Origin of the sequence: Rhizobium sp. L51/94 (assembly GCF_019355555.1) — a bacterium.
GTDB classification, from domain to species: Bacteria; Pseudomonadota; Alphaproteobacteria; order Rhizobiales; family Rhizobiaceae; genus Rhizobium; species Rhizobium rhododendri.
Genome location: NZ_CP072141.1, coordinates 1,312,659 through 1,363,791 on the forward strand (window position 1 = coordinate 1,312,659; position 51,133 = coordinate 1,363,791).

The 51,133-nt window shown below is 60.5% G+C and carries 72 protein-coding genes, 3 tRNA genes and 1 riboswitch (2 of these 76 only partly in view); of the genes, 43 read left to right on the top strand and 32 right to left on the bottom strand.

Translation table 11 applies throughout. The annotated features are described in order from the left end of the window. On the top strand, window positions 1-168 hold the 3' portion of the coding sequence (locus tag J5274_RS28735) for a hypothetical protein (protein WP_224128600.1). Its footprint begins 192 nt before the window's first position; 168 of the gene's 360 nt are visible here — the last part of the coding sequence; its start codon lies beyond the left edge, outside the window; it ends in the stop codon at window positions 166-168. A gap of 71 nt (window positions 169-239) precedes the next feature. Here J5274_RS28735 and ppk2 (J5274_RS06295) read toward each other — a convergent pair whose 3' ends face one another. Then, on the bottom strand, window positions 240-1,151 hold the full coding sequence (ppk2, locus tag J5274_RS06295; RefSeq protein ID WP_142823929.1) for a polyphosphate kinase 2: 912 nt from the start codon (window positions 1,149-1,151) through the stop codon (window positions 240-242). A gap of 187 nt (window positions 1,152-1,338) precedes the next feature. Between ppk2 (J5274_RS06295) and J5274_RS06300 the strand changes: the two genes are divergently transcribed. Continuing rightward, window positions 1,339-2,931, top strand: a complete 1,593-nt coding sequence (locus tag J5274_RS06300; protein ID WP_374113741.1) for an inorganic phosphate transporter — start codon at window positions 1,339-1,341, stop codon at window positions 2,929-2,931. 286 nt (window positions 2,932-3,217) lie between these two features. Further along, window positions 3,218-4,429 (top strand): hypothetical protein, encoded by a 1,212-nt coding sequence (locus J5274_RS06305; protein ID WP_142829119.1) that lies wholly within the window; start codon window positions 3,218-3,220, stop codon window positions 4,427-4,429. 44 nt (window positions 4,430-4,473) lie between these two features. Here the strand turns inward: J5274_RS06305 and J5274_RS06310 are convergent, their stop codons facing one another. The 3 genes from J5274_RS06310 to J5274_RS06320 form a co-directional block, all read right to left on the bottom strand. Next, window positions 4,474-5,058, bottom strand: a complete 585-nt coding sequence (locus J5274_RS06310) for a hypothetical protein (protein ID WP_142823932.1) — start codon at window positions 5,056-5,058, stop codon at window positions 4,474-4,476. A 123-nt stretch (window positions 5,059-5,181) separates the two neighbouring features. After that, window positions 5,182-5,257, bottom strand: a tRNA-Thr gene (locus tag J5274_RS06315). Window positions 5,258-5,366: 109 nt separating this feature from the next. Next, window positions 5,367-6,323: a nitronate monooxygenase family protein gene (locus J5274_RS06320; RefSeq protein WP_142823933.1), complete on the bottom strand. Its 957-nt coding sequence runs from the start codon at window positions 6,321-6,323 to the stop codon at window positions 5,367-5,369. 291 nt (window positions 6,324-6,614) lie between these two features. Here J5274_RS06320 and J5274_RS06325 point away from each other — a divergent pair, with 291 nt between their 5' ends. After that, window positions 6,615-7,949, top strand: coding sequence for a hypothetical protein (locus tag J5274_RS06325; RefSeq protein WP_142823934.1), 1,335 nt, complete (start codon window positions 6,615-6,617; stop codon window positions 7,947-7,949). A 16-nt stretch (window positions 7,950-7,965) separates the two neighbouring features. On the opposite strand, the gene ppk2 (J5274_RS06330) is transcribed toward J5274_RS06325, so the two are convergent. Further along, the gene (gene ppk2 / locus J5274_RS06330; protein WP_219274810.1) at window positions 7,966-8,847 is read right to left on the bottom strand and encodes a polyphosphate kinase 2; all 882 of its coding nucleotides are present in this window, start codon (window positions 8,845-8,847) and stop codon (window positions 7,966-7,968) included. Window positions 8,848-9,080: 233 nt separating this feature from the next. Between ppk2 (J5274_RS06330) and phoR the strand changes: the two genes are divergently transcribed. The 3 genes from phoR to phoB all read left to right on the top strand — a co-directional run bounded on the left by phoR (window position 9,081) and on the right by phoB (window position 11,969). Beyond that, window positions 9,081-10,337, top strand: coding sequence for a phosphate regulon sensor histidine kinase PhoR (gene phoR, locus J5274_RS06335; protein WP_224128105.1), 1,257 nt, complete (start codon window positions 9,081-9,083; stop codon window positions 10,335-10,337). A gap of 202 nt (window positions 10,338-10,539) precedes the next feature. Next, window positions 10,540-11,253, top strand: coding sequence for a phosphate signaling complex protein PhoU (phoU, locus tag J5274_RS06340; RefSeq protein WP_111216598.1), 714 nt, complete (start codon window positions 10,540-10,542; stop codon window positions 11,251-11,253). A gap of 32 nt (window positions 11,254-11,285) precedes the next feature. Continuing rightward, window positions 11,286-11,969, top strand: coding sequence for a phosphate regulon transcriptional regulator PhoB (gene phoB, locus J5274_RS06345; protein ID WP_111216600.1), 684 nt, complete (start codon window positions 11,286-11,288; stop codon window positions 11,967-11,969). 68 nt (window positions 11,970-12,037) lie between these two features. On the opposite strand, the gene J5274_RS06350 is transcribed toward phoB, so the two are convergent. Continuing rightward, window positions 12,038-12,931, bottom strand: coding sequence for an AraC family transcriptional regulator (locus J5274_RS06350; RefSeq protein ID WP_224128107.1), 894 nt, complete (start codon window positions 12,929-12,931; stop codon window positions 12,038-12,040). Here J5274_RS06350 and J5274_RS06355 point away from each other — a divergent pair. After that, on the top strand, window positions 12,930-13,337 hold the full coding sequence (locus J5274_RS06355) for a DUF2000 family protein (protein ID WP_142823937.1): 408 nt from the start codon (window positions 12,930-12,932) through the stop codon (window positions 13,335-13,337). The genes J5274_RS06350 and J5274_RS06355 overlap by 2 nt on opposite strands. A 76-nt stretch (window positions 13,338-13,413) precedes the next feature. Here J5274_RS06355 and J5274_RS06360 read toward each other — a convergent pair whose 3' ends face one another. After that, window positions 13,414-13,941 (bottom strand): GcrA family cell cycle regulator, encoded by a 528-nt coding sequence (locus tag J5274_RS06360; protein WP_142823938.1) that lies wholly within the window; start codon window positions 13,939-13,941, stop codon window positions 13,414-13,416. 436 nt (window positions 13,942-14,377) lie between these two features. On the opposite strand from J5274_RS06360, the gene J5274_RS06365 reads away from it, so the two are divergent. The 3 genes from J5274_RS06365 (at window position 14,378) to J5274_RS06375 (ending at window position 17,627) form a co-directional block, all read left to right on the top strand. Further along, on the top strand, window positions 14,378-15,577 hold the full coding sequence (locus J5274_RS06365; RefSeq protein WP_142823939.1) for an aspartate aminotransferase family protein: 1,200 nt from the start codon (window positions 14,378-14,380) through the stop codon (window positions 15,575-15,577). A gap of 69 nt (window positions 15,578-15,646) precedes the next feature. Further along, the gene (gene argF / locus J5274_RS06370; protein ID WP_111216608.1) at window positions 15,647-16,564 is read left to right on the top strand and encodes an ornithine carbamoyltransferase; all 918 of its coding nucleotides are present in this window, start codon (window positions 15,647-15,649) and stop codon (window positions 16,562-16,564) included. Window positions 16,565-16,634: 70 nt separating this feature from the next. Beyond that, entirely contained in the window at window positions 16,635-17,627 is a 993-nt protein-coding gene (locus J5274_RS06375) for an Hsp33 family molecular chaperone (RefSeq protein ID WP_142823940.1), read from the top strand. A gap of 27 nt (window positions 17,628-17,654) precedes the next feature. On the opposite strand, the gene apaG is transcribed toward J5274_RS06375, so the two are convergent. Further along, window positions 17,655-18,047 (bottom strand): Co2+/Mg2+ efflux protein ApaG, encoded by a 393-nt coding sequence (apaG, locus tag J5274_RS06380; RefSeq protein WP_142823941.1) that lies wholly within the window; start codon window positions 18,045-18,047, stop codon window positions 17,655-17,657. 189 nt (window positions 18,048-18,236) lie between these two features. Then, a complete protein-coding gene (locus tag J5274_RS06385) occupies window positions 18,237-19,421 on the bottom strand; it encodes an O-succinylhomoserine sulfhydrylase (protein WP_142829123.1) in 1,185 nt (394 codons plus the stop codon). 46 nt (window positions 19,422-19,467) lie between these two features. Continuing rightward, window positions 19,468-19,546, bottom strand: a riboswitch (SAM riboswitch). 108 nt (window positions 19,547-19,654) lie between these two features. On the opposite strand from J5274_RS06385, the gene J5274_RS06390 reads away from it, so the two are divergent. After that, complete coding sequence (locus J5274_RS06390) at window positions 19,655-20,746, top strand: 2'-deoxycytidine 5'-triphosphate deaminase (protein WP_142823943.1); 1,092 nt, start codon at window positions 19,655-19,657, stop codon at window positions 20,744-20,746. Window positions 20,747-20,812: 66 nt separating this feature from the next. Then, window positions 20,813-20,886 (top strand) — tRNA-Gly (locus J5274_RS06395). Window positions 20,887-20,916: 30 nt separating this feature from the next. On the opposite strand, the gene J5274_RS06400 is transcribed toward J5274_RS06395, so the two are convergent. The 21 genes from J5274_RS06400 to J5274_RS06495 are packed head-to-tail and all read right to left on the bottom strand — an operon-like array spanning window position 20,917 to window position 29,975. Continuing rightward, window positions 20,917-21,981, bottom strand: coding sequence for a tyrosine-type recombinase/integrase (locus tag J5274_RS06400; protein ID WP_219274811.1), 1,065 nt, complete (start codon window positions 21,979-21,981; stop codon window positions 20,917-20,919). Then, window positions 21,968-22,168 carry a hypothetical protein gene (locus J5274_RS06405; RefSeq protein ID WP_219274812.1) on the bottom strand — a complete coding sequence of 67 codons (201 nt, stop codon included), beginning with the start codon at window positions 22,166-22,168 and terminating at the stop codon, window positions 21,968-21,970. Before J5274_RS06405 ends, J5274_RS06400 begins: the two co-directional genes overlap by 14 nt. Then, a complete protein-coding gene (locus tag J5274_RS06410) occupies window positions 22,165-22,533 on the bottom strand; it encodes an HNH endonuclease signature motif containing protein (RefSeq protein WP_219274813.1) in 369 nt (122 codons plus the stop codon). Before J5274_RS06410 ends, J5274_RS06405 begins: the two co-directional genes overlap by 4 nt. Continuing rightward, entirely contained in the window at window positions 22,530-22,868 is a 339-nt protein-coding gene (locus J5274_RS06415) for a hypothetical protein (protein ID WP_219274814.1), read from the bottom strand. Before J5274_RS06415 ends, J5274_RS06410 begins: the two co-directional genes overlap by 4 nt. After that, a complete protein-coding gene (locus J5274_RS06420) occupies window positions 22,865-23,290 on the bottom strand; it encodes a hypothetical protein (RefSeq protein WP_219274815.1) in 426 nt (141 codons plus the stop codon). The genes J5274_RS06415 and J5274_RS06420 overlap by 4 nt, the downstream gene beginning before the upstream one ends. Further along, entirely contained in the window at window positions 23,283-23,450 is a 168-nt protein-coding gene (locus J5274_RS06425) for a hypothetical protein (protein WP_219274816.1), read from the bottom strand. The genes J5274_RS06420 and J5274_RS06425 overlap by 8 nt, the downstream gene beginning before the upstream one ends. Next, a complete protein-coding gene (locus J5274_RS06430) occupies window positions 23,450-23,629 on the bottom strand; it encodes a hypothetical protein (RefSeq protein ID WP_219274817.1) in 180 nt (59 codons plus the stop codon). Before J5274_RS06430 ends, J5274_RS06425 begins: the two co-directional genes overlap by 1 nt. Then, window positions 23,626-24,321 (bottom strand): hypothetical protein, encoded by a 696-nt coding sequence (locus J5274_RS06435; protein ID WP_219274818.1) that lies wholly within the window; start codon window positions 24,319-24,321, stop codon window positions 23,626-23,628. The genes J5274_RS06430 and J5274_RS06435 overlap by 4 nt, the downstream gene beginning before the upstream one ends. Further along, the gene (locus J5274_RS06440) at window positions 24,314-24,691 is read right to left on the bottom strand and encodes a hypothetical protein (protein WP_219274959.1); all 378 of its coding nucleotides are present in this window, start codon (window positions 24,689-24,691) and stop codon (window positions 24,314-24,316) included. Before J5274_RS06440 ends, J5274_RS06435 begins: the two co-directional genes overlap by 8 nt. Next, a complete protein-coding gene (locus J5274_RS06445; RefSeq protein WP_219274819.1) occupies window positions 24,688-25,263 on the bottom strand; it encodes a hypothetical protein in 576 nt (191 codons plus the stop codon). Before J5274_RS06445 ends, J5274_RS06440 begins: the two co-directional genes overlap by 4 nt. Beyond that, window positions 25,260-25,796 carry a hypothetical protein gene (locus tag J5274_RS06450; protein ID WP_219274820.1) on the bottom strand — a complete coding sequence of 179 codons (537 nt, stop codon included), beginning with the start codon at window positions 25,794-25,796 and terminating at the stop codon, window positions 25,260-25,262. The genes J5274_RS06445 and J5274_RS06450 overlap by 4 nt, the downstream gene beginning before the upstream one ends. Further along, window positions 25,797-26,375, bottom strand: coding sequence for a DUF1643 domain-containing protein (locus J5274_RS06455; RefSeq protein WP_219274821.1), 579 nt, complete (start codon window positions 26,373-26,375; stop codon window positions 25,797-25,799). Then, entirely contained in the window at window positions 26,376-26,636 is a 261-nt protein-coding gene (locus tag J5274_RS06460; protein ID WP_219274822.1) for a hypothetical protein, read from the bottom strand. Then, window positions 26,633-26,851: a hypothetical protein gene (locus J5274_RS06465; protein ID WP_219274823.1), complete on the bottom strand. Its 219-nt coding sequence runs from the start codon at window positions 26,849-26,851 to the stop codon at window positions 26,633-26,635. Before J5274_RS06465 ends, J5274_RS06460 begins: the two co-directional genes overlap by 4 nt. After that, on the bottom strand, window positions 26,845-27,186 hold the full coding sequence (locus tag J5274_RS06470; RefSeq protein ID WP_219274824.1) for a hypothetical protein: 342 nt from the start codon (window positions 27,184-27,186) through the stop codon (window positions 26,845-26,847). The genes J5274_RS06465 and J5274_RS06470 overlap by 7 nt, the downstream gene beginning before the upstream one ends. Then, window positions 27,183-28,526 (bottom strand): DUF5131 family protein, encoded by a 1,344-nt coding sequence (locus J5274_RS06475; protein ID WP_219274825.1) that lies wholly within the window; start codon window positions 28,524-28,526, stop codon window positions 27,183-27,185. The genes J5274_RS06470 and J5274_RS06475 overlap by 4 nt, the downstream gene beginning before the upstream one ends. Then, window positions 28,519-28,806, bottom strand: a complete 288-nt coding sequence (locus tag J5274_RS06480; protein ID WP_219274826.1) for a hypothetical protein — start codon at window positions 28,804-28,806, stop codon at window positions 28,519-28,521. The genes J5274_RS06475 and J5274_RS06480 overlap by 8 nt, the downstream gene beginning before the upstream one ends. Before the next feature lie 3 nt (window positions 28,807-28,809). Further along, on the bottom strand, window positions 28,810-29,076 hold the full coding sequence (locus J5274_RS06485; RefSeq protein ID WP_219274827.1) for a hypothetical protein: 267 nt from the start codon (window positions 29,074-29,076) through the stop codon (window positions 28,810-28,812). Then, entirely contained in the window at window positions 29,076-29,312 is a 237-nt protein-coding gene (locus J5274_RS06490) for a hypothetical protein (protein WP_219274828.1), read from the bottom strand. The genes J5274_RS06485 and J5274_RS06490 overlap by 1 nt, the downstream gene beginning before the upstream one ends. Window positions 29,313-29,316: 4 nt before the next feature. Continuing rightward, a complete protein-coding gene (locus tag J5274_RS28740) occupies window positions 29,317-29,445 on the bottom strand; it encodes a hypothetical protein (protein ID WP_257625657.1) in 129 nt (42 codons plus the stop codon). Between the two features lie 38 nt (window positions 29,446-29,483). Then, entirely contained in the window at window positions 29,484-29,975 is a 492-nt protein-coding gene (locus J5274_RS06495) for a helix-turn-helix domain-containing protein (RefSeq protein ID WP_219274829.1), read from the bottom strand. On the opposite strand from J5274_RS06495, the gene J5274_RS06500 reads away from it, so the two are divergent. Next, the gene (locus J5274_RS06500; RefSeq protein ID WP_219274830.1) at window positions 29,974-30,426 is read left to right on the top strand and encodes a hypothetical protein; all 453 of its coding nucleotides are present in this window, start codon (window positions 29,974-29,976) and stop codon (window positions 30,424-30,426) included. The two genes, J5274_RS06495 and J5274_RS06500, sit on opposite strands and share 2 nt — an antisense overlap. 79 nt (window positions 30,427-30,505) lie before the next feature. Here the strand turns inward: J5274_RS06500 and J5274_RS06505 are convergent, their stop codons facing one another. Both J5274_RS06505 and J5274_RS06510 read right to left on the bottom strand, forming a co-directional pair. Further along, window positions 30,506-30,694, bottom strand: a complete 189-nt coding sequence (locus J5274_RS06505; protein WP_219274831.1) for a hypothetical protein — start codon at window positions 30,692-30,694, stop codon at window positions 30,506-30,508. Window positions 30,695-31,277: 583 nt separating this feature from the next. Beyond that, a complete protein-coding gene (locus tag J5274_RS06510; RefSeq protein ID WP_257625658.1) occupies window positions 31,278-32,060 on the bottom strand; it encodes a S24 family peptidase in 783 nt (260 codons plus the stop codon). 27 nt (window positions 32,061-32,087) lie between these two features. Between J5274_RS06510 and J5274_RS06515 the strand changes: the two genes are divergently transcribed. From J5274_RS06515 to J5274_RS06655, 29 genes are all read left to right on the top strand, one after another. Then, on the top strand, window positions 32,088-32,330 hold the full coding sequence (locus J5274_RS06515) for a hypothetical protein (RefSeq protein WP_257625659.1): 243 nt from the start codon (window positions 32,088-32,090) through the stop codon (window positions 32,328-32,330). Window positions 32,331-32,427: 97 nt separating this feature from the next. Further along, a tRNA-Met gene (locus J5274_RS06520) sits at window positions 32,428-32,501 on the top strand. A gap of 131 nt (window positions 32,502-32,632) precedes the next feature. Further along, window positions 32,633-33,079, top strand: a complete 447-nt coding sequence (locus J5274_RS06525; RefSeq protein WP_219274833.1) for a hypothetical protein — start codon at window positions 32,633-32,635, stop codon at window positions 33,077-33,079. After that, on the top strand, window positions 33,079-33,285 hold the full coding sequence (locus J5274_RS06530; RefSeq protein WP_219274834.1) for a hypothetical protein: 207 nt from the start codon (window positions 33,079-33,081) through the stop codon (window positions 33,283-33,285). Before J5274_RS06525 ends, J5274_RS06530 begins: the two co-directional genes overlap by 1 nt. Beyond that, window positions 33,285-33,536, top strand: a complete 252-nt coding sequence (locus tag J5274_RS06535) for a hypothetical protein (RefSeq protein WP_219274835.1) — start codon at window positions 33,285-33,287, stop codon at window positions 33,534-33,536. Before J5274_RS06530 ends, J5274_RS06535 begins: the two co-directional genes overlap by 1 nt. Then, window positions 33,536-34,552, top strand: coding sequence for a DUF6551 family protein (locus J5274_RS06540; RefSeq protein WP_219274836.1), 1,017 nt, complete (start codon window positions 33,536-33,538; stop codon window positions 34,550-34,552). Before J5274_RS06535 ends, J5274_RS06540 begins: the two co-directional genes overlap by 1 nt. Before the next feature lie 33 nt (window positions 34,553-34,585). Beyond that, window positions 34,586-35,113, top strand: coding sequence for a phosphohydrolase (locus J5274_RS06545; protein ID WP_257625660.1), 528 nt, complete (start codon window positions 34,586-34,588; stop codon window positions 35,111-35,113). Continuing rightward, the gene (locus tag J5274_RS06550; protein ID WP_219274838.1) at window positions 35,110-35,313 is read left to right on the top strand and encodes a hypothetical protein; all 204 of its coding nucleotides are present in this window, start codon (window positions 35,110-35,112) and stop codon (window positions 35,311-35,313) included. Before J5274_RS06545 ends, J5274_RS06550 begins: the two co-directional genes overlap by 4 nt. Beyond that, complete coding sequence (locus tag J5274_RS06555) at window positions 35,303-36,508, top strand: MT-A70 family methyltransferase (RefSeq protein WP_219274839.1); 1,206 nt, start codon at window positions 35,303-35,305, stop codon at window positions 36,506-36,508. Before J5274_RS06550 ends, J5274_RS06555 begins: the two co-directional genes overlap by 11 nt. Continuing rightward, the gene (locus tag J5274_RS06560) at window positions 36,505-37,068 is read left to right on the top strand and encodes a Rieske 2Fe-2S domain-containing protein (RefSeq protein ID WP_219274840.1); all 564 of its coding nucleotides are present in this window, start codon (window positions 36,505-36,507) and stop codon (window positions 37,066-37,068) included. The genes J5274_RS06555 and J5274_RS06560 overlap by 4 nt, the downstream gene beginning before the upstream one ends. Next, window positions 37,065-37,355, top strand: coding sequence for a hypothetical protein (locus J5274_RS06565; protein ID WP_219274841.1), 291 nt, complete (start codon window positions 37,065-37,067; stop codon window positions 37,353-37,355). The genes J5274_RS06560 and J5274_RS06565 overlap by 4 nt, the downstream gene beginning before the upstream one ends. Next, a complete protein-coding gene (locus J5274_RS06570; protein WP_219274842.1) occupies window positions 37,345-37,629 on the top strand; it encodes a hypothetical protein in 285 nt (94 codons plus the stop codon). Before J5274_RS06565 ends, J5274_RS06570 begins: the two co-directional genes overlap by 11 nt. After that, on the top strand, window positions 37,629-37,811 hold the full coding sequence (locus tag J5274_RS06575) for a hypothetical protein (protein WP_219274843.1): 183 nt from the start codon (window positions 37,629-37,631) through the stop codon (window positions 37,809-37,811). Before J5274_RS06570 ends, J5274_RS06575 begins: the two co-directional genes overlap by 1 nt. Then, window positions 37,808-38,107 (top strand): hypothetical protein, encoded by a 300-nt coding sequence (locus tag J5274_RS06580; protein ID WP_219274844.1) that lies wholly within the window; start codon window positions 37,808-37,810, stop codon window positions 38,105-38,107. The genes J5274_RS06575 and J5274_RS06580 overlap by 4 nt, the downstream gene beginning before the upstream one ends. A gap of 5 nt (window positions 38,108-38,112) precedes the next feature. Beyond that, window positions 38,113-40,086 (top strand): DNA cytosine methyltransferase, encoded by a 1,974-nt coding sequence (locus tag J5274_RS06585; protein WP_219274938.1) that lies wholly within the window; start codon window positions 38,113-38,115, stop codon window positions 40,084-40,086. 11 nt (window positions 40,087-40,097) lie between these two features. Next, on the top strand, window positions 40,098-40,601 hold the full coding sequence (locus J5274_RS06590; RefSeq protein ID WP_219274845.1) for a hypothetical protein: 504 nt from the start codon (window positions 40,098-40,100) through the stop codon (window positions 40,599-40,601). Beyond that, complete coding sequence (locus J5274_RS06595; protein WP_219274846.1) at window positions 40,601-41,848, top strand: phosphoadenosine phosphosulfate reductase family protein; 1,248 nt, start codon at window positions 40,601-40,603, stop codon at window positions 41,846-41,848. The genes J5274_RS06590 and J5274_RS06595 overlap by 1 nt, the downstream gene beginning before the upstream one ends. Continuing rightward, on the top strand, window positions 41,845-43,224 hold the full coding sequence (locus J5274_RS06600) for a helix-turn-helix domain-containing protein (RefSeq protein WP_219274847.1): 1,380 nt from the start codon (window positions 41,845-41,847) through the stop codon (window positions 43,222-43,224). Before J5274_RS06595 ends, J5274_RS06600 begins: the two co-directional genes overlap by 4 nt. Beyond that, on the top strand, window positions 43,208-43,942 hold the full coding sequence (locus J5274_RS06605) for a transcription termination/antitermination protein NusG (protein WP_219274848.1): 735 nt from the start codon (window positions 43,208-43,210) through the stop codon (window positions 43,940-43,942). Before J5274_RS06600 ends, J5274_RS06605 begins: the two co-directional genes overlap by 17 nt. Before the next feature lie 255 nt (window positions 43,943-44,197). Then, on the top strand, window positions 44,198-44,422 hold the full coding sequence (locus J5274_RS06610; protein WP_219274849.1) for a hypothetical protein: 225 nt from the start codon (window positions 44,198-44,200) through the stop codon (window positions 44,420-44,422). 99 nt (window positions 44,423-44,521) lie between these two features. Next, the gene (locus J5274_RS06615) at window positions 44,522-44,932 is read left to right on the top strand and encodes a hypothetical protein (RefSeq protein ID WP_219274850.1); all 411 of its coding nucleotides are present in this window, start codon (window positions 44,522-44,524) and stop codon (window positions 44,930-44,932) included. 136 nt (window positions 44,933-45,068) lie between these two features. Next, on the top strand, window positions 45,069-45,308 hold the full coding sequence (locus tag J5274_RS06620) for a hypothetical protein (protein ID WP_219274851.1): 240 nt from the start codon (window positions 45,069-45,071) through the stop codon (window positions 45,306-45,308). A 62-nt stretch (window positions 45,309-45,370) separates the two neighbouring features. After that, window positions 45,371-45,691: an HNH endonuclease gene (locus tag J5274_RS06625; protein ID WP_219274852.1), complete on the top strand. Its 321-nt coding sequence runs from the start codon at window positions 45,371-45,373 to the stop codon at window positions 45,689-45,691. A gap of 288 nt (window positions 45,692-45,979) precedes the next feature. Further along, on the top strand, window positions 45,980-46,468 hold the full coding sequence (locus J5274_RS06630; protein ID WP_219274853.1) for a hypothetical protein: 489 nt from the start codon (window positions 45,980-45,982) through the stop codon (window positions 46,466-46,468). Beyond that, window positions 46,468-48,162, top strand: coding sequence for a terminase large subunit (locus J5274_RS06635; RefSeq protein WP_219274854.1), 1,695 nt, complete (start codon window positions 46,468-46,470; stop codon window positions 48,160-48,162). Before J5274_RS06630 ends, J5274_RS06635 begins: the two co-directional genes overlap by 1 nt. Further along, entirely contained in the window at window positions 48,162-48,365 is a 204-nt protein-coding gene (locus J5274_RS06640) for a hypothetical protein (protein ID WP_219274855.1), read from the top strand. Before J5274_RS06635 ends, J5274_RS06640 begins: the two co-directional genes overlap by 1 nt. Further along, on the top strand, window positions 48,365-49,690 hold the full coding sequence (locus J5274_RS06645; protein ID WP_219274856.1) for a phage portal protein: 1,326 nt from the start codon (window positions 48,365-48,367) through the stop codon (window positions 49,688-49,690). The genes J5274_RS06640 and J5274_RS06645 overlap by 1 nt, the downstream gene beginning before the upstream one ends. Then, the gene (locus tag J5274_RS06650; RefSeq protein WP_219274857.1) at window positions 49,687-50,799 is read left to right on the top strand and encodes a S49 family peptidase; all 1,113 of its coding nucleotides are present in this window, start codon (window positions 49,687-49,689) and stop codon (window positions 50,797-50,799) included. The genes J5274_RS06645 and J5274_RS06650 overlap by 4 nt, the downstream gene beginning before the upstream one ends. Before the next feature lie 104 nt (window positions 50,800-50,903). After that, on the top strand, window positions 50,904-51,133 hold the 5' portion of the coding sequence (locus J5274_RS06655; RefSeq protein ID WP_219274858.1) for a phage major capsid protein. 1,111 nt of this gene lie beyond the right edge of the window; 230 of the gene's 1,341 nt are visible here — the first part of the coding sequence; the start codon lies at window positions 50,904-50,906; its stop codon lies beyond the right edge, outside the window.

A 51,133-nucleotide genomic window follows, 5' to 3' on the forward strand; every position in this document is an offset into this window, starting at 1 on the left:
CTGGCTATCAAGCATCGCCTGGACCAGGTAACGCCTGAGGATTCCGAAGAAACCCATGAAGTAAGCGTCGCTCCGTCGATCGCGACCAAGGACAAGGCCGAGCCTGCGCCAAAGCGCGTCCGGGCGAAGCGCAAGCCTGCGGCGGCTGAAGCCAGCCCTGAAGCCTGAGCTACTCGCGCATCTGCTGTTCCAGATGGCGCCCGGTGAAGGGCACTATCTGGAACTTGCTGCGTAAGTCCTCAGTAGATTTCCGGCACGTACATTTCCGGGGGCACCGGCGAACGACTGTAGTCTTCGTGGCGGATACGGCCGGGCAGTTCCACTTCTGCCTTTGGCACATCCTCGTAAGGAATCTGCTTCAGGAGATGGGCGATGCAGTTTAGGCGCGCCCTTTTCTTGTCCACGGCCTGTACGACCCACCAAGGCGCCGCATCGCTGTGGGTGCGCGCCAGCATGTCTTCCTTGGCCTTTGTATATTCTTCCCAGTGGATGCGGCTTTCCATGTCCATCGGCGAAAGCTTCCATTGCTTCAGCGGATCGTGGATGCGCATCTTGAACCGGAATTCCTGCTCCTCGTCGGTGATCGAGAACCAGTATTTGATGAGGATGATGCCCGAGCGGACCAGCATGCGCTCGAATTCGGGCACGGACCGGAAAAATTCCTCCAGTTCGTCTTCCGTACAAAAGCCCATGACGCGCTCTACGCCGGCCCGGTTATACCAGCTGCGGTCGAACAACACCATTTCGCCGGCCGTCGGCAGATGCGCGACATAGCGCTGGAAGTACCATTGATTGCGCTCGCGCTCGGTCGGAGCAGGAAGGGCGACCGTGCGGCAGACGCGCGGGTTTAACCGCTGCGTCACGCGCTTGATGGCGCCGCCCTTGCCGGCAGAATCGCGCCCTTCGAAGATGACCGCAACCTTCAGCTTCTTGTACTGCACCCAGTCCTGCAGCCGCACCAGTTCGTGCTGCAGCCGGAACAGCTCCCGGAAATAGACCTTGCGCTCGAGCGTTGCTTCCGCCGGCTCGACCATGCCTTCGGCGACGAGCTCGTCGAGCCGGTCTTCCTCCATCTGCATCTCCAGCTCTTCGTCGAAGCTGTCGGCAATTTCATCCTTGATGCGGCGAAGCTGGTCTTCCTGATCGGACATTGGCGCGTTCCTTCGTTTGCACACAGACAGGAGCAGGAGTTGGCGACAGGAATGTGACAAACCGGCATCCCGCAGCCATCGTTTCCCGTCCCGGCGCCTGCAAATGGCCGGGATGTCACCAGACCTTCACAGAGCCATTTTATTAACAATTGATAAGTTTAGATGAGGGAGCGATTAAATGGTCGATATGAGCGCTGAGCGGAGCAACGCCGGGATCGGCCACCCGCTGGATAAAACCGGGGGCTCCGGCAAGTGGTTCGTACCCCTTCTCGTTCTCGTGCTTCTCGGCGGACTCGGCTATATCGCCTATGCGCTGGACCGTGATCTCACCTCCGCCTCCGCTGTTCCGTGGATACTCCTCGGCCTTGCGCTTCTGATTGCTCTCGGATTTGAATTCGTCAACGGCTTCCACGACACGGCAAATGCAGTGGCGACTGTCATCTATACGCGCTCGATGCCTGCCGAATTCGCCGTCATCTGGTCCGGTTTCTTCAATTTCCTCGGGGTTCTCACCTCGTCGGGTGCCGTGGCTTTCGGCATCTTGGCCCTGCTTCCGGTAGAACTGATCCTGCAGGTCGGCTCCGGTTCGGGTCTCGCCATGGTCTTCGCGCTGTTGATCGCCGCCATCGTCTGGAACCTCGGGACCTGGTATCTCGGCCTCCCGTCGTCGAGTTCGCATACGCTGGTCGGCTCGATCATTGGCGTTGGCCTGGCCAACCAGTTCCTAGCCCCCGCCGGCAGCGCCACCAGCGGCGTCGACTGGTCGCAGGCGACCAATATCGGCCTTTCGCTGCTGATCTCGCCGTTGATCGGCTTCGGTTTCTCCGCAATCCTGCTTCTGGTCATGAAGGTCTTCATCAAGAACAAGGCGCTCTACGAGGAGCCGAAGACCAACGGTCCTCCGCCGCTGTGGATCCGCGGCCTGCTGATCTTCACGTGCACCGGTGTCAGCTTTGCGCACGGCTCCAACGATGGCCAGAAAGGCATGGGCCTGATCATGCTCATCCTGATCGGTCTCGTGCCGACCGCCTTTGCGCTCAACCGGACCCCGGACGTCAATTATCTCGAAGCCTACAAGTCCGCCTCTGCACAGGTCGAGACCGCGCTCGGCAAGTATGTCAAACCGGGCATCGTCGTCGCCGATGCGAAGGCCGCTGTATCGGATGCGGTCAAGACAAAGACATGGACCGACGCGACCACACCGGCGCTGCAGCAATATATCCACATCACCAGCCAGGAAGTCGCTGCCTTTCCAACCCTCGAAGCCGTGCCTCCGAACATGGTCGGCAACGTCCGCAACGACATCTATCTGATCGGCGAAGCGCTGAAGCTCATCGACAAGCAGAAGCTTCTGGCGATGGATGCGAAAGACCTTGCCGCTGTCACCGGCTATCACAAGGCCGTCGACAACGCGACGAAGTTCATCCCGACCTGGGTCAAGGTGGCCGTTGCGCTGGCACTCGGGCTCGGCACCATGATCGGCTGGAAACGCATCGTCGTCACCGTCGGCGAAAAGATCGGCAAGACACACCTGACCTACGGCCAGGGTGGCGCTGCCGAAGTCGTGGCGATGATCACCATCGGCGCCGCCGACCATTTCGGCCTGCCGGTTTCCACCACCCACGTGCTCTCGTCCGGCGTCGCCGGAACTATGGCAGCCAACGGCTCTGGCCTGCAATGGTCGACCATCCGCAACATGCTGACCGCCTGGGTTCTCACCCTGCCAGCCTCGATCGCCATCGCTTTCGTTCTCTACGTGATCCTGCGCCAGGTCTTCTGATCCGAGAGCGGATGCGGGCGCCGCAGACGGCGCCCGCATCCGCTCGACGTCTTCGTATTGCGACCGTCGCTGCAATCTCGTCGTCTCGCACCCAGCCGCGCGACAGGCACCACCACCCCGAACCATCAGGCCCGGACAAGGTCGCATCTCTATTCCTGCGGGTATTGCGGGGAGGCGGAGAGGTATTGGACGTTGCGCGTCCATCGCCAAAAGTTTTCGCTGCAGACGGCTTCCGCCAGATGGGTGTCCTACCCATCTTTTCGTCGGTGCCGGAGATTTCCGTTAAATGCAGGAACAGACCATGGCGCATCAGTTCGACGATTTTTCCCTCGAAATTCTGATGAAGAACAAAGCTTGGAGTTTCGGCAACGTTGATACGAAAGCGGTGGTCTCGCCAAGGCTCAGCCTGCAATCCGGCGGCCATCTGCAGGACTACTCGCACCCAAACGAGAACGCCTGGAGAGTGAAGGCGGGCGCTATCGAGTTTCTCAATCAGGACGGTGCTGTTTCCACCCGGTTCGATCGCATAATCGAGAACGACGGCAAGTATACGATGGAAGGACGATTTCGCCTCGGCGGTACAGGAGAAATCCACTATCTGCAGGAGTGCGGAGAAATCGCACGGCCTTTGAACCGGACAGCACTCGTCGTTCCCATCCACGACGCCTATTTCATCTATGGCATCAACCTTCTCTACCAGAGCGTCGATTCCGACTACGACATCGTCTTTGTGTTCTCGACCGATGCTGACCGTCGGGCTTTTGCAACGATGCACCAGCCATCGGCGTCCCTTTATTACCATGCGATCGTCCTCGATGATCATTTAACCGGCAGCGCGATCTCTGTCGTGGCCGATCGCAAGACTTGGCCGACGGTCAAGAAGTTTCTCGCGCTCTCGCTGGTCCACAAGTCCTACGACTATATTCTCTGCGTCGATGCCGAGACCTTCATTCTCCGGCCGACCGGATGGACGGCGGCGGCGGAGCAGGTCGTTTCGCAGGCCCGTTGGTATGCCGGATTGCTGACGCAAAAACACGCGGCTGAACGCAACATCATGCACGCCTCGTCGATGGCGCTATCGCCGCATGCAGAGCACGCCGATATCCAGGCGATATCGCGCAACTGGGGATTCTATAGCTGGTGGTGGGATATTCCGGTCTACGCAGCCGGAAGCGTTCCCGGATTTCTGAACTGGATAGAGTGGGACACCAGCCTGCAATTCGTCGAAAGGTTTGCCCATAACCTCTACGATCACATCACCTACCAGTTCTACATGGGGCTGCACGGCGGCTTCTCGTTCGTCCCGGTGGAAGGGATCGCCCATTCGCTCGAGTTCAAGCCGGCTGCCATGGTTGGCAGGGTTCACCGCGAAATCAATCCCGTGCGGTGGGCAAATGCCTTTGCCTACGCGCAGGACGCGGATTTCTTCAGGGAAAACGACTATCTCGCGATCTACCACATTGATCGCAAATCCTTCCCGCAGTTCGAGCTGGCCTGAACGGCGGCTGGCTATCATGCCTGATCGGAGCCGGTTTGGTATGTTCACCCCATCCCGGGAGCGGTTCTGAGTGCCATCAGTCGCGACCGGAGGCTGCCGTATTGGTAGACTGCGCGCAAAAGCTGCCTTGCCAGGTAGATGGCGAGTTCGCTTTCTTCCCGGTTGGCGCTAAAGGGCTCCCGCGCTTGTATCTCCGCATCATCGTTGATCACGATGCGAGCGCCGCCCGCGATGCCGGGGTGCTCTCCGGTCATGGGCGTGAATGTGTTGAGGGCAGCGATGCGGCTCTGCAGGCCTTCTCCGTCGGCGTCGATATCGTTGCAGAGATGCTCGAGCATGTGGCGGACCAGCACTGCCGAGGCCACGTAGAGCCCCACCGCATGACACTGGACCGCCTCCTCGATTGTCCCCATGAGGCTGGGCGGAAGGGTGTTCCCGGAGAACACGAGGACTTCCGGCCGGTGAACGGAACGGCCTCCCTCGCTGTCCGAAAACGCCGAGATGACAGCATGGCACTCGGGGTTGGGGCACTGTCGAAGTCCGGCATAATAGATGACGGCCCCAGGCTGCGAACCGCTGCTCTCGCCGTAGGACCACTGAAGATCCGGCACCCGGGAAAATCCGAGCATCACATTTCGATGGCCGCACGCAGGGCAGCATATGTCCGCAAGCCAGCTCCCGACCGGGGCTTGGACGCCTTCAACGAAATGCATGGGTGAACGATCTTTGTGTAGTTTTAAAGACTGAGAAAATGGTGCCGCTTAGAGGACTCGAACCTCTGACCCCATCATTACGAATGATGTGCTCTACCACCTGAGCTAAAGCGGCAATCGCGGCGTCTGGGACAGCCTTCGATGTGCATGGGGCTGATACAGTCTCTCGGACAAGATTTCAAGCGCTCTGTTGGCAGATCGCCAAAAAACCGTCGCAGGCCGTTTCACCGCAGCAGTCGGGCGCGCGCCTGCCGGTATTCCCGCTCCAGACGGTCGACGAGATCCCGCACGGGGACGACGGCATCGATGGCGCCGATGCCCTGTCCCGATCCCCAGATGTCCTTCCATGCCTTGGCGCCCGAGCTTGCCTGTTCGAAGTCCATTGTCGCAGAATCCTCGGGCAGGCTGTCGGGATCAAGCCCGGCGGCGAGGATCGAGGCTTTTAGATAGTTGCCGCTGACCCCCGTAAAGTAGCTGGACGTGACGATGTCGGCGGCCTTGCCGTCGACGATTGCCTGCTTGTAGGCGCTGCTCGCCCGGGCCTCCTCGGTCGCGATGAAAGGCGAGCCGATATAGGCCATGTCGGCGCCCATCGCCTCGGCCGCCAGAATGCCGCCGCCTGTGGAAATGGCGCCGCCGAGAAGCAGCGGGCCGTTAAACCATTGCCGGATTTCCTGGACGAGCGCAAAGGGCGACAGCGACCCCGCGTGGCCGCCGGCACCCGCTGCCACCGCGATCAGGCCATCCGCACCCTTGGCGATAGCCGAGCGGGCGTGGCGCAGGGTCGTGACATCGTGCAACACGATGCCGCCATAGGAGTGGACGGCCGCATTGACCTCCGGCACCGCCCCCAGCGATGAGATGACGATGGGTGTCTTGTATTTCACGCAGAGCGAGAGGTCGTGCTCCAGCCGCCGGTTGGACTTGTGGACGATCTGGTTGACGGCGTAGGGCGCGGCTGGCTGATCGGGATGGGCAGCGTCGTGTGCAGCCAGCGTCTCGGTGATTTCAGCCAGCCATTCGTCCAGAAGACTTTCCGGGCGAGCATTGAGGGCCGGAAAGCTGCCGACGACGCCTGCCTTGCACTGCGCAAGTGTCATCGTCGGGTGGGAAATGATAAAAAGCGGCGATGCTACGACCGGCAGGCGCAGGCCGCGCGTCAGGATCGGTGGAAGCGCCATTGGCAAGCTCCTGTGCTCACTGGCGCCGATAAATGCGCCACGTTTTTGCTATCAGGTTCGGATCGGCGGGAAAAGTCGCTTTCCGATCAGGGCGGCGATGCTGCCGCTGCCCTTGATGGTGGCTGAAGCGCCGCTATCTTTGAGCAAATACCGTGGTAACCTGTCTTATCCCCGGTCTAATGGCATCTGCATGGTACCGACCCTTGCGTATCGCCGGACAGGGCATTACCGATTCCTGCCAGTCATTTGTCAGGATTGCATGGCGTCGCCAGTCAGAGTGAAGGACCGGATGTGAGCGGATTAGAAACGGCCATCAGAAGCGCCCTGGAGCGATCCGAGCGCGACAACCCCGAGGTTCGGGCTCGCGTTTACCAGTCCGCCCGCCAGGCACTGGAAGCTGGCTTGCGCAAGCAGGACATCACCGACGTCGAAACGGTTGCCGCCCAGCGCCAGCGTCTGGAACTGACGATCCGAGCGATCGAGGGCGAGGAGCGGGCGAGGCTTCGCGATGCTGCCGTTGTCCAGCCAGCTGCCGAGCCCGTCCCGTCTCCCACGCGACCCTCCGAGCCTGTGCCGGAGCCTGCAAGGCCGGTGGTGCAGCCGGCTTCACGGCCGGTCGCTGCCCAGTCCATGGCAGCTCCCCGGCCTGCGCCTATTTCGCCCGCCGCAGCGCCACCGCTCGGCGCCGCAGTGCGGCCAGAGGCGACACAGCAGCCGGGACGCATGGAGCCCGGAATGGAGTTGCGCGGCGAGACGCGCGGTGCCGATACGTCTTCTTCCGGCCACACGGATGAAGGTGACCTCGGCGGCATCCATGCAGGTCCCGGCGATCACCTGGCAGCCGAACCCGGCGCCTACGAGGAGCCGGCGATGGCGGCGCCGTCGCGCAGCATGGATTTCAAGCCGGAGCGGGCGGTCAGCCGTCGCAAGCCGCGCAAGTTCTTTTCCCGCCTGCTGGTGTTTTGCATCGTCGTCGCCTTTCTCGGCATCGGTGCCTGGTGGGTTAAGACCTCGGGCGTGCTTCTGACAGCAGCGCAGCGCGACACCAGTGTCCGGAACCAGCCGGCGCAGATCACTCCCGAAGGCGAAGACGCCAACGACAACAACGCCGATCTCGACTCCGGCAGCAACGCCGGTCTGGCGACGATCGACCCGCAGGACCGGTTCTCGGCCGACTGGATCCAGATCTTCGGGCCGACCGATGCCGCAAAGGCTGTCAGCGGCACCCAGGCGAAGATCGAAAACGCCTCGGAAAATGAAGGTCCGACAGTCCGTCTGACCTCGCAGTCGCCCGACACCACCGGCAATGTCGCGATCCCTGTTCCATCGGCTACCCTGCAGAAGCTCTCGGGCAAGCCGGCAACGGTTGCCATGACGCTGCAGGCGATCTCGGATGCACCGACACAGATTACCGTCGAATGCAGTTTCGGTACCTATGGCGGTTGCGGCCGTCACCGGTTCGATGTGACGCGCCAGAAGTCCGATGCGCTGTTCCAGCTGCGTTTCAACAAGCCGCTGCCGGCTGATGCTTCCGGCAACCTCGTGTTCAATACGGATGTCGACGGCAAGTCGACCGGCGTCAATATCTACGCCATCCGCGTGCTTCCCGGAAACGAGGCGCCCTGAGGCGCACTCTTAGTCATCATTTGAGAAACCCCGGTCCCGAGCCGAGGATCTTTCCATCGATCTCGCCGATAGCGTCGTTATCCTTGCCGGGATAGTCCAGCGTCGAAAGTATGTGCCGGATCAGGTTGAGGCGGGCGCGCCGCTTGTCGTTGGCGTGGAGAACGGTCCACGGCGAATAGTCCGTGTGGGTTTCCTTCAGCATCCGGTCGCGCTTTTCGCTGTAGTCGTCCCACTTGTCGAGGGCGGCGATATCCATGGATGACAGCTTCCAGACCTTGCGCGGATCGTGGCGCCGGTCGTGAAAGCGTTTCAGCTGCATTTCCCGGCCGATGTCGAGGTAGAACTTGAAGAACATGATGCCCTCATGCTCGACGATTTTCTCCATCTGCGGCGCCTGGTGAAGGAACTGCTCGTACTGCTCCGGCGTGCAAAACCCCATCACCGGCTCGACCCCGGCGCGGTTGTACCAGGAGCGGTCGAACAGGACGAATTCGCCCGATGTCGGGAATTGGTCCACGTAACGCTGGAAATACCATTGCCCGGCTTCGCGGTCGTTCGGCTTGCTGAGTGCCACGACCCGCGCGAGGCGTGGGTTCATGTGGGCGGAGGTCGCAAAGATCGCACCGCCCTTGCCGGCAGCATCCCGGCCCTCGAAAATGGCCATGATCCGCTTGCCCGTCGCCTGCAGCCAGAACTGGACCTTCACGAGTTCGATCTGAAGCGCTTTCAGATCGTCCATGTATTCGCTGCTTTTCAGCTTTTTCTTATAAGGAAAGTGGCCGGACGACAGCGCCTTGTCTGCGACCCAGTCGGGCAGAACGGGGTCGTCGACGTCGAAGATACGCCGTTTGCCGTGCAGCTCCAGCTCGACCACGCGGCTTTCGACTTCGTCTCCCATAGATCCTCCTCGGGCCATTGGCCTGTATTTGCCATCAGGGGCTCAGTTCGTAAAAATTATAAACCGGCTCAGAAGACACATATTTACTGTGTCATTTCAAGCCTTCCGCCGACTATGACTGGCGAGGGAGCCCAAGGGTTCCACGACTGTGGATAGTGCTGAAAACTTCTGTCATGAATTTGCTATATCAGTCCGAGTCTTAGACGTGTGGACGTAGAATCGGACCGGCGGCGTTGGAAGAGAATACATCAATTTTAAATCGGCTCGGGCAGCGCTTGAAGCAGGAAAGAGCGATCCTGATTCTGGCCGTGCTGGTTGCCATTCTGGCCATGGCGGAGGGTACCGACGTGGTGGCCATCCTCGCCGTGCTGCTGGTCGTGGTTGCCGTTGCCCTGCTGCGCGCACCCCTGGTGGCGCGCAGGGCGCAGCCGGCGAAAGTCGAGCCGGCCCCGGTAGATCTGGCGGCAGTCCTGAGGCCGATGACCGCAGGCCTGGCTGGTCTCGACATGCCAGTTCTGGTGCTGGATCGCGAGGCGTCGGTGTTCTATCAGAACCCTGCAGCAGAGAGGGCGCTCGACCTCTTCCCGATTGGCGCCCACCTGTCGGCAAAGCTGCGCTCGCCCGGCATTCTCGACATGGTGCGGGAAACGATTGCCACCGGCGTGCCCAACCAGATCGAGCATTCCGAGCGTCTGCCGTCGGAGCGTGTCTTCATAGTGCGGATTGCGCCTGTCGAGCTGGCGCTCTCCGATCTCGGCAACCAGACATTCTTCCTGCTGTCGTTTCGCGACGTCTCGGAGTTGCGTCATATCGACCGCATGCGGTCGGATTTCGTCGCCAACGCCAGCCATGAGTTGCGCACGCCACTGGCCTCGCTGCGCGGCTTCATCGAGACCATCCAGGGGCCAGCGCGCAACGATCCCAAGGCGCAGGAGCGCTTTCTGGCGATCATGTTCGATCAGGCGACCCGCATGAGCCGGCTGGTCGACGATCTCCTGTCGCTGTCGCGGCTCGAGTTGAAGTCCCATCTGGCGCCGGACCAGAAGGTCGATCTCGTGCCGCTGCTTGGCCATGTGCGCGATGCGCTGGTGCCGCTGGCGATGGATCTCGATGTCACTATCAATTTGCATATGCCGTCAGGCAAGGCGGAGGTGACCGGTGATCGCGACGAACTGGTGCAGGTGTTCGAAAACCTGATCGAGAATGCCTGCAAGTACGGTCAGGAGGGCAAGCGCGTCGACGTGACGTTGCGCAACAAGCCCGGCGAGCCTGTGGAGGTCACCGTGTCCGACAGCGGCGGCGGAATTCCGGCCGAACACGTGCCGCGCCTGACCGAGCGGTTTTATCGCGTCAGCGTCGAAAACAGCCGGTCCAAGAAGGGCACAGGCCTCGGGCTCGCCATCGTCAAGCACATCCTGACCCGTCACCGGGCCAGGCTGATCGTCAAATCCGAAGTCGGCCGCGGCACGGATTTCACGGTGCGCTTCTGAATAACCCGGTGACACCTTATTCGAGGCTGCGAAAATTGAATTAATTCAATGATTTCGATTGTCATAATTGTTTCATTGGGCTGACATAAAAGGGCGAGCATTAGGCCGATATCAAAAAGGGCCTCGAAAAGGCGAAACCCGTTGCCGTCGCCGCGCCGAGCAGACCTACGTTCCGTGACGCCTTTCAATTTGAGGATAGAAAATGGTTTCGACACACATTCATTCCGCCTACGACGAAGATTTGAAATTCCTGACGCGGCGCATCTCCGAGATGGGCGGCCTTGCCGAGCAGATGGTCGGTGAATCCGTCCGCGCGCTGGTCAATGGCGATGTCGGGCTGGCTCAGAAGGTCATCTCTGACGATACGATCCTCGATCATGCCGAGCGCGAAGTCGGCGACAAGGCGATCCTGACGATTGCCCGCCGCCAGCCGATGGCTGCCGACCTGCGCGAAATCATGGGCTCGATCCGGATCGCCGCCGATCTGGAACGCGTCGGCGACCTCGGCAAGAACACGGCCAAGCGCGTTATCGCCGTGCAGGGCACCGGCGTACCGCGCAGCCTGGCACGCGGCATCGAGCATCTGTCCGAACTGGCGCTCGTCCAGTTGAAGGAAGTTCTCGACGTCTACACGACCCGCTCGCCCGACAAGGCGGTCTCCATCCGCGAGCGCGACGAGGAAATCGACGCGATGTATACCTCGCTGTTCCGCGAGATGCTGACCTACATGATGGAAGATCCGCGCAACATCACCACCTGCACGCATCTGCTGTTCTGCGCCAAGAACATCGAGCGCATCGGCGACCACGCCACCAACATCGCCGAGACGATTTTCTACATGGCGACCGGTGCATTGCCTGAGGGCGACCGCCCGAAGGACGATACTGCCAATACCGTCGGCGCCATGACGGAATAGGCCTGAAGGGTTTTTGAAGGAGAGCGGGCCCCATGGTTCCGAGAGTTGCCGTCGTAGAAGATGAAGAAGCGCTGAGCGTGCTGCTGCGCTATAACCTTGAAGCAGAAGGTTTCGAAGTCGATACGATCCTGAGGGGCGATGAAGCCGAGATGCGCTTGCAGGAGCGCATTCCGGATCTCCTGATCCTCGACTGGATGCTGCCGGGTGTTTCCGGCATCGAACTTTGCCGCCGCCTGCGCATGAAGCCGGAGACCGAACGTCTGCCGATCATCATGCTGACGGCGCGTGGCGAAGAAAGTGAGCGCGTCCGTGGCCTTTCCACCGGTGCAGACGACTATGTCGTCAAGCCGTTCTCGACGCCGGAACTGATGGCCCGTGTCCGCGCCATGCTGCGCCGCGCCCGCCCGGAGGTGCTGTCCAGCGTCCTTCGTTGCGGCGACATCGAACTCGACCGCGAGACGCACCGGGTACATCGCAAGAGCCGCGAGGTTCGCCTCGGCCCGACGGAGTTCCGCCTGCTGGAATTCCTGATGGCATCGCCAAGCCGGGTGTTTTCCCGCTCGCAGCTGCTCGACGGCGTCTGGGGCCATGACATCTACGTCGACGAACGCACCGTTGACGTGCATGTCGGCCGGCTGCGCAAGGCCCTGAATTTTTCCAACATGCAGGACGTCATCCGCACCGTGCGCGGCGCCGGCTATTCCATGGAAGTCTGAGGCTGGAGTGCAGGCGCCGATGATGGTGCCGGTGCCATCCAGTCGGTGCATTTAGCGGGCTGACACTACTAGGGTTGGCAATCATGCATTGCCAGCCATCTGCCCGGGGTCATACCGAAGGCGGCCCGGAAATGGCGGGTAAAATGTGCCTGATCGGCAAACCCCGCTTCTGCAGCGGCTCCGGCAAGGCCATAGCCGGCACCTAGCAGCCGCTTGGCTCGGTCAAGACGACGCATCACGAGATAACGGTGCGGACTGGTGCCGAAGGCCCGCCGGAACTGCCGCGACAGTTCGTAACGGTCCAGACCGCTGATCGCCTCCAACGTTTCGGAACTGACACCCTCTTCGCAATGCTCGGTCAAAAAATCACGCGCCAGCAGGACAGCTGGGCGATCGATTCTCGTGGGTGCTTTCCTCGGGTCGTCGGCCTGTCGGAAGAGTCCCGCCGTCAGCCGCGCAACCGCGTCGTCCATCGCCAGATCGTTCGGCGCATGGTCGAGATCCGAAAGGACGTCCGCCAGCGCAGACAATAGGCCAGCGTCAGTCACGACGGGATCGCGGACGAAGGGCAGGGCCCGATTGCCCACCTCGAGGAGGCCGACCACCGCGGGCGGCAAATAGAGCATCCGGTAGATCAGTCCGTCGTCGGTGCCTGCCGCGCCATCGTGGACTTCATCGGGATGCAGAACGATCACGTTGCCGGGACGGCTAAAGCGCTCCGCGCCGCGATAGCGGAACGTCTGGACACCACGGAGGGTCAGACCCAGTGCATATGTGTCATGTCTGTGCGGCGAAAAGCCGTTGCCGTGAAAGCGCGCTTCCATGCGCTCGATGCCGTGGCTGGACGCGGCGATGCTCAATCCGTCGCGAAAACCGCTCTTGCACGAACGTTCAAGACCGAGGGCATGGGCAGGCGCTATTCGATCGGTTCTTTCGATGCCTTCCATGGAGTTCTTGTACATGTTCGATACCAAAATCGCGATTGTCATCCGCCATGACCTCGCTACCTGGCAGAAGCTCAACGTCACGGCCTTCCTTGTGAGCGGGATCACTGCCCAGTCGCCGGAAATCATCGGCGAAGCATACCGGGATGCTCTCGGCCATGTCTACAGTCCCATGAGCGTTCAGCCGATGGTCGTGCTTGTGGCGGATCAGGACGTGCTAAGGACTATCCACAAGCGCGCGCTGGAACGCCAGGCGCGAGTATCGGCCTATATCGAAGAAATGTTCGCGACAGGTCACGATGCCGCCAACCGGGCCGTATTCCTCGAGTTCGGTCCCGACACCGCCAGGCTGGTCGGCATCGCGCTGCGGGCCGAAAAGAAGCTCGTGGACAAGATCGTCAAAGGTGCGAGTTTGCATCCCTGACACGTTTCTGGGCCATCAAAACCTGAAACGCAAAACGGGCCTCGCGGCCCGTTCTCTGTTGTCGTTTTTACCCGGCTTAGCGGGCGGCGCGACGGCGCTCGTGAACTGGCTGGTACGCCAACTTCTGGTGGTATGTGCAGTAGGGAGACTGATCTGGCGATTCATGACCGCAGAAGTGAAAGTCGTCCTTCAGCGGATCGCCGACCGGCCACTTGCAGGTGCGTTCCGTCAGGTCCGTCAGACCAATGCGGCGGGCAACCGGCGCGATGGCATTGGAGGATGGGCGGAACTGCACGGGTGCCGTTGCGTCTAGCTCGGCATCTTCCTTGACCATGGTTGCGCCTTCGGCACGAACCGTCGAGCGCGGGGCGGCAGGGCGGGCGCCAAAGGTGGTCGGCCGGGCGGGAGCAACGTTACGCTTGGTGGAGCGCGCCGTCGACGATGTGCCGCCGGCCTTTGCTCGGCCTGGCAGGCAAAGTCGATGCACCTTGCCGATGACAGCGTTACGGCTGACGCCGCCGAGCTGCGCCGCGATCTGGCTGGCGCTCAATCCTTCGGCCCATAATTTCGTGAGCCTTTCGACGCGCTCGTCCGTCCAATTCATGCTTGTCTCCGACTGCGTTCATGATGGCGGAATCCTTCGCCATTGCCTCGAATGCTATCGAGGCACAAAACGCTCTTAAATTGTGGTGACTAGGTCCGCCGCATTGCAGTCTAGTAATCAAGATTTAACCTAGTGTGAGGCTGACTCCGTGACAAGAGTCGCGGGAATCGCGGAGAATCGATTTCCAAGTTTTCCCCAACTTGCTGCCTACTGTGGTATTTCTGCAATAGCCTTAATGCCCGTCTCCAGACCCTCACGATATGGCTTTTGCCGCAAGGTTAAAATCAACTATTCGTTGACTAATCCACTGTTTGTTGACATGGTTCCGCGGAACGACAATAGTGCCCAAGCCGCCGCAAGGCGGCATTTTTCATTGCCGACGGCGGCGTTGCAGGACAACAGCCGTCACGTCCTGATCGATCGAAGGAATTGCGCCATGGCCGAAGCCGCGCCACTCTACGACACCTATATGCGCGCGCCCCTGCGGTTCGAGCGAGGCGAGGGCGTATGGCTGATCACGGAAACGGGCGAGCGCTATCTGGATTTCGGCGCCGGCGTCGCCGTGTCGTCGCTCGGTCATGGACATCCGCACCTTGTCGAAGCGCTGAAGACGCAGGCTGAAAAAGTCTGGCACCTGTCGAACCTCTATGAGGTCCCGGGCCAGGAAATGCTTGCCAGGCGGCTGACCGATGCGACCTTCGCCGACAAGGTGTTTTTCACCAATTCCGGTGCCGAGGCGCTCGAATGCGCCATCAAGACGGCCCGCCGCTACCAGTATTCGAAGGGCCATCTGGAAAAATTCCACATCATCACCTTCGAAGGCGCCTTCCACGGCCGGACGTTGGCGACGATCGCTGCCGGCGGCCAGGAAAAATACCTCGAAGGCTTCGGCCCGAAGGCCCCCGGCTTCGATCAGGTTCCGTTCGGCGACCTCGAGGCCGTCAAGGCGGCGATCTCGGATGCGACCGCAGCGATCCTCATCGAGCCGGTGCAAGGCGAGGGCGGCGTTCGCCCGGTTGCCAAGGAGTTCATGCGTTCGCTTCGCGAACTCTGCGACGAGCACGGCCTGCTGCTGATCCTCGACGAGGTCCAGTCCGGCGTCGGTCGCTCCGGCAAATTCTTCTCCCACGAATGGTCTGGCATCACGCCTGACATAATGGCCGTGGCCAAGGGCATCGGTGGCGGCTTTCCGCTCGGTGCGTGCCTCGCCACTGCAGAAGCTGCCTCCGGTATGAAGGCCGGCACCCACGGCTCGACCTATGGCGGCAATCCGCTGGCCATGGCCGTCGGCGGCGCGGTGCTGGACGTCATTCTTGCCGAAGGCTTTCTCCAGCATGTCAACGACGTATCCCTGGTCTTCCGCCAGGGGCTGGCATCGCTCAAGGACCGTTATCCCGACATCATCGAAGAGGTGCGCGGCCAGGGGCTGCTGCTCGGTATCAAGGCGGCGATCCCGGCTGGCGAACTGCTGCATGCCATACGTGCCGAACACCTGCTGGGCGTTCCCGCCGGCGACAACGTCATTCGCCTGCTGCCGCCTCTCATCGCTACTGCCGAAGACGCCCGCGAAGGTCTCGCCCGCATCGAGCGTGCCGCAGAAGCATTGCGCGCCCAGAAATCCCGCAAATCGGCTTGAATTCTACGTCCGTGGGTTCCGGGCTTCGTGCCCGCCACGGGCGTTTTCATTTTTGGAGCACAGCTAGACATGGCCTCCCCGAAACACTTCCTCGATCTCTCGACTGTTGCGTCAGGCGACCTGCGCAAGATCCTCGATGACGCAATCCTCCGCAAGAAGGCGACAAAGGCTGGTACTGCCGGCCGGCCGCTGGAAGGCAAGATGCTGGCGATGATCTTTGAAAAGCCCTCGACCCGCACCCGCGTCTCATTCGATGTCGGCATGCGCCAGCTCGGCGGCGAAACGCTGTTCCTCTCCGGTACCGAGATGCAGCTCGGTCGCGCCGAGACCATCGGCGATACCGCCAAGGTCCTGTCACGTTACGTCGATGCGATCATGATCCGTACCACCCAGCACTCGCGCATGCTGGAAATGGCGGAGCACGCAACGGTGCCGGTCATCAACGCGCTCACCGACGACACGCATCCTTGCCAGGTGATGGCTGATATCATGACCTTCGAGGAGCACCGTGGTCCGATCAAGGGCAAGACGGTCGCCTGGTCCGGCGATGGCAACAATGTGCTGCATTCGCTGATCGAGGGATCGGCGCGTTTCGGCTATCGCATGAATATGGCGGTCCCCCTTGGCTCCGAGCCGAAGGATCACTATTTGAACTGGGCCCGCAATCAGGGCGCCGAGATCATGCTCAGCCATGATGCCGACCGTGCGGTCGCCGGCGCCGATTGCGTGGTGACCGATACCTGGGTTTCCATGAATCAGGAGCATCGGGCCCGTGGTCACAATGTCTTCCAGCCCTACCAGGTCAATGCGGCTCTGATGGCAGAGGCAGGAAAAGACGCTTTGTTCATGCATTGCCTGCCCGCCCATCGCGGCGAAGAGGTGACTGACGAGGTGATCGACGGCCCGCAATCCGTTGTATTCGACGAGGCGGAAAATCGCCTCCATGCGCAGAAGTCTATTCTTGCATGGTGCCTGGGCGCGATCTGAGATCAACCAAGCCGCCGTTGTAAACGGTGGCTGCCTGGGCGGCCATCCGCCGGCAGCAAGGAGTAGACCCATGCCAGACAGTGCAGCAGCGCTGGGAGAGTTCGGTTATGCCGGCGACGATCATGTTGTGCCCTTCCAGGTCGCGAGCCTCGATGTGCGCGGCCGTGCCGTCCAGCTCGGCCCGATGCTCGACACAATCCTCGAGCGCCACCATTATCCGGCACCGGTGGCAAGGCTGCTGGCCGAAACCATCGTACTCACCGTGTTGCTCGGCACGTCGCTGAAGTTCGAAGGCAAGTTCACTGTCCAGACCAAGGGCGACGGACCGGTCGACCTGCTGGTGGCTGATTTCTCGACACCGGAAAACGTCCGCGCCTATGCCCGTTTCGATGAGGAAGCACTGGCCTCCGCCATCAAGGCCGGACAAACCGAGCCCGAGCAACTGCTCGGCAAGGGCATCCTCGCCTTTACCATCGACCAGGGCCAATATTCGCAGCCCTACCAGGGCATCGTGCCGCTCGACGGATCGTCGCTGGAAGATATAGCCGGCGTCTATTTCCGCCAGTCGGAGCAGATCCCGACCCGGGTTCGTCTCGGTGCCGCCGAGTTGTTCGACCGCGACGAGGCCGGCAAGCCGCGCCATCGCTGGCGGGCAGGCGGCGTCATTGCACAGTTTCTGCCGGACGCGCCGGAGCGCATGCGCCTGCCGGATCTCCACGGCGGCGACGGCGACGAGAACGCCATCGACCACACGGACGACGACGCCTGGGCCGAGGCCCGCTCGCTGCTGGAAACGGTCGATGCCGATGAACTGACCGATCCATTGGTCGGGACCGAGCGCCTGCTCTATCGGCTGTTCCACGAGCGCGGTGCCCGCGTCTACGCCCCGCAACCGGTCTTCGACCGTTGCAGCTGTTCACGCGACAAGATCAAGGGCGTACTGCAGGGATTTTCTGCGGAGGAGATGGCGGAGAGCGAGGAAGACGGGCTGATTTCCGTCACTTGCGAATTCTGCTCGACAACCTACCGCTACGAGGCAGCGGAGATACTGGTCAAAAGCTGATAGAACAGGCGCCGTTTTCGGGCGGCGTCAGTTCAGCGTCCGCATCAGGCCGGGCGAATCCAGCGAGAAAGCCGGGATTTCGACCTCGAACGTTTCGCCTCGGTCGTTTTCCATGGAGTAATGGCCGAACATCATGCCCGAAGGCGTATCCAGCGGGCAGCCGGACGAATATTCATAGGTATCCCCGGGGTTCAACTGCGGCTGTTCGCCGACGACGCCGGGACCGGTGACTTCGTCGACCTGGCCGTTCTGGTCGGTGATATGCCAGTAGCGCGTAACCAGCCGGACTGCCGATGTCGAGTGGTTTGAGATGACGATCCGATAGCCCCAGACATAGCGGCTGTCTTCCGGATCGGATTGCTCCTCCAGATAGAACGGCTCGACGATGACTTCGATATCTCGTGTAAGGGCGCGGTACATCCCAGCCACCTTCAATGAATTTGGTTACGATATCCTCTAGCCTTCAACCTTCGTCAAGGAAGGGAAGCCTAATTAAGGCCAAATGCGATGGCTGACGCGGCCTTTTGAATATTAAGGATAATGTGCGGGGTTAACACGGACCCGGCGTGTCGCCGCCCGGCAAGGCCGGGCAGCCTGTTTGGTATCCGATCAGGCCGAGACCTTCTCCAGCGCCTGGGCGAAATCCTCGATGAGATCGTCCGTGTCCTCGATGCCGGCCGAAAACCGTACAGTGCCGGGGGAAATTCCGAGCTCGGCGCGATCCTCGTCGGTCAGGTTCTTGTGGGTGGTGGTGGCTGGATGGGTGATCAGGCTCTTGGCGTCGCCGAGATTGTTGGAGATCTTGACGATTTCCAGCGCATTCTGCAGCGCGAACGCCGCTTCCTTGCCGCCCTTGAGTTCCATGCAGACCAGCGTAGAGCCGCCGGTCATCTGCTTGGCGATGATATCGGCCTGCGGATGGTCTTTGCGGCCGGGATAGATCACCTTGGCCACCTTGCCGCTGTCGGCAAGGAAGTCGGCAATGCGGCTGGCATTTTCAGTCTGCTGTTTGACGCGCACCGGCAGGGTCTCGATACCCTTCAGCAGCGTCCAGGCGGTAAACGGCGACATAGCGGGGCCGGTGTGCCGGTAATAGTCCTGCAGGTGCTCGTCGACCCAGTCCTTGTCCGACAGAACGACGCCACCGAGCGAACGACCTTGTCCATCGATATGCTTGGTGGCCGAATAGACGACGATGTGGGCGCCGAGTTCGAGCGGCTTCTGGAACAACGGTGTAGCAAACACATTGTCTACGACAAGCTTGGCGCCGATCTGGTTGGCGAGTTTCGCGACGCCGGCAATGTCTACCACCTCGAGCGTCGGATTGGTGGGGCTCTCCAGGAACATCACCTTGGTGTTCGGGCGTATGGCCTGTTCCCAGTTGGCCAGATCGCGGCCGTCGACCAGCGTGCATTCGATACCGTAGCGCGGCGCCAATGTCTCGACGACCCAGCGGCACGAGCCGAACAGGGCGCGGGCAGCAACGATATGGTCGCCTGCCTTCACCTGGCAGAGAATCGCCGCGCTGACCGCCGCCATGCCTGATGCCGTCGAGCGCGCTTCCTCGGCGCCTTCCAGCATGCACATGCGCTTTTCGAACATGTCGTTGGTCGGGCTGCCATAGCGCGCGTAGATGAAGCCTTCCGTCTCGCCCTTGAAGCGGGCTTCCGCCGCCTCCGAGCTGTCGTAGACAAAACCCTGTGTCAGATAGATTGCTTCGGATGTCTCGCCGAATTGCGAGCGCAACGTGCCGCCATGGACAAGTTGTGTTGCGGGGCGCCAAGTCTTGGTCATGCCATCACCACCTTCGTGATACAAAAAAACCGGTCGCAAAAGCAGACCGGTTTTCAACCCGGTCTTTTTAGCCATTTATTTAACGTGGCTGCAAGCCGACCGGCCAAATCACCACGGGATAAGACTGCAATACTGCCGTTGGCCGCTTGCGTCAATTCCCCGTATTTGGTTTTGTCTGGGGCAAAACAAGGCCCGTATATGGTTTTGTCCGCGACAAAACAAGGATTGAGCACATGGCTCGCGACACTGGAATTTTGGCGGATCGCGCCATTGCCGCTCTTTTCGACGCCGGTCGGCTGACGACCGAAAGGGAGCTCGATTTCGATCAGATCCAGCCGGCGAGCCTTGACCTGAGGTTGGGGGCGAAAGCGTTTCGCGTCCGTGCGAGCTTCATGCCGGGTCCGAACAATCTCGTCTCCGATAAACTGGACCGGCTCAGCCTGCATGTCATCGACCTCAACGAAAGCGCCGTGCTCGAGACCGGCTGCGTCTATATCGTGCCGCTGATGGAGCGTCTCGACCTGCCATCGGACATGTCCGCCTCGGCCAACCCGAAAAGCTCGACCGGCCGCCTCGACATCTTCACCCGCGTCATCACCGATTATGCGCAGGAGTTCGACAAGATCCCGGCCGGCTATTCCGGGCCGCTCTACCTGGAAATCTCGCCACGCACCTTCCCGATCGTCGTGCGCCGTGGTTCGCGCCTGTCGCAGATCCGTTTCCGGATCGGCCATGCCATGCTGTCTGAGCCGGAATTGCTGACGCTGCACGAGACCGAAACTCTCGTCGCCAGCAAGAAGCCAAACGTGACCGGCGGCGGCATCGCACTGTCGATCGACCTCGTCGGCGACGGCAATGGGCTGATCGGCTATCGCGGCAAGCATCACACGGCGGTGGTCGATGTCGACAAGAAGGCCCAGCACGACATTTTCGATTTCTGGGAGCCGCTCTACAGCCGCGGTCGGACCGAGCTTATCCTCGATCCCGACGAATTCTACATCCTGGTCTCGCGCGAGGCGGTGCACGTGCCGCCGGACTACGCCGCCGAAATGACCCCTTACGATCCGCTGGTCGGTGAATTCCGCGTCCACTATGCCGGCTTCTTCGATCCCGGCTTCGGTCATGCGCCAGCCGGGGGACGTGGCAGCCGCGCGGTGCTCGAAGTGCGCAGCCACGAAGTCCCGTTCATCCTCGAGGATGGCCAGGTCGTCGGCCGCCTCATCTACGAGCACATGCTGGAGCTCCCGGCCAGCCTCTACGGCACCGGCGCCGGCTCCAACTATCAGGCGCAGGGCCTGAAACTCTCCAAGCATTTCCGCTTGTAACCAGCCATCCCGACCGGCCATTCCATCTTGACAGCCCGGCCGAACTGTTGGAAGGCTTCGCGCCGTGCGGGTGTAGCTCAATGGTAGAGCAGCAGCTTCCCAAGCTGAATACGAGGGTTCGATTCCCTTCACCCGCTCCATCAACGTTTTCAATCACTTAGCCATCATTTTTATGCGCCGTTTTCAGACGGTTTTACAGGCTGTTTTACAGTTTCTGTTCTCGATCTGGCCTCATTGAGCTGCCGAATCGCATCCCTGGTAGCGGTACCTCGGCTGACATAACGCCGAATAATCTTGTCCACCTGATCTTCTTCCCAAGCCATAATCTCCGCAATGACGCGGATGGAGAGGCCTGCGTTGTAGAATTTTGTAGCCGCCGTGCCTCGCAGATCGTGGAAATGCAAATCGCGCTCATGGATTTTGGATTTGACTTTAGCCGTATAGAAGGAGCTGGCGAGACCATCCTTCGTCCAAGGCGTCTTAGCGCTGCTGGTCAGAATGACGGGCGAGTTTTTCGGGATGCCTGCCAGTACCTCGTTGAGGGCATCGTAGCGCGGGATAACAGCTTCCCTTCTCCCGCCGCTTTTCCCGGTTGAAAGAATGATGACGTCCTCACGGATATGCGACCAAGACAAGCGGACAAGATCGCCGACGCGAAGGCCTGTATGGGCGGCCAGATCGACAGCGTATCCGACCTCGGCCGAGCATTTAGTCTTTAGCTGCAGGATATCCTCATCCGTCCAGATGATATCCGCCCGGTTGGCTGAGTAGAGATGCTTGATGCCCTCGCACGGATTGGATGCGACCTTCCCCATGGGATCGACGCCGTGAGACAGCAGGCGCGACAGTACCTGCATTCCGGTATCCGCCGCTCTTGGTTTGTCGCTATACTGACCGCGCCAACGCCGGATTACTGGCCTGATTTTCTCTGAACGATTGAACTGGACGATGCTCAGATGGCCGAAGTATGTCGTGATGCGATCAAGCCAGGGCGCCCATACGCGTCGCGTCGACGGGGATAGCTTCAGGAATTCGGTCGCCTTGTAATCGACGATGATCGACTTGAATTTTCCGGTATCAGGTGACCGGCGCTCAGCAACAGCCTCGTTGTAGGAAGCCATGAACTCAAGCGTTCCGGGTGTACCGGCAAGGGCAGGGCCTCCTCGCCAAGCATAATAGTACGTCCTACCCTTGGCCTTTACCGTGTGGATACCCTTCAACTCAACCATGACCATGCTTCGCTTCGAACTCCGCCAACTCTCGATCAAGGTCACTTTGTTCATTTTGTGCGACTGGAGTAAAGTGCCAGCGGAAGGTGCCGTCTGGCAGCGCGTCGAGCGAGCAAGGGGTAAGGCCGCCGTGCTTCAGGGCCGCAAGAGTAGCTCGGATATCGCTCTGGCGAACGCCGGGACGTTTTTTCATGATACTGCTACCTCCTCGCATTCCAGTGGCGGTCGGCCGTTGTGGCCGATTTTGGATCGTGCCTTGTCGCGCCGGCGCATGTTTTCTTTATGGGTGACCAGCTCGGTATGCTCCGGATCTGGATTGACGCAGAGCCGGTTGCGGCACTTGTGGTCGAGCTGTTTCTTTCTGGGAATGAACCCGTGTTCGTTGGTCCACATGACCAGGTGAACGGCGACCGTCTGGCCGCTCAAGTTCATTCTCGGATAGCCACGACCGCGACCGCTGTTGCCCGAGGTCGGGCCGGTCCAGACCCAGCAACCGTTGAGTGGGTCGACGGATATCCGAGCCATGATCTTTTCGCGGATGACGTCTCTACGATTCATGGTGACAACGTCGGTGCAGGCGATTGGGATGCAGCCAAGTCGTTTTCAAGCATGCGCTGCCAGCGGCGGAACCCATTCAGCTTCCTGTCGGCTCGCTCCTCGTCATAATCTTCGCCGATGAGTTCGCGCAGCCACTGGACCGCCGCATCAAGATCCGCGATCTCCTCGGAAAGGGCTTTACGGTTTGGTTTGCCGCTGACAGGCTCGCATTGATCGAGCCCTTGGATTAGGCACCGAGCAAGGATATTCGCCAGCTCGGAAGCCTCTTCACATGCTTTGCCGAGCGCCTGGTGAATGATCACATCAGGCTCTGGCTTCCAAAGGGTGATACTCATGCTGCGATCCTCGCGTGTTCGCGGATGGCAGCGGCCACCTGCTCATTGACATTAGTTTCGAGGCTGAAGAACGAGAGCTGTCCACGGCAAGGGATCAGCGGCAGAGGGAAAGCGTCTCGCAGTACGAAGCCATACCGGCCATAGAACCAGTTGCTTTCCATCGCGGTGACGCAATCGATGATGCGGGCCATTCCGACCACGCCCCCGCGCGGCATTGCCATCTGGCGATCGTCGTCTTTGTCGAGCTCAGATTTTGAGACACCGGCGTGAACGATGAACCATCCACGGCCCTTCGTGGGCCAGTCGCGGTTTTCGACATCCTTGCCATCGTGGAAAATATGATGCGGGTACGGCTGCTTAATGCTAAGAGCCTTAATCTCTCCCGCTTCGACGCGTTCGGCGAGCCCTTGGATATCAATCATGATTACCCCTCACCGTCGTCTCGGGCGTCGGCTTTTCAGCTTCAGTCGCAGGCGTCTCGAAGAGGTGTGGAACGATCTTTCGCAGGTCGACGCCGCCGGTAGATTTCATCGTCATGGAGCCGTTGCGGCCGAGTTTGATCGTGATTGATTTCTTAGCCATCACTTTTGCTCCGGCATGTCGGTATCGCGAACCGGACCGACAACCTCGATGTCGGCCTCTCCGATCGGCACGTCGATCATGTCGGAAGCCCATTCGATCGCCTGAGTGAGAAGATCCATGTCTTCATCGTCATCAAAGCAGATCGTAAACTCGACGCGGATGTCAGCGTACTTTTTCATTGGCTTTGCTCCGTTCCAAGATCGAACCCGATGATCGTCACCTGGGCTGAAGGATCGAGACCAGGCAGCGGGCCGCGTCCATGCCGGGTGGCGCGTTTGGCGCGGATGCGGGCGATCGTCTCGGGCTGCTGCAATTTGTCGAGATCGGCTTCCGCCGCTTCCATCGCGCCGATACCGGCCACCTCGGCGAGCGAGACGGCGGTTAGGATCTGCGATCCAAGTTCCTTTATCCGATCGCCTGGAGGGCGGCTCCAAGTGTATCTGACGAGAGCGAGGGCCTCATCGAGCGTCATGTCGAACGCCTGGGCGGTCTCGCAGCTTTCCTCAAAGTTTCGGTCTCGGCGCTCCGGAACGTCGGTCGGATCGCCGTCGAACAGTGGGCCATGCGCGATCGCTACGCGGCTTTGGAAGTCAAACTTATTTGGTGCGGGCGTCGATCCCGGCCGCACGTCGAAACCCATCTCCTTCGCGGTCCTAATCACATTCGCGGCAGCGTCGGCAAATTTGATATCAGCGGGCCAGAGGTCTTCGACCCTTTCTAAAGGCATGGTCAGTTTCAGATCGAAAGTTCCGATTTCGAGCGTGGTGAGCTGATGAATAATGGCGTTGTCGCCGTCATACTCGACGAAGAACAGAACCTTGACGCCATCGGCGACGGTTTCAATGTGGCAAAAGTTTCCAGCATTAATCATGGGTCTTCTCCCCAGCGGACGCCCAGGCTAAGGCTCGAAATGCCGCATAGAAGAGCTTCGGTGCATGCCAATTCGGATCAAAGATGATCGTGTCGGGACCGGGATAATTGCGAACGAAATACTCGGCGAATGCGGCCTCGGCGGTGGCATATTCTGGGGTTTTGTGGCCGACCGCATTTGTTGAGGGCGTGGGGGTGGACTCTTTCTGAACCATCTCGACAAGTTTCTGCCCGATGTGGCGCAATGCAATCAATTGCCGACCATGGTGGTTGCCGATTTCATCGACAGGCAGACCAAAAAGGCCAAACAGTTTAAGGCGCTGATCGTCGTGCAGATCGCGGAAGAACCACAGTTTGATTGTGTCGCTCATAGTTGGTTCTCCGTGGTGGCGAATAGGGCGAGGCCCGCGCTCTGAACGGCTGTACTGAAGGCCGCAGCGGCGCTGATGTCACTTTCGCCTTGGCCTATCTCTGTGCCGGCTAGCGTGGTGATGATCGCGCCGTAGAGAGGTTCTCCGGCGCTTATCTTGCCCTTGGCGAGGTGCCAGTAAAGGTTGGGATGATCCCTTTCGAAAGCACCGATGACGCCCACTGGTCTCGTCTCGTGCGTTGAGACAGAAAGTCGGTTCCACGCTTCGATAGCGTCTTCATCCGTACCGAAGCCTTTGATTTCAACTCCGCATCCCACGGCAAAACACTTAACCGCTCCTGGACCAGGCGCTCCCATGTAAGTGCTTGCTTCGTCGGCACTGCAGACGGGGCACGGCAAGGCCGCCTTCGCTACGCGCGTGGGCGCTCTCGACATTGCCTCGATGGCGATCAGCTGTAGCGTCTCGACCTGCTTGTCAATTGGGACGTCGTCGAGGGTCGATACGTCTGCGATACGGTGCAAGCCATGCCAGAACTGCCGAGCAAGCATCTGATGTTCCGAGATCTCCGTCATGTTCGGCTCCATAAGTCGAATTCTCCTTTGAGCGTGTGCCAGCGGCTGGCTGCAGCGGGATCGATGTTGAGGTCGCCGCGTGACTGGACATTCAGCACTTGCCGGATGCCCGTGGCGGTGCGTTCCGCGTCTGTGGTGTCGATGGATTTTTCTTCGCGCAGGAAAGTCAGAAAGTCGGGCTCGGCGCAGCGCATTGCGCATTCAGCGGCGAAGTTCGGACCTTCGGCCGACGCGCCCGCTTTCCGGCCAGAAGTCTTTTTGGCGGGGCTGGGGGTGGGCTGTTGGCGGATCAAGGCAACCGCTCGGTCTAGGAGACGCAAAAGCAGTTGAATATCGTTGTGGGCATGCAGCAGAAAATCGCGGTCGTCAGGGCCGCAATCGTCCGCGAGGACGGCGATCGCCACTGGCGGATGCCTCTGCACGATCACAGCTTCGAGTGTGTCGCCAGCGCGACCGAGCGCCCAGTCCTTCGATGCCTCACCATGGCGGCGGCGCAATGCCTTGAGCTGCTGATTTTCCTGCGGCGTTGCCATTCAGCGTAGCGCTCCCAGATTGACCGGAGCATAGGATATCGGTGCCTGGTCGCGAGGGATGCGATGCGTGCCTCGGGCCATCGGATGTTTTGGATGGCCGTGCTGAGTCGTGCCAAGGCAGATGAGCCGCACCAAGTGGTGCGCGGCCTGGCGACAAAATTTTATGTTGCGGTCACGATATACGCCGCCGTTGCCCCAGGCCGCCAGCAATGGCGTGTTTGTGTGACGGGCATTGTTAAGTACCAAGCGGATATAGCGCTCGTTTTCTGGACCAAAGGGGTCGACAGCAGCCATCATTTCCGCAGGCTTCGAGGCCCGGAATGCGAAGAAGTTGACGCCCGATAGGCCGCCATAGCCCCAGAGCGTCGCAAAAAAGATGAGCGTCAACACCGTTGGGTCATCGATCTCGTGGTCGGCCCTCGATGGATTGAGCATGCAGACCGGCAGTACCGGCTTGCTCGCATCCCATATGCGCGTGAAGAGGTAGCGATACAGACCGCAGTCGGAGATGACGGCCGATCTCTGCATCGCGATCGGCGGTCTGGCGAACGTGTCAGGCAAGAGGTCGGGCGCAACCATCTATTGGGTCCTCCATTCCTTGAAATCGTTGCGCAGCTTGGCCCAAACCTCGCGCGCGGTCGCATTGGTGCGGATCTCGGTAAAGCTGTGGATGCGGAGCCAGCGGAAGATCCAGGCGACGGCATTGTCGTCGGTCAGCGGCGGCGCCATGCCGTGGATTTCGTGCAGATAGACCTTGAAGGCCGGCTCGGCGCAGTCCAGCACCATGCTTGCAACTTCGTGCAGGTCGGACAGGTCATGGCGCCTGTCGACCGCGCTCATAGCAATTTCCCCTGCTCGCGTGTCGGCCGGCAACTTGCGCGGAAGTGCCGCCATGTGCCGGCCTGCCGCTGGATCTTCCAGTGGCGCAGCTTTGCCATGTGGACGGCGCGCTCCATGGCGGCGCGGCGGTCTTTGTTCAACTCGCCGTCAAGCATCACGGGGCAGGCGTCGCAGCGTACCTTAGCAATGCCGGTCGAGGTTTCGTAATTCAGCATCGACGATCCTCCCACAGCTGGTCGACATGCAGCGAGATGCGCGGCACCGGGATTTTGACGAATCTGGTGGCGCCGGTCTCGGGAGAGATGACGCGGCGTGTGAAGATCGTCCGGTTGGCGCAGAGCCTGACAGGCAGCCGGTTCATGGTCACCTGCGGCTGCTGGTGACGCGGCTGGCGACCGGTACGGCTGCGCACTTTAAGGTTGGCCTTGCTCAAGACCTGGCGCAGGGTTTTGGGCTTGGCTCCGCAGCGATCGGCGATCTCAAGAAGATCGAGGCCAGCGGCGATATAGTCCTGCAGGATGCCTATATCGGGAATTTTGGGCGTCTTCATCGGCGGGACTCCAAGAAAGATGGGGGAAGAGGCGGATAGCCGTTGTGCTCGACGCCATCGAGGAGCCGGCCGGCGACGGCCTTATCGAAGCGTAGGAAATTGCCGCGCCATGGAAAGTCGCCTTCCGGCTGGACAAAGCCATTGCGATAGGGAGGGTGCAGTCGCGCCCGGGCCTGGGTGACGTTGCCGAGACGATCAAAGCGCGAGCAGTTCTTGAAGCCGCTGGCGATATCGTCCCATCGGCGCCAGTTACCCCATTGCTTGAATAGGTGGGGAACGTCGGCGGCGGCGCATTGGTCGCGCAGAGATCGTGCCCAGTCCGGATCCATGGGGCGGGCACCATCGCCGCTCTCGCCGCCGACCACGACCCAGTCGAGGCGCGCTGGCCGGCTCTGGTAGGTGCCGGCCGATACGCAATGCGTGCTACCGTCGTCGGTGACCACGCGGCCGATGTTGTTCCAGGCCGGAACGAAACGACCTTCCACCAAGGGTTCGCCCTGGCGAAGGGTTCGGAAAGCGCCACGGGTCCCGAGGGGCGGCTGCCCATTCTCGATCGCACCGCGCATCCACGTGTTCGGGCCTCTATGCCATTCGGGTTTCCAGAAGTCCTCGACTTGTCTGCGTGCAGACTCCGGCACCCAATCTGGCCAGCGAAAAGTCGACCAGTCACGAATGGGGTCCCGACACTTCCATGCGTTGGCAATGAACGCCCTGACATCGAGCGCGCCCAACAGCGGCTCTGCACTGATCCAGCGGACGGCGGCTGGCGTGTCCAGGAGAACGGGAATGCGCTCGTCGGCGTGCGGCTGGTCTTCGACCGAGACGCCCAGCCAGAGCTGCGGCCAGAAGCCGGCATGCTGCGGGTTCGAAATTGGAATGTTGCCGAGTGCAGGATCGACTGCACGCAGGTTGTCGGCGGCACGCAAGATCCGACCGTAGGTCGCATCATCCCGGATATAGGCGCGCATGCGCTCGGGCCGTTTCGTCAGTATCTGGAAGATGTGATGCGGCGCCAGCGCCATGACGGCAAAGACCTTGTCGATCCATTCGTCCGGGACGTCGGGATGAAACAGGTCGCTATGGGCGCAGACGAAGATCATCCGCGGGCTGCGCCAGCGCAGCGGCTGGTCGAGCCATTGCGGATTGAAGCGCACCTCGCCGGTCCAGACCGGCCCGGCCTTGGTGTCGATCGTCAGGCCTGATCGGCTGGGATGGTGCTTGAGCCGGGTTCCGGCCAACTTCATGGCGTAGCAGTGCTTGCAGCCCGGCCCGACTACGCTGCAGCCGGTAATCGGGTTCCATGTGGCGTCGGTCCATTCGATATGGGTCTTGTCAGCCATTCGAGGCGACCTCCGATACGCCGGCAAAGGCATTCACCGCCATGGCGATTAAGGTCGCGATGTCTCGCGCGTTTTCATCTGAACGGGTGCGGTTGAGGTCGACAACGAAGACATCGCGGCCGGTGCTGTCGATGACTTCGCCGGCCTCGGTACCGTGGGTGAAGATCGGTAGGGCGACGCCGAGCCGCTCGAAATGCCGGCGGATGGTCTCTACCGATGGCATGCCAGGGCGCGTAAATTCGAGGGTTTCGTTCGGGGCGAACGGCGGGGTATGTGACATCGCCTACACCTCCCGCAACATGTCGCGTAACGGTCGATCGACCTCGCGGCAGCCGGCGAGTGTGAGCACGTGGAATAGCCCGGCCTTGACGTCGGGGATGGCGCCGCAAAAGGTCAGCCCTTGGTCGGCGGCGGTCTCGATATAGTCTGCGGCGCGACGAAGATAGACGATTGCCGTCTCGACCTCGATGTCTCGGTGCGATCGGCCCGGCGATGCGAGTTCGGAGGTGGCTGATGCCTTGCGTGCCTGCAGACTGATAACGTTAGACATCAGCGTTCCTCCCATGTTGGAAAGAAAGTTCGCAGCTCGGTGGCATTGTCGGCGAGGTAGGCGCGCATGAACTGCCGGCCCTGATAGATCGGCAATTCGAGGGCAAAATTCATTGCCTCGACGAACCGGTCACGGACCTGCTGCTGGCAACGGTCGATGGCGCGCAACTGCAAGATGACCGTCACTGCAAGAATGACGGAAAGCCAGGGGAAGACGTAATGGAACAGGATCACCATGACGTCAGATCCCAAAGGCCACGGCCATGCCGAGGCCGTAGGCGATGAGAGCAAGCAACCCAAGCTCGGCGGCACGCAGGCGGCCCGGCGGCAGACGCTGCAGCCAGGCCACGGCGCGGATGATAGGGGACATCGGGCGGCGCGGCACGTCTTGATAGACAGCGGCGGCGCTCATTGCGTCACCAGCTGTTCGTCGAGGAAGCGAATTTCGCCCGAGAGTCCGGTGAGGCCCGCCAGCCTAGTCACGGTTGCGTCGTCGATTGATTCCGGCGGGATGACGAAGGCGGTGAGGCCTGCCAGCATCGCTTGCTCGGGTGACAAGGCGCTCGATGCGAGGATCTTGCGGATGGCGTTGAGCTGTGCGGTTGCTTGGCGGCCGGCGGCGAGCGCCTTGCCGACCGGACCTTCGGCCTCGTCGGTCTTGCCGAAGTAGGGGCCTATCACATCCATTGGCGTGATACCCAGCCGCTGGCAGATCAGCACCAGCGCAGAGACTGAGACGCGGTTGGTTCCTTTTTCGTACTTCTGGATCTGCTGGAACGTGACACCGATATCGGCGCCCATAATCTGCTGGCTAATGCCAGCCATTTTGCGAAAGTCGCGCAGTTTTTCGCCGATCGCACGATCCATATCGGCGCAACGCTTTGACAGGGTGGACTTCATGATGCTTCCTTTCGTGATTTTGGATGCCGCGCACGGTGCGTCGGCCGGTAACAGGCACTTGTCAGCGATGCAGAACTCGGCAAAATGCTGTGCAGAGATGAGATCGGGTGATGCGATGAAAATCTGGGTTGCGACATTGGCCGCTTGTATGATGGCGACGCCGGCGCTGGCCGCCGGCAAGGCGAAAATGGAACAGGCGATTGCCGGAGCGCTGGCGATTGCCCAGCTTTGCGAACAACTGGAACCGGACCTTGAACGCCTCAGTTTTTACGGCGAGCTGGCCGGCATCGATGTCACGAAAGGCAGCGACGACTACGACATGCTGCTGGCGCTGGCCCGCGCCAAGAAGGCGAGCATGGCACATGGCAGCGAGGAAGCGACGTGCACGACCGGAGAATTCTTGTACGGCGAAAACGGTTCGCGCGTCCGGGGCTTGCTTAAAGCGAAGTGACATTGGCGGTTTGCTCCATCCGTTTCGGAGGCCGCTTGCGGCAAGGGGTGGCACCACAAGCGGAGACCGAAACCGGATGTCAGGCCGCGACCGGCGCATCCATGAAACGAATCATCTCCGCGACCTTTGGCGCGTTGCGCATCTGGCTTTCCAGCGAAATGCCTGCGGCCAGAAGCTGTTTGTCAGTCATGGCGCCGCGCTCCTGGAACAACTTGAGCATGGCGTCCTGATCGCGTTTGTCGTTGTGGGTTGTGGATTGGTCCTTCATCGTCTGTCTCCTCTGGCTCCCGTTGGTCGCGGCGGTCGGGGCCCATGGGGAGAGGCAGCCGCCGCGACATCCGGGAAGGGAGGGGATCGACCGGACATCCTTCGTATAGTAGGAAGTTTTCAACGACGCAAGTGGGAAGTTGAAAATGTCCTATTTTTGGGCGCTAGCCAACTGGGGTTGCGGTCGGTGAGAATGCCGGGGGAATGAAATCTGATAGCGTTATCGGGGAGTTGAGGTTCAGAGACTAAAAACGAATCACTTAGGACTCGACTCCTGCAGGGAAATTTGCTCTTTCTAAACGTGAACGGAATAAGAACAAGCAGGATGAGCGGATGTTAAAAGTGACTGCTAATCACCCCGACTCGACCCGGTTAGTCGTCGAGCTTTCTAGCCTCTACGTGGCATGTGATGATTGCGGGAACTCGCGCGTTCTTAAGTTGAAAAACCTGCGAAGAACTGCCGAGATGGGCGTGCATAATTACATGCAGCTTTGCCACAAGGTAAGATGCAGCGAATGTCCTAACGTTCCGCCTATGATGAGGAACTTAACGATCCGCCCGACGTGGGTGAGTATACCGCCGCATTAGGTGTTTGCGTGGAAAACAATCTTATGGATGGAAAAAACTTGATCTGTAGGAAACGTGAGTTCCGCTTCCTCCCCATCCTCAGGATTGTATTGATAGAGGCGTGTTAATTTTGAAGATTGCGAGACAAATCGCTTAATATAGCTTTCTCGGCCATTTTCTTCGTCGGTTATTACTTGAACGACCACGTCGTCATTTTTCCGAACCGGCTCGTTTGGGTTAAGCCAGACAGTTTCGCCTGCGAAGTACCTGGGCTCCATGGAGGTGCCGTAAACACGAACCGCATAGGCGTTTTCCACACCTTCTAGAGAAGGCGGGATAAACACCCGTCCCACCTCCGCGCCGTTTAGGATGAACCGGCCGTTGGCGCCACCAGCTGTCTGTCCGAGTAGAGGTATTGAGCCCTCGGGAAATCGTTGAAACTGAGGTGGAAAGCTCGCATTTGATACGGATGGTTTTACGTCAGATGCTGACGAACTGTCATTGATCTGGCTCTCTAAGCGAATGATTTCATTTCTCAAAAGAGCTTCTGGGTTAAGCCGCAGTGCCCGAGCTAATATGGGCAGCTTGTCGGCCCTGACAGTTTTCTTCCGGCCTACAATTATGTCTCGTATGAAGGTGCGTTCGACATCGACGCTTGTTGCTGCTTCAACAGCGCCCAAGCCAAGTTCCTTAAGCCGGATTTCGGCCAGCGCTTTAAAATCTATCATGACAATCATTGTAGGATTTTTCCAATAAGCGGACGAGTTGGAAATCGCGCTTGTAAAGTAGGAGATTTTCAACTATCCAACTGCGCTATGGAAACTCAGTTGGCATCTCATCTCTTTGTTTTAGCCGAACGGTTCTGCGCCGTGCGTGGTTTGAACGAGTCGACTGTTGGTCGATTTTGCGCCGCGGATGGGCGGTTTTTTTCGCGAATTCGTGATGGCAAGACGTTCACTGCGAAAAAATACGATGAAGTTGTGCATTGGTTTTCTTCCAATTGGCCGGAGAGCGCTGATTGGCCAGAGGACATTGCCCGTCCGGCGCTTCTTCCGGAGGCCGCCGAATGAGCGTGCCTCGCAAATATGCCCGGGCTGCGCCAGCAGCAGCCCGGTCAACGTCCCGCCGGCGCGGCGGACCATCTTTGGGCGCCGGCGGGTTTTTCTTTGGCAGGGTGGGGAAGAGGTCATCCCATCTGGTTCATACCCAGAAGATCGCAGGTTCAAATCCTGCCCCTGCAACCCGCTTGTGTGCGTTCCGGCCATGCGGCCCTCCATAGTTCGATGATCCGCTTGCTAACGCGTTAAGCGGCCCCTTTCACGGAATCCTTCGGGTTCATTGTTTTCCTTGACTCCACTTTGGGGGTGTTTTCGTGCGTCTATTTTCCGACGACAATTGCGGCGTCCTGAAAGCCGCGACAGCTGCTTCCTACGAGGCAATGGGTGGTGTCCGCCGCGCAGCAGAAGCGCTGGGCGTCGCGTCTTCGACATTGACGAAGTACGCCTCCGCCGATCCGCAGTGGAAAGACAGCTTTATCCGCGTTGACCTCGCCGTGGCCCTCGATCGGCGCACCGTACATCCCTTTCTCGGGGCCGCGATGCGCAAGCTGACCGAGGCTGCGGTGGTTCCAAGCTTTGGCGACCTGACGGCGGCGGCCATCCTGCGGCTCGACTATGTGCTCAACGACGTGGTGCGCGAGGTGGTCGATGCCATCGACGATGCGCGCATCGACGCAGCCGAGCGCACGGCGGTTTGTGAGCGCATCGTCGCGGCACAGGGGGCGCTGGCAAAGCTCTATTCCCACATGGTGGCCCTCTGATGCCCGGAACCTCCGTCCACGCCGATGTGATCATGAGGGTGTGCGAGCAGCTCGACCCTCATGACAAGACCGTCGCCGTCGGCGAGGTCATGGCGGCGGCTGCACTGGTCGCCATTACGGCTGGCCTGTCCGACGATCAGGCGATCGACGCGCTCGAAAGTGGCCTGTCGGCTATCCGTGCGGCAGAGCCGGCGAGGGCGAATTGATGGGCACGCTCTCTCAAACGGGACCTGTTGCTGCCCGCCCTGGCGACGGCAAGCCCGTCGGGCCCCGCGGCATTTCCTTCCTGCGCCGGGTCTTTTTGGCCGGTGGCACCTATCGGCTTTCCACCAACGCCGACCGTGATGCGATCGGCCGCGCGCTTGGCGCCGGCTTCGTCGTCTCTGTCGGCCGGCATCACGTCCAGCTGACCGAGGCGGGCGAAGAATTTCTCCACCGAATGAGGAGTGCGCATTGATGACAGTCGCGTTTCGACAGATTTCCGTCAGCCGTATCGATGCCCCGAAGGACATCGCGCCCGGGCCGGCCGCGATCCTCCAATGGCTCGATGTCAACCTGCTTGTTATCGACGACCATTATCAGCGTGAGCTGAAGCCAGGAAACTGGAAGGCAATCCGCAAGATCGCCGCCGGTTTCAGGTGGTCGATGTTTTCCCCTGTCTTCGTCTCTCCGGTCGAGGGTGGTTTCTATGCCATCATCGACGGCCAGCATCGGACCCATGCGGCGGCGATCTGCGGCTTCAGCCAAGTGCCGTGCCAGATCGTCCACATGTCCAGGGCGGAACAGGCTGCGGCATTTGCCGCCGTAAACGGCACGGTCACGCAAGTGACCGCGCACCAGGTGCTCAAGGCTGCACTGGCTGCCAATGAGCCCTGGGCGGTCAATGCCGCGGCGATCGCGACCGAAGGCGGGGCGCGGTTGATGCCGTTCAACCGTTCAAGCGATGCGAAAAGGCCAGGCGAGATCTATGGCATCAAGGGTTTTCTTGACGTCATCGAACGCCGGCCCCGCGCGGCCGTGGTCGCCGCCCTCAAGGCGCTGACGACCGCCGACGGCTATCGCGACAACCGCGAGATCTGGGAAAGCTGGGCATTGCAGCCGCTGCTGATGGCCCTGGCCGAACGGCCGGAGGCCCTGCAGCGAAGCGGATTTGTCGGCGCATTGGAGAGTTTCGATTTCTGGAAACTGGTCGAGAGGGATGCGACGGCACGCACTGCCGCGCGCCGGAGTGGACAGACGCATCCGCCGAAGTCCGAGACCCTGCGGACTGCTCTGATTGCATGGATCGACGCTGCGACGACGGATCAAGCATCGGCGCAAGCGGCTCCGACCGCTCATCTGCCTGTCGCGCGATCAGCAACGCCGGAGGACCGGAAGGCGATGATGCGCGAGGCGGCCCGGAAGGAACGGGAACGGCAAGAGCGGGAGCGCGACGAAGCCAACCGCCGCCGTGCCGAGCGCGGGATTCGATAGGGGCACATGTTGATGGATCGAATCGGTGACTGGATGCAAACCTATACCGGCCGGAAGTTCTGGCCGCTAGATCCGCGTGCAAACGAGATAGACATCCGCGATATCGCCCATTCCCTGGCGATGCAGTGCCGATATGCCGGTCACTGCGAGAACTTCTTCTCGGTCGCCGAACACAGCGTTCTGATCGCTGACCACCTCGACGAGCAAGGCCAGGATGCCGAAACATGCCTCTGGGGATTGCTCCATGATGGTGAAGAGGCCTACCTGCCGGACATGATCCGCCCGACGAAGTCGTCGTTTCCGGGTTATGGAGACGCAAGCGCGGTCGTGACACTAGCGATCTGCGAGCGGTTTGGTCTGCCGCCGCTCAAGCCCGCGGTGGTCAAGCAAGCCGACGATCGCATCCTGGCAGACGAGAAGGAACAGAACCTCCGCGCGCTGAAGTGGGACTATGAGCCGGGTCCGGCGCTAGGCGTGACGCTGCGCTTCTGGCGTCCCGCCAAGGCGGAAATCCACTTTCTGAACTGCTTCTACCGGCTGCGCGGGAGGATGGGCCCATGAGGCGCGTCGATCCGTCGCTTTCCCGCGAACTCATGCGGCATTTCGATGCCCTGCCGCAGATCTTGCGCGCCGCAATCAGCGGGGCGGACTTTCCCTATGATCCGCGGTGGGTCGCCAAGCGCATCGAGCGCGGCTACCGGCCCGAACGAGTGGCCAAGCTGATCAGCCTCGCGACCGAGAGGAAGATCCATGTCGGCTGAAATCCAGCGCCTTCCTCATCATCCTTTGGCCTCGCTCTTCCCGATGTTGCCAGAGGGCGAAATTGGCGAGCTGTCGAAGGATATCGAGGCGCGCGGACAAGAGCAGGCCGTCTGGTTGCTTGACGGCAAGATCCTCGACGGTCGCAATCGTGACGAGGCCTGCCATCGGCTGGGTATCGATGCCTGGACGGAAGACTACAAGGGCAATGATCCGCTAGGTTTTGTGCTCTCGCTTAACTTGCGGCGCCGCCATCTTTCTGATTCGCAGCGCGCCATGGTCGCGGCCCGCATCGTCGATTGGGAAAACGGCATGAACCAGACGACCGGGGGTGCACATGTGCACGCCCGCGAGGCGGGGCGACGGCTGTCGATTTCCGAGCGCGCCGTCAAGGCGGCCAAACGCATTCGCGAGCATGGGATCGATACGCTCGTTCATGCCATGGAGCAGGGTTCGATTTCGATCACCGTCGGTGAGACGATCAGTCACCTGCAGCGCGAAGCGCAGGAAGAAGTCCTGCGGTCTGAAAAAAAGCATATCAAGGCGCTCGCCAAGGCGTTTCGGGCTGAAGATCAGAAGATCAAGCACGACGTCCGCCTGGCGCATATGGCGCATGTCGTCACGAAGGGCGAGACGACGGCCGGCGTGGTGTCTCAGAAATTCCCTGTCATCTATGCCGATCCGCCTTGGAAGTTCGGGGTGCATTCGGAAGTGACGGGACGCGAGAAAAGCGCGGAAAATCACTATCCGACCATGCCGACCGACGACATCTGCGCCCTTTGGGAGAAGATCGGTGCTCCGGCAAAGCGTGACGCAGTTCTCTTCCTCTGGGCGACGAACCCCATGCTGCCTGACGGGCTTCGCGTCATGGAGGCCTGGGGATTTAAATATGTTCATCACTGGATCTGGGACAAACAGATCGCCGGTACCGGCTATTGGGGTCGCGATCGGCACGAATTGCTGTTGATCGGCCGACGCGGCGATCCGGCGACGCCTCTGATGGGATCGCAGCCAGAGACTGTGTATGCCGAAGGCAAGGGCCGCCATTCGGCAAAGCCCGATTACTACGCGGAAACTATCGAGCGGCTCTATCCCGCTATGCCGCGCCTTGAGATGTTTTGCCGGTCGCCTCGTCCAGGTTGGACCGCGTGGGGATTCGAAGCCAGCAGCGATGCGGCCGAAAGCGAGGCGGCATGATCCAGCGCCTCGACCAACTGACCGGCCCCGTGGACGTCGGAACCTCCTACCTGGTGCCAACCGTTCTGGGGACCTGGTATCGCAAGACCGCCGCATGGCCCGTCATTGGCCCGCGTCATAACGATCGCCATTGCATCGGCTTTGCCAACGACCACTATCACCTCGATGCCCGCTTCGTCTCCGGCGACGAGACCGACTACCATTTCTGGCGTGCGGTCTGGGGATCACCGCTGCAAATCAGCGACAAGTTCAACGTCGGCGGATTGCCCGCACCTTTCTGGCTGCGGCGCAAATGCAAGCGGCTGATCAATCCTGTGGACATGTTGCCGGAAGTGTCCCTTGCCGCCGGCGCCGGTCGCGCGCCCGGCTGGAAATGCCACTTCGACGAATGGACTGGCAAGCAGGCGAAGCATGACGGTCATGGCTGGATCTGCCCGCATCGCATGGTACCGCTCGCCGACCATGCTCCGGTCAATGGCGTTATCACTTGCCCGCTGCATCTGCTGCGGATCGATGCGACGACGGGCATCGTGCTCGCGCCGGAAAGCGAGGCGGCATGAACCCGGATTTCTCACCCGCCATGCTCAAAAGCTTCCTGCGCATCCGCGTCGGTCACGCTGCGAATGTGTCGTTTCCATCGCCGCGCGGCTCTGCGGAGCGGGCCGCCAAGACGCAGCTTCGGCTGGCATCCGGCGTCTCGTCCGAGGATTTCGACAAGGCCTGGAAGGGGCTTTTGACGGAACCGGAGGCGTGCACGCGGATCTGGTCGGCACTGGGTATCGCGCCGGCAACGGTCGGGATTCGCCTGATCGCAAACGGACGGCAGGAGGCGATCAATGGCGCCTGACTTCGACCGGGCCGGCTTTTCCCATGACGTCCGTCAATGGCTCGATCGCCAGCGGCTTTCCTATCGCGCCGCCGTCGCGGCGCATCCGTCGCTCAATCCCGCCATGCTGTCGCGGGCGTGCCACCAGAAGGTCTTGAGCGTCGCCAGCGTGTTGATGCTGGCGCGCGTCATCGGGCTCGACCCAATGGCGTATTTGGTCGATGGCGGCCAGCAAAATCAGGCTGTTACAGCATCGGACAAACGTGAAACCTTGGCCGTAGCGGGGAGAAGATGATGGAAACGATCATCCTAGGCCGGTGGATATGGCCGCTGTTCGGCACCGCGCTGATGTTCGGGCTGGTCATCGTTTGTCCGCCGTCAGGAAAATCCCTGTCGTTTCGGGACAGAGTGATGATCGCCTGCGCTGCGGTGGCGTTGCTTTTCTTCCTGATGACATGGGCGCTGGTGCATCGATGACGGAATCCCTGCCGCTCATCGATATCCTGCGGGCCTGCGATAGCGACGCGCGCCGAGCCGAATGGCTGCTGTGCTGCCCGCTGCACATCATTGGCGGCCAATCCCAAACCATCCGCGACATCTGCCGGCAGGCCGGCTTTGCCGCCGGCGTGGACTATGTCGAGGCCGAATGCGTCGGCCTCTGGGCAAATCGCCATCCTGACGGACAACACAAGGCCTGGGTGCAGATCTCGCTCGACAGCGCCCGCGAAGCGCTGCTGGCGGCCGCCCAGCTGACAGAAGAGGCAAGACTTTGAACAAGATGATTTCGCCGCAGAATTTCGGGCTCGACAACCGCATGACCGTAGTGCTTTTCGCCGGAATGGGCGGCGGATGCGACGGGCTGGAGGAGGCTGGATATCATGTCCATCTGGCCATCAACCATGACAAGATTGCGGTCGCGGTGCATGAATATCGCCATCCGCATGTCCGCCATCTGCGTTGCGACGTCTTCGAAGTCGATCCACGGACGGCGACGCGCGGTCGCGGGGTCCGGGTGCTGCATGCCTCGCCGGACTGCACCCATTTCTCGGTCGCCAAGGGCGGAAAGCCGGTGAGCAAACGGCGACGGTCGCTGGCCTGGGTGGTCATCCGCTGGGCCGGGCAGGTGCGGCCCGAGACGATCACCCTCGAAAACGTGCCGGAGATCCGCACCTGGGGTCCACTGATTGCCAAGAGGTGCGCCAGTACGGGCCGCGCGCTGCGGCTCGACGGCTCGGTCGCAGCCAAGGGTGAGCGTATTCCGGTCGAAGAGCAATGGCTGGTGCCTGATCCGCGTCACAAGGGGCGGATCTGGCGCGCCTGGCTTAAACACCTGGAAAGCCTCGGCTACAGCTTCGAGGGTCGAGTGCTGGTCTGCGCCGATTATGGCGTGCCGACAATCCGCAAGCGGTTCTTCGGCGTGGCGCAGAGCGACGGTCGGCCAATTGTTTGGCCGGAGCGCACCCACGCACCGCGCGAAAAGGCGAAAGCAATGGGACTGAAGCCCTGGGTTGGGGCGCACACCATCATCGATTGGAGCCTGCAGGGCAAATCGATCTTCGGTCGGCCAAAGGATCACGCCGAGGCAACGAAACGGAGGCTCGCCCGGGGCATGATCCGCTATGTCGTCGAAAAGAAGCCATTCATCGTGCCAATCACGCATACCAAGGGCGGCAATGCGACGCGTAGCGCGGCCGACCCGCTGGGCACGATCACGACGGCCAAGGGCGGCGAGATGATGGTCGCGGCGCCACATGTCACTAAATTTCGCACCGGTTCGACAGGCAGCGACATGCTCGGCCCCTTGCCGACATTCACCGCCAACAGCTTTGAAAAGCGGCCCGGTGGCGCCGTGCCGCTCGGCATAGCCGCCGCCCATCTCGTCGGGCTGGCCCATGGGGATTCGGCCAAAGGCGGTATTGGGCGGGAATACAGTCTCGACGACCCTGTGACGGCAATTCATGCCGGCGGCGGCAATCTCGCCGTCGTGGCAGCGCACTTGCAGCGGCAGTTCGGCGAAAGCATCGGTGCCGACATGGCGGAGCCCGCGCCGACCTTCACGCCCGATGGGCAAGGTAAGAGCGCTCTGGTCGCTGCATTCCTGGCGCAACACAATGACGGGCCGCGGGTTGGACTAAGCGCCCGGGACGCGCGTGATCCGGTTTCGGCGTTGACAACGACAGGAGCACAACAGGGCGTCGTGGCCGCCTCGATGCTGGCGCTCCGCGGCAGCAATGCCGCCGGGCGGGACGCGTCTGAGCCAGTGGCGGCCCTCATGGCAAGCGGCAATCATGCCGGTGTCATTAGCGCGTCGCTCGCAGAGATGCGCGGGCGAAGCCCTGTTGGTCGGGATGCCGCCGAACCTCTCGCAGCGGTGTCCGGGCGTGGTCATGCGCACCTGATCCTTGCATTCCTGCAGCACTATTTTTCGAACGGAAAGCAGAGCGACGACTTGAGATCGCCGCTTGGCGCGCTCACGGCGAAGGCGCGCTACGGGCTTGTCACAGTCCAAGTCGGACGGGTGACCTTCTACATCGACGACATTTTCATGCGCATGCTGCAGCCGGAAGAGGGTGCGGCGGCCCACGGATTCAGACCCGGTGCGCTGCCTTCGTCGATCGTGATCGACGGCAAGACTGTGCGCCTGACGAAAACCCAAAAATATCATCTGGTCGGCAACAGCGTCCCGCCTCGCATGGTGCGGCTGTTGGCTGAGTGCAATGTCCGGCGCGAATTCGCGGAGGCGGCGGAATGAGGGAGGCAGTGTTGACGCAACAGGAAGAAGGTTCTGAGACGCGCTGGTATCCTGAGGCTTGGCTCGATGGGGACGTCGGGCCGGCTTCGGTGCCAGATCCATGCGATTTGGTGCACCAGGTCAACGGCGCCTGGGTATTGGCCGATGACCTGGAGGACGGTGAAGAGGCCTTTTGTCGGATGGAGATAGAGCCTGGGCAGGTCGTCCAGTTCCTTTGCACCCGGCACTACGGGACTTACATCCTGACGGTTGGCGTAGATGGCAGCTTTTCGCTCGATCGGCCGCATCCGGCGGACGCGACGCATTTCGCGCATACCGAGGCGTCGAGTGAATCCATGTCCTACAGCCTCCAGGAACTGGTCAACAGCGGCCATCCCGAGGATGTCATGGCTGAGCGTCCCCTGGATAAGGGAGAAAACGAAATCGAGATCTGGTTCTGGTCGGAAGCGGTCCCGTTTCGTTTCGAGGTCGAGGACGGCGCGCCGAAATTCACGCGCTGTGCGGGGGTGAATTGATGGCGCCTAATAGACACCAACCGACACTTTTCGGCGGGGATACCCGGCTTGTTTACGACGAGGCGATCGAATTGACTCTGGCGTCCATGCGCGCTTACGGGCCTGCGCACGATCATTGGGCAGTGGCATATTCCGGCGGCAAGGACAGTTCCGCGACGCTGACAGTCATTGTCCATCTGCTGGAAACCGGCCAGCTGGCCCCCCCGAAGAGTCTAACCGTTTTCTATGCCGACACGCGGCTGGAGCTGCCACCGCTGGCGATCTCGGCGGAACGGCTGATCGGTCAGATGCGCGCGCGCGGGGTTCGTTGCGAGGTTGTGACGGCACCGCTCGACAAGCGCTTCATGGTCTACATCCTCGGGCGCGGCGTGCCACCGCCGAACAACAACACGCTGCGCTGGTGCACCCGACAGATCAAGGTCGATCCGATGACCGAGGCGATCGGCCGACGGCTCGACGAGCTGGACGGCACAGTTCTGATGATAACCGGTGTGCGGCAGGGCGAAAGCGCGATCCGTGACGGACGCATAGAGATGTCCTGCGGCAAGGACGGCGCCGAATGCGGGCAGGGCTGGTATCAGCAGGTGCTTCCTCAGGCGAAGGGTATTCGAGGGCGGATTGCAACGCTTGCGCCATTGCTGCACTGGCGGGTCTGCAACGTCTGGGACTGGCTGAAGATCTACGCACCCATGTCCGATTATGGCGGTTGGGAAACCAGAACGGTTGCGGACGCCTATGGCGGCGAGGAAGCGGAGGAGATCAATGCCCGGACGGGCTGCAGCGGTTGCCCATTGGCGGCGCACGACACGGCGCTCGATGCGGTCGTGGCATCGCCTGGCTGGGCCCACTTGGCCCCGTTGAAGGGGCTGAAACCATTGTGGCGAGAGCTTCGCAGGCCGGAAAACCGGCTGCGTAAAGCTGGCTTGGAAAGGTTGAGGGATGGATCTGTCGCGGCCAATCCACAGCGCATGGGACCGCTAACCTTCGCGGCCCGCCTAATGGCGCTTGATCGCGTGCTGACGATTCAGGCGGACTGCAATACCGAAGCGGCGCGTCTGGCTGGACGCGCTATTGACATCCTGAATGCCGAGGAAGAGGCGCGGATTGGTCAGTTGATCGCTGCCCAGACATGGCCACAGGGCTGGGACGGCGGTGAGCCTACTGCTGATACCCCGCTTGATACAGTCTTTGCAGATGGCTCTGTGCAGCCGTTGTTCTCCGGGCTGTTTCCAGAGGTGGTGACGTGAGCGCCTATCTTCTGGGAGCCGCCTTCAAGGCAGATATGGGGACGCAGAGCCGCAAGCTGGTGCTGCTAAAGCTGATCGACGCCTGCGACGAGGATGGTACGCGGATCTATCCCGCCGTCTCGACCGTGGCCAGGGCGGCGCAGTGCTCGACACGGCAGGTTCAGCGTGAGATCGTCAGCTTTCTGTCGGCAGGGCTCTTGCTGCTGGTGCGCCAGGGCGGCAAGGGACCGAAGAGCACGACCGAATATGCCATGGATCTCGAAGTCTTTCGCGAGATCAGTCGCTTAGGATGGGATTCCTACTTGGCGTCAAAGGGCGCTTCGGGCACCGCGGATGGAGCCGAAACCGTCGAAAATAAGGGTGACACGGTGTCACCCTTAGACAAAAAGGGTGACATTGGCGACACGCTAAGGGTGACACCAGAGACGGCTAAGGGTGACTCCAGGAGTCATACAACCCCTCCTTACCCCTCCACTAACCCCTCAGAGAGAGAGGGTGCGCGCGAGGCTTCGGAAGAGGACCTGGAACATCTGACCAAGCGCTACAAGGCGCTGGAGATTGGCAGGAAGGGAAACTCCTGGCCTGGCGTCCTGTCGTCGTCCAGCGGCTGGGGGCTGCGGCAATTCATCAACCTGACGCCTGAAGAACGGCGGTTGGCGGAAGATCGCCGCGACGCCTATCTGGCGGCCTGCCCGAAAATCCAGAGCGGCGAGCGCAAGGGCCAGCCGCACGCCGTGCCGATCGGCGCCTATCTGCGCGACAAGAAGTTTCTGGATGTCGAGGCGATTTCGCCCGTGGGTGTGGATCGCAGGCGGACGTCGGCGATGATATCGGTGGCACCATTCGGGCCGGTTTGGGCGGCAATGCGGGCGCTGGCATTGGTCGACGGGCCCGTGGAAATCGATATCCCGGACAATCTCCGCGACATGGTCCGACAGGTCTACGAGACCTATCGGCGCAGCAGCGCAGCCCGTGCGCAGGCCTATCTGCAGGGCATCGACGTGACGGCCGATGGCGATGGAAATCTGACGTTTCCAGTCGATTTCGAAGCGGCGGAATATCGGCGGCGGCTGGTGACGATGGGCTATCCGGAGGCGAACCGGCTGCACAAGCTGGCAAGCAGCCGCGAGCGCGACACGGCGCCGGCGCACTACGCCGTGCTGTCGGAATTCTGCGAAGCAATCCCGGTCGAGACAGATGCGTTTGAGGCCTGGCGGAACCATCACGGCGCCATGGGCTGGCCGTTCCTACCGGACACCGGGACCATGAAAGTGGTCTGGTTTCCGAAGGGCGGGCCGGCAGGACTGGTCGATTTTGAACGCGCAGCACGGGCGGCGCTGGAAGAGGGGCGGCGGGGCAATGATGATGCGGCATAAGAACATCGATTTCAGCGGCGTCGATCTCTCGGGCTATGTGAGTGTGCCTGTCAAGACTGGCGGCGAAGTTCATATTCGCAAGTCGTCGATGGTAAAAATGGGGAACGCAAGCGACGGAGAGGATCTGAGAATCGATCAGTTATCGATGGCTTCGACGGCGGTAATTGACCGAATCATTCGCGATTATCCCGAGTTCGAATCGGTCAAGCCAGCCTGGATCTGCCTTCGCGTCGTCACTGGACGCGAAAGATCGGTGGAGAAAAACCTTATAAAAGCTGATGTTGAGGCACTCGTCGTCATGTCTAATCCGACGAAAGTTTGCATCCGCAAGCGAGTCCGCGAAGTGCCTGCACGTCCGGTGATTGCTGGATATGTGTTAGTTCGGTGCCGACCGATAGCGGCTGCCATGCTCGGTTTGCTCGCGGTCGACGACGTCATCGATGTGGTTGGCGGGGCGATCAGCCCATTCATCGCAAGAGCCGAAGAGATCGACAAATTCAAGGTCTTAGCCGAGCAAGGAAAGTACGATAACAGGGGTCTGAAGGGGCATGCTTTCATGGTCGGCGAGCAGGTCCGCGTGACGGATGGACCGTTCGCAAGCTTCCCCGGTCTCGTGCATTCGATTGACGACGAGAAGGGAGTGGTCTCGGTCGAGATCGCCATCTTCGGGCGGCCTACGCCGTGCGAATTGGACCTTGATCAGATAGAAAAAATGTGAGTATGAATTGCGCCACGGATAAACCTAGATCCCTGTGCGGACCCAATCAGTCGCTGGCGTGACCAGCGGCGAACGAAGCGAAAGTTTCGGGGTTGCTTGCCGGTAGGTCCCAGCCCTAAGCCTCTAGAGAGGTGCTGATTCAGGGCAAGTGCTACTGCTATGAATTGATGACAGGCGGCCTCAGGGTCGCCTTTGTCGTTCTAATGTTATGGGCTGTCGTGCTGGGCCCATGAAATCCTAGACCAGGAGATGGCAATGGGCATCCGTTGCAAGATGACACTCGAGAACGTCTACGCGAATGCATGGGGTGGATCGAAGGCGATCTTCCGCTGCGTCTACGACAAGGAAATCGCGGAAGACGTATCGTTCGCAAAGGCAACACCTACCGGCTTTGCCGAGTTCAACATCGACAACCCTGCGGCTTCCGAGCAGCTAGTGATCGGCAAAAGCTACTACGTCGATTTCATGTCGGCAGGCTGACAAGCGATAAGTTGCGCAATACGGAAAGGCGGCCTTACGGTCGCCTTTTCTCGTTCAGTAGGTAGTGGTCGTCAGACGATCGAGGAAGCGATGAGAACTTTGATCAAGAAACTGATTGCATGGCTGGAAGGCCTTGCCGACGAAGGGAAGCGGGACATGAACGTGATTGAAGGCGAAGTTGTCACGACTGCTGAAGGCACCGTGCATCCTGATGTGTATCTTGGAGGAGGTCAGCCGCTGGAGCTTGATGTGTCGCATGTTGCTTCACTGCCTCCAGCATCGCAGAGCATGCCAGCGGTAGATCAGGTTCTCGGCAAGATCAAGGATCTGCTCGACCTGACGCAGCAGCCGGTCAAGCTCTGGGACGACGTCGCCACAGTCGCAAAGGCGTTGCACAGCGATGTCCCTTCTGTCGTGGCGAAGATCAAGGAACTGTTGGAATGGTCGGCGCAGCCGGTCAAGGCGTTTGATGAGATCGCCACCTTAGCCATCAAGCTCGTGCCTGGGTAACAGCGTAGATCATGGCGAGCCGACTCCGTTCGGTTTAGTCTTGTTAAGAAGGGCGATCCATAAGGGTCGCCTTTCGCCGTTTAAGGGTATGGGCATCGCGCCCGTTTGTAACAACGTTCAACCAAAAAGGCATGCCATGTTCAGTTCTTTTGGATACCGACTGTTTGACTGCATGATTGCGGCAATTGGCATCGTTGCCTCCGCGATCGAGCTTCTTGCGCGCGCCTTCCTGCGTGTCGACTACGGCTATGCGTGGCGCGCGATGCGCGAGGTCGGCGTCGCCTCCTACCGCGACGTCGTCGGCCTCCATCCCGTCTACCGCGAAAGCTACGAGACCCATGGCCTCAGCCTCCAGCGCCGACGATACGGCGTCTGATCCGGCATCAAGCATCAACAGCATAGGGCGATCCGCAAGGGTCGCCTTCTTCGTTTAAAGGTATGGGCAAGCTGAAGACTATCTCGATAACACTGCGCTGCATCGATGCGCGCACGGTCAAGGTGCCAACCAAGCAGCGCGGTAGCGATCTGTATGTCAGCAAGGACTGGCACACGTTGCGCGATGGGCTGATCGCCAAGCGCGGTCGTAGGTGCGAGCGTTGTGGCAGAACGAAGACGCGGATCTTCGGCGATCATATCGTCGAGCTTCAGGATGGCGGTGCACCGCTCGACGAGACTAACGTCGAGCTCCTCTGCGGATCGTGCCATACCGAAAAGACGGCTGCGGCCCGAGCAAAGCGGTTGGCTCAGCGGTACTCATAGGCAACCAAGGTCGGTAAGGGGGTAGGGGTTCAAATCTCTAGCCGGGGCTTAGGGTCCCGACCGCATAGGTCTCATTCGCAGGTTTTTTTTCGGCCAATCGGAATTTTCAGCAACCGTAGCCAGTCATGAAACGATTGCCTGACTTCGGGATCGCAGCCGCTTTGGCCTAAGCGCCGAATTTCATTTGCTTTTTTCAGTGCAAGCTTTTGCGCTGATATGATCGCCACCCACTCGCACCAGAAAATGCGGGTATTTGTTTACGTTTCGCGGAGAGCGGAAATTCAGACCGTGACGAAGAGCTTCGACCTGTTCGGAGATCCCATACCGGAAGGCTTCGGCAAGCGAGGTCGGCCTCCGCACGTCGTGACGGCCGCGACCAAGGCGAAGGTCATCCTGCTGATGGCGATCGGTCGCAAGGATTACGAGATCGCGCTCGCGCTCGGGATCTCGGAACCGACCCTCCGCAAAAACTATCGCGAGCAGCTTCGGTCGCGTGAAGAAGCCAAGTTCAAGCTCGAGGCATCCCGCCTGCTCAAACTCTATGAGCAGGTTGAGGAAGGCAACGTTGCTGCGATCAAGGAAATGGGCAAAGTCCAGGAACGCGCCGAGATCGACAGCGGCCCTTATGCGCAGCGCCAGGCGAAGGTCACGAAGGCGGAGAAGCCGGCCAAGATCGGGAAGAAGGAGCAGGCCAATATCGACGCCCGGTCGCCGGACGCCGACAGCGCCATGGGTAGACTGATTGCCGCCCGCCAGCAGAAGCAGTCCCTCAATTGATGTGGGACTTGTCTTGCGTCGACTGGGAAGATCGTATCCGCGCATGCGAGCCGATCATCCCGACCGACCTGCCGCTCTATGAAGATGAGGCGGAAATGGCCGTCGCGTTCTTCGACAACCTGCGGCTTCCGGATGTCCCCGGCCAGCCGCTCATGCGTGACGCCGCCGGCGACTGGTATCGGGACATCGTCCGTGCCGTTTTCGGCGCGCGTGATCCTGAGACCAACGTGCGGATGATCCGTGAACTGTTCGCGTTGGTGCCTAAAGGTCAGTCGAAGACGACCTACAGCGCCGGGCTGATGATCGTTGGGCTTCTGATGAACATCCGGGCCCGAGCCGAGATCCTCTTCGTCGGTCCGACGCAGGCGATCGCCGAACTTGCCTACAGCCAAGCGGTCGGCATGATCGAGGCTGATCCGGACTTGAAAAAGCGGTTCCATGCGATCGAGAACATGAAGGCGATCGTCGACCTGACGAACAAGGCCAAGATCAAGGTCAAGACCTTTGACCTCAAGATCCTGACCGGGACGCGGCCAATCATGGTCCTTCTCGACGAGCTGCATCTGCTCGGACGTAACCCGCATGCGACGAAGGTTATTCGCCAGCTGCGCGGAGGGTTGGAGAAGAACCCGGAAGGGCTGCTGATGATCGTGACGACGCAGAGCGATTCACCGCCTGCCGGCGCGTTTTTGGAAGAGCTGACAACGGCGCGCAAGATCCGCGACGGCAAGTACAAGGGCAAGATCGTGCGCGCGATGCTACCTGTCCTTTACGAATTTCCAGACGAGATCGCCCGCGACCCGACGAAATGGGCCGATCCGGAAAACTGGAACATGGTTATGCCGAACCTCGGCCGATCCATGTGGCTCGAAAGCCTGATCAAGGACTGGGAAGCCGAAAGAGACAAAGGCCAGGCGGCCATTCGGATCTGGGCGTCGCAGCACCTCAATATTGAGATCGGACTTGGTCTCAAGGGTGATGCTTGGCCCGGCGCCGAGTTCTGGGAGCGCCAGGTAGATGAGAAGATCGACCTGCAGTACATGCTCGACAATTGCGAGGTCATTGTTCCTGGCCTTGATGGCGGCGGCCTCGATGACCTTTACGGATTGACACTCGTCGGCAGAGAGAAACTCACGAAAGACTGGATCAGCTGGTCGCATGCGTGGTGTCACAACAGCGTGCTCGAGCGCCGACAGACGATTGCGCCAACCCTGCAAGATTTCGCGAAAGCCGGCTTGCTGACGATTGTTGACGACAAGCTCGACGACATCTCAGCGATTGTCGCAATCATCTCCACGATCAAGGCTGTTGGGCTGCTCGCCTGCGTCGCGGCCGACCCTGCGGGCCTTGGCGAGACGGTCGAGGCACTGGATAGCATCGGGATCACGCAGGAAAACGAACTTCTAGTCGGCATTCCGCAAGGGTTCGCCCTGATGAACGCGATCAAGACGACCGAGCGGAAGCTTGCAAACGGCACCATGCGCCATGCTAATTCCGCCCTGATGGATTGGTGTATCAGCAACCTCAAGATTGAGCCGACCGCGACCGCAATCCGGGCGACGAAGCAGAATGCCGGCGACGCCAAGATCGACCCGGCCATGGCGCTGTTCAATGCTGTGCTGATCATGACCAAAAATCCGGAGCCAAAGAAAACCGGTTCCATCTATGAAAAACGTGGACTGAGGATAGCCTGATGGTTGATAGACCGCCGCGTGAGCGCACCGCCGACAGCGCCTTGAAGGTCGATGCGCAGACGATCCGGGAAATCATCGGATTTGCCGGTGCGGCTCTGTCGGGATACGGCGCATGGCTTGCATACCCGCCCGCTGGCTTCATGGTCGGCGGCGGTATCCTTGTGGGGCTTGCCGTGATCGGCACGCTTTGCGGTGGCAAATAATGGGCCTCTTCTCCGCCATTCTGGGTGGTGGCTTTCGGGCGTCGCAAGACGAGTCGTCCGACCCACTTTACCTCGATGACCATGACGATCGTTGGTTCAGCGGCGATCTCAATCTTGCAAGCAATTCCGGACGGCGGGTATCAGTCGACGGCTCATTGCGCGTTTCCGCTGCCTATGCCTGCATCGCGCTGCTCTCCAAGACAGTGGCTACCCTGCCGCTGCGCATGTATCGCAAGGATCCACAGACTGGGCGCCGGTTCGAGGCACCCGAGCATCCGCTAAACGATCTCCTGGAACACCAGCCGAATGGCTGGCAGTCGGCATGGGACTTCAAGGCGATGATGATGGGGCACCTGGCCTTGCGTGGGAACGGTTATGCAGAAATCATTCCGGGTCCACGCGGTTTTGCCGACCGGCTCGAACCGATCCATCCTGATCGCGTCCTCGCAGAACGTATGCCGGACTATTCGATCCGTTATGTCGTTTCCGATCCCATGAAGGGAACGCGGATCCTATTGCAGGATGAGATGTTCCACTTGCGCAGCCATATGGCGCCCAGCGGCCTCGTCGGTATCAGCCCAATCTCCTATGCGAAGGAAACCATTGGTCTTGCGCTCGCGGCCGAAGAGCATGGATCACGAATGTTCTCGAACGGCGCACGCCCCTCCGGCGTCGTCAGCATCAAGGACGAGATGAGCGACGCCGCATTCGAGCGATTCAAAGCCCAATGGAACCAGATGTTCGTCGGCCTGCAGAACAGCGGCAAGACGCCTATTCTGGAGCAGGGTGCCGAGTTCAAGTCGATCAGCATGAACGCCGAGGAGGCGCAGTTCATCCAGAGTCGTGAATTCTCGATCGAGGAAATCGCCCGCTGGTTCGACGTCCCACTCGTTCTTCTACACCACATGACCAAGACAAGCTCATGGGGTACGGGCGTCGAGGCCATCATGCTGGCGTTTGTGCGCAACAACCTGATGCCTTGGCTATCGTGCTGGACATCTGCCGTCCGTCGCGACCTCATCCTCGCGCCGAACATCTACGAGGCGCAGTTCGACGTTGATTCGCTGATCCGCGGGGATTCGAAGGCGCAGACCGACTTCTACTCCCGTCTGGTCCTCAACGGCATTTTGACCCGGAACGAAGCGCGCGAGGCGCTCGGTTACAATCCGATCGACGGCTTGGACGAGCCGTTGGTACCGACCAACACGACAACTCCCGACAATATGCCGGTCCACAATTCGGCAAATTCATTCGATGACCGGATCGGCCACAACGGCGGTCCTGCCATCGACGAGGAAGATATGTTTTCGGAGCAAGACAAATGACAAGGTTTCCGCATCTTCGTGCCGCGATCGTGCAGCAGCCGTGGGCCATCATGCCAGACCGGCTCGAGGCGATCGCGGAAGTGGTTGAACGGCGTGCCGAGGGCATACGCCTTTCGGCGGAAGAAATTGCGAGCATCAAGGGCGAACGTCGCCCGAACGGTGTAGCGTCTTACTTCGATGCAACGACGCTGGCCGCGATCGACATGTCAGCTGCAGCGTTGCCGAATGGATCCGCGCCGGCCGCAAGCGTGATTGCGGTGATTTCGTTTTTTGGGATCGTTGCGCAGCATGCGTCGCAGGTCGACGATATCAGCGGCCCGGGCGGCACTTCCACGGAACGTGTCGGCAATAGCTTTCGGGCAGCTCTGAACGATCCATCGGTCAAGGCTATCGTCATCAACTTCGACAGCCCTGGTGGCAACGTCAACGGTGTGCAGGTGCTGGCCGATGATATCTTCAATGCGCGCGGCCAAAAGCCGGTGATCGCCCAGGTCAACAGTCTTTGCGCATCGGCAGCCTATTGGGTCGCGGCCTCCTGCGACGAGATCGTGATGACTCCCGGCGCCATGGCGGGCTCGATCGGTGTCTACACGCTGCACCAGGATGTCTCGCGCGCTGTCGATGCCGCCGGCCTTGCGTTCACCTTCATCTCGGCAGGCAAATACAAGGTCGAAGGGAACTGCTTCGAGCCCCTGTCCGACGAGGCAGCGCAGGCAGCTCAGTCGCAGGTGGATGCGTTCTACGGCGATTTTGTCTCCGCAGTTGCCAGGGGTCGTGGGGTTTCGGTTTCCGATGTCACGGGCGGCTTCGGCGAAGGACGTGTCGTCAAGGACAAACAGGCCGTCAAGGCCGGCATGGCGGACCGTGTCGATACGCTTGACGGTACGATCCGCCGCCTGTCCGGCGCCAAAAAGGCGTCCGGCAATAAGGCCGAGGTGATTGAAAGCGCCGCTGTCCATGCGACGGCCGAGGATGGGGCTGAAATCGCCGAGCCCATTGACGTCTCCATCGCAGCAAGCGTCGAGGAAGACGCCAATGCAAACGCGGAAAGCGACGCGTTTCGCCGTCGCCGCCATGCGCACCGTCTAAGATCCGGCCACCACGCCTGATCCGGGACCCCTGAAAAATTCCCTTTGCGCCCCACGCCCCGCCGGGACCGTGGGCAGACTCTAGCGCCCACTCCCGGCCTACCAAACCCATGGAGCATGAACTCATGAGCATCAAAGCATTTCGCCAGCGTCGCGCCGATCTCGTCCGCGAAGCCCAGGCTATTTTCGACATCGCAGCCTCGGAAAACCGCAACCTGACGGCGGCCGAGGCAACGCGCGACGACTCCATCTCGGCAGAACTTACCGAGATCGATGCAAATATCGAGCGTGCCGAGCGGCAGATGGATCGTCAGCGCGCCGTCGGCAACGCCGGCGAAGACGGTAATCAGCACGC

What these genes read in the sequence shown, in the direction of transcription:
- ppk2 (WP_142823929.1), bottom strand. Translation starts at nt 1,151, where the DNA reads ATGTCCGATCAGGAAGACCAGCTTCGCCGCATCAAGGATGAAATTGCC.
- J5274_RS06300 (WP_374113741.1), top strand. Translation starts at nt 1,339, where the DNA reads ATGAGCGCTGAGCGGAGCAACGCCGGGATCGGCCACCCGCTGGATAAA.
- J5274_RS06305 (WP_142829119.1), top strand. Translation starts at nt 3,218, where the DNA reads ATGCAGGAACAGACCATGGCGCATCAGTTCGACGATTTTTCCCTCGAA.
- J5274_RS06310 (WP_142823932.1), bottom strand. Translation starts at nt 5,058, where the DNA reads ATGCTCGGATTTTCCCGGGTGCCGGATCTTCAGTGGTCCTACGGCGAG.
- J5274_RS06320 (WP_142823933.1), bottom strand. Translation starts at nt 6,323, where the DNA reads ATGGCGCTTCCACCGATCCTGACGCGCGGCCTGCGCCTGCCGGTCGTA.
- ppk2 (WP_219274810.1), bottom strand. Translation starts at nt 8,847, where the DNA reads ATGGGAGACGAAGTCGAAAGCCGCGTGGTCGAGCTGGAGCTGCACGGC.
- phoU (WP_111216598.1), top strand. Translation starts at nt 10,540, where the DNA reads ATGGTTTCGACACACATTCATTCCGCCTACGACGAAGATTTGAAATTC.
- phoB (WP_111216600.1), top strand. Translation starts at nt 11,286, where the DNA reads ATGGTTCCGAGAGTTGCCGTCGTAGAAGATGAAGAAGCGCTGAGCGTG.
- J5274_RS06355 (WP_142823937.1), top strand. Translation starts at nt 12,930, where the DNA reads ATGTTCGATACCAAAATCGCGATTGTCATCCGCCATGACCTCGCTACC.
- J5274_RS06350 (WP_224128107.1), bottom strand. Translation starts at nt 12,931, where the DNA reads ATGTACAAGAACTCCATGGAAGGCATCGAAAGAACCGATCGAATAGCG.
- J5274_RS06360 (WP_142823938.1), bottom strand. Translation starts at nt 13,941, where the DNA reads ATGAATTGGACGGACGAGCGCGTCGAAAGGCTCACGAAATTATGGGCC.
- J5274_RS06365 (WP_142823939.1), top strand. Translation starts at nt 14,378, where the DNA reads ATGGCCGAAGCCGCGCCACTCTACGACACCTATATGCGCGCGCCCCTG.
- argF (WP_111216608.1), top strand. Translation starts at nt 15,647, where the DNA reads ATGGCCTCCCCGAAACACTTCCTCGATCTCTCGACTGTTGCGTCAGGC.
- J5274_RS06375 (WP_142823940.1), top strand. Translation starts at nt 16,635, where the DNA reads ATGCCAGACAGTGCAGCAGCGCTGGGAGAGTTCGGTTATGCCGGCGAC.
- apaG (WP_142823941.1), bottom strand. Translation starts at nt 18,047, where the DNA reads ATGTACCGCGCCCTTACACGAGATATCGAAGTCATCGTCGAGCCGTTC.
- J5274_RS06385 (WP_142829123.1), bottom strand. Translation starts at nt 19,421, where the DNA reads ATGACCAAGACTTGGCGCCCCGCAACACAACTTGTCCATGGCGGCACG.
- J5274_RS06390 (WP_142823943.1), top strand. Translation starts at nt 19,655, where the DNA reads ATGGCTCGCGACACTGGAATTTTGGCGGATCGCGCCATTGCCGCTCTT.
- J5274_RS06400 (WP_219274811.1), bottom strand. Translation starts at nt 21,981, where the DNA reads ATGGTCATGGTTGAGTTGAAGGGTATCCACACGGTAAAGGCCAAGGGT.
- J5274_RS06405 (WP_219274812.1), bottom strand. Translation starts at nt 22,168, where the DNA reads ATGAAAAAACGTCCCGGCGTTCGCCAGAGCGATATCCGAGCTACTCTT.
- J5274_RS06410 (WP_219274813.1), bottom strand. Translation starts at nt 22,533, where the DNA reads ATGAATCGTAGAGACGTCATCCGCGAAAAGATCATGGCTCGGATATCC.
- J5274_RS06415 (WP_219274814.1), bottom strand. Translation starts at nt 22,868, where the DNA reads ATGAGTATCACCCTTTGGAAGCCAGAGCCTGATGTGATCATTCACCAG.
- J5274_RS06420 (WP_219274815.1), bottom strand. Translation starts at nt 23,290, where the DNA reads ATGATTGATATCCAAGGGCTCGCCGAACGCGTCGAAGCGGGAGAGATT.
- J5274_RS06425 (WP_219274816.1), bottom strand. Translation starts at nt 23,450, where the DNA reads ATGGCTAAGAAATCAATCACGATCAAACTCGGCCGCAACGGCTCCATG.
- J5274_RS06430 (WP_219274817.1), bottom strand. Translation starts at nt 23,629, where the DNA reads ATGAAAAAGTACGCTGACATCCGCGTCGAGTTTACGATCTGCTTTGAT.
- J5274_RS06435 (WP_219274818.1), bottom strand. Translation starts at nt 24,321, where the DNA reads ATGATTAATGCTGGAAACTTTTGCCACATTGAAACCGTCGCCGATGGC.
- J5274_RS06440 (WP_219274959.1), bottom strand. Translation starts at nt 24,691, where the DNA reads ATGAGCGACACAATCAAACTGTGGTTCTTCCGCGATCTGCACGACGAT.
- J5274_RS06445 (WP_219274819.1), bottom strand. Translation starts at nt 25,263, where the DNA reads ATGACGGAGATCTCGGAACATCAGATGCTTGCTCGGCAGTTCTGGCAT.
- J5274_RS06450 (WP_219274820.1), bottom strand. Translation starts at nt 25,796, where the DNA reads ATGGCAACGCCGCAGGAAAATCAGCAGCTCAAGGCATTGCGCCGCCGC.
- J5274_RS06455 (WP_219274821.1), bottom strand. Translation starts at nt 26,375, where the DNA reads ATGGTTGCGCCCGACCTCTTGCCTGACACGTTCGCCAGACCGCCGATC.
- J5274_RS06460 (WP_219274822.1), bottom strand. Translation starts at nt 26,636, where the DNA reads ATGAGCGCGGTCGACAGGCGCCATGACCTGTCCGACCTGCACGAAGTT.
- J5274_RS06465 (WP_219274823.1), bottom strand. Translation starts at nt 26,851, where the DNA reads ATGCTGAATTACGAAACCTCGACCGGCATTGCTAAGGTACGCTGCGAC.
- J5274_RS06470 (WP_219274824.1), bottom strand. Translation starts at nt 27,186, where the DNA reads ATGAAGACGCCCAAAATTCCCGATATAGGCATCCTGCAGGACTATATC.
- J5274_RS06475 (WP_219274825.1), bottom strand. Translation starts at nt 28,526, where the DNA reads ATGGCTGACAAGACCCATATCGAATGGACCGACGCCACATGGAACCCG.
- J5274_RS06480 (WP_219274826.1), bottom strand. Translation starts at nt 28,806, where the DNA reads ATGTCACATACCCCGCCGTTCGCCCCGAACGAAACCCTCGAATTTACG.
- J5274_RS06485 (WP_219274827.1), bottom strand. Translation starts at nt 29,076, where the DNA reads ATGTCTAACGTTATCAGTCTGCAGGCACGCAAGGCATCAGCCACCTCC.
- J5274_RS06490 (WP_219274828.1), bottom strand. Translation starts at nt 29,312, where the DNA reads ATGGTGATCCTGTTCCATTACGTCTTCCCCTGGCTTTCCGTCATTCTT.
- J5274_RS28740 (WP_257625657.1), bottom strand. Translation starts at nt 29,445, where the DNA reads ATGTCCCCTATCATCCGCGCCGTGGCCTGGCTGCAGCGTCTGCCGCCG.
- J5274_RS06500 (WP_219274830.1), top strand. Translation starts at nt 29,974, where the DNA reads ATGATGCTTCCTTTCGTGATTTTGGATGCCGCGCACGGTGCGTCGGCC.
- J5274_RS06495 (WP_219274829.1), bottom strand. Translation starts at nt 29,975, where the DNA reads ATGAAGTCCACCCTGTCAAAGCGTTGCGCCGATATGGATCGTGCGATC.
- J5274_RS06505 (WP_219274831.1), bottom strand. Translation starts at nt 30,694, where the DNA reads ATGAAGGACCAATCCACAACCCACAACGACAAACGCGATCAGGACGCC.
- J5274_RS06530 (WP_219274834.1), top strand. Translation starts at nt 33,079, where the DNA reads ATGCCCGGAACCTCCGTCCACGCCGATGTGATCATGAGGGTGTGCGAG.
- J5274_RS06535 (WP_219274835.1), top strand. Translation starts at nt 33,285, where the DNA reads ATGGGCACGCTCTCTCAAACGGGACCTGTTGCTGCCCGCCCTGGCGAC.
- J5274_RS06540 (WP_219274836.1), top strand. Translation starts at nt 33,536, where the DNA reads ATGACAGTCGCGTTTCGACAGATTTCCGTCAGCCGTATCGATGCCCCG.
- J5274_RS06545 (WP_257625660.1), top strand. Translation starts at nt 34,586, where the DNA reads ATGCAAACCTATACCGGCCGGAAGTTCTGGCCGCTAGATCCGCGTGCA.
- J5274_RS06550 (WP_219274838.1), top strand. Translation starts at nt 35,110, where the DNA reads ATGAGGCGCGTCGATCCGTCGCTTTCCCGCGAACTCATGCGGCATTTC.
- J5274_RS06555 (WP_219274839.1), top strand. Translation starts at nt 35,303, where the DNA reads ATGTCGGCTGAAATCCAGCGCCTTCCTCATCATCCTTTGGCCTCGCTC.
- J5274_RS06560 (WP_219274840.1), top strand. Translation starts at nt 36,505, where the DNA reads ATGATCCAGCGCCTCGACCAACTGACCGGCCCCGTGGACGTCGGAACC.
- J5274_RS06565 (WP_219274841.1), top strand. Translation starts at nt 37,065, where the DNA reads ATGAACCCGGATTTCTCACCCGCCATGCTCAAAAGCTTCCTGCGCATC.
- J5274_RS06570 (WP_219274842.1), top strand. Translation starts at nt 37,345, where the DNA reads ATGGCGCCTGACTTCGACCGGGCCGGCTTTTCCCATGACGTCCGTCAA.
- J5274_RS06575 (WP_219274843.1), top strand. Translation starts at nt 37,629, where the DNA reads ATGGAAACGATCATCCTAGGCCGGTGGATATGGCCGCTGTTCGGCACC.
- J5274_RS06580 (WP_219274844.1), top strand. Translation starts at nt 37,808, where the DNA reads ATGACGGAATCCCTGCCGCTCATCGATATCCTGCGGGCCTGCGATAGC.
- J5274_RS06585 (WP_219274938.1), top strand. Translation starts at nt 38,113, where the DNA reads ATGATTTCGCCGCAGAATTTCGGGCTCGACAACCGCATGACCGTAGTG.
- J5274_RS06595 (WP_219274846.1), top strand. Translation starts at nt 40,601, where the DNA reads ATGGCGCCTAATAGACACCAACCGACACTTTTCGGCGGGGATACCCGG.
- J5274_RS06605 (WP_219274848.1), top strand. Translation starts at nt 43,208, where the DNA reads ATGATGATGCGGCATAAGAACATCGATTTCAGCGGCGTCGATCTCTCG.
- J5274_RS06610 (WP_219274849.1), top strand. Translation starts at nt 44,198, where the DNA reads ATGGGCATCCGTTGCAAGATGACACTCGAGAACGTCTACGCGAATGCA.
- J5274_RS06620 (WP_219274851.1), top strand. Translation starts at nt 45,069, where the DNA reads ATGTTCAGTTCTTTTGGATACCGACTGTTTGACTGCATGATTGCGGCA.
- J5274_RS06625 (WP_219274852.1), top strand. Translation starts at nt 45,371, where the DNA reads ATGGGCAAGCTGAAGACTATCTCGATAACACTGCGCTGCATCGATGCG.
- J5274_RS06635 (WP_219274854.1), top strand. Translation starts at nt 46,468, where the DNA reads ATGTGGGACTTGTCTTGCGTCGACTGGGAAGATCGTATCCGCGCATGC.
- J5274_RS06640 (WP_219274855.1), top strand. Translation starts at nt 48,162, where the DNA reads ATGGTTGATAGACCGCCGCGTGAGCGCACCGCCGACAGCGCCTTGAAG.
- J5274_RS06645 (WP_219274856.1), top strand. Translation starts at nt 48,365, where the DNA reads ATGGGCCTCTTCTCCGCCATTCTGGGTGGTGGCTTTCGGGCGTCGCAA.
- J5274_RS06650 (WP_219274857.1), top strand. Translation starts at nt 49,687, where the DNA reads ATGACAAGGTTTCCGCATCTTCGTGCCGCGATCGTGCAGCAGCCGTGG.